48 protein-coding genes, 1 pseudogene and 1 riboswitch (1 of these 50 running past the window's edge) are annotated in these 57671 nt (G+C 62.1%); of the genes and pseudogenes, 19 read left to right on the forward strand and 30 right to left on the reverse strand.

Translation table 11 applies throughout. The features are described from left to right. Positions 1 to 215: 215 nt before the first annotated feature. From nrdF to KLP42_RS13085, 7 genes and pseudogenes are all read right to left on the reverse strand, one after another. A complete protein-coding gene (gene nrdF / locus KLP42_RS13055) occupies positions 216 to 1205 on the reverse strand; it encodes a class 1b ribonucleoside-diphosphate reductase subunit beta (RefSeq protein ID WP_215567188.1) in 990 nt (329 codons plus the stop codon). A 17-nt stretch (positions 1206 to 1222) separates the two neighbouring features. After that, complete coding sequence (nrdE, locus tag KLP42_RS13060) at positions 1223 to 3376, reverse strand: class 1b ribonucleoside-diphosphate reductase subunit alpha (RefSeq protein ID WP_215567189.1); 2154 nt, start codon at positions 3374 to 3376, stop codon at positions 1223 to 1225. Further along, positions 3364 to 3765, reverse strand: a complete 402-nt coding sequence (gene nrdI / locus KLP42_RS13065) for a class Ib ribonucleoside-diphosphate reductase assembly flavoprotein NrdI (protein WP_215567190.1) — start codon at positions 3763 to 3765, stop codon at positions 3364 to 3366. The genes nrdE and nrdI overlap by 13 nt, the downstream gene beginning before the upstream one ends. Positions 3766 to 3775: 10 nt before the next feature. Continuing rightward, positions 3776 to 3997, reverse strand: coding sequence for a glutaredoxin-like protein NrdH (gene nrdH / locus KLP42_RS13070; RefSeq protein WP_215567191.1), 222 nt, complete (start codon positions 3995 to 3997; stop codon positions 3776 to 3778). 245 nt (positions 3998 to 4242) lie between these two features. Further along, positions 4243 to 4457, reverse strand: a riboswitch (cobalamin riboswitch). Positions 4458 to 4546: 89 nt separating this feature from the next. Continuing rightward, on the reverse strand, positions 4547 to 5122 hold the full coding sequence (locus KLP42_RS13075) for a GNAT family N-acetyltransferase (RefSeq protein WP_215567192.1): 576 nt from the start codon (positions 5120 to 5122) through the stop codon (positions 4547 to 4549). Positions 5123 to 5305: 183 nt separating this feature from the next. Further along, positions 5306 to 5779, reverse strand: a pseudogene (locus tag KLP42_RS13080) (IS5 family transposase); the annotation flags it as partial. Positions 5780 to 5835: 56 nt separating this feature from the next. After that, a complete protein-coding gene (locus tag KLP42_RS13085; protein WP_215567193.1) occupies positions 5836 to 6144 on the reverse strand; it encodes a hypothetical protein in 309 nt (102 codons plus the stop codon). 253 nt (positions 6145 to 6397) lie between these two features. On the opposite strand from KLP42_RS13085, the gene KLP42_RS13090 reads away from it, so the two are divergent. From KLP42_RS13090 to KLP42_RS13100, 3 genes are read left to right on the forward strand one after another with little or no spacing between them, the layout of a single operon-like run. Further along, on the forward strand, positions 6398 to 6655 hold the full coding sequence (locus KLP42_RS13090) for a type II toxin-antitoxin system VapB family antitoxin (protein WP_215567194.1): 258 nt from the start codon (positions 6398 to 6400) through the stop codon (positions 6653 to 6655). Next, positions 6652 to 7056 (forward strand): type II toxin-antitoxin system VapC family toxin, encoded by a 405-nt coding sequence (locus KLP42_RS13095; protein ID WP_215567195.1) that lies wholly within the window; start codon positions 6652 to 6654, stop codon positions 7054 to 7056. The genes KLP42_RS13090 and KLP42_RS13095 overlap by 4 nt, the downstream gene beginning before the upstream one ends. Next, positions 7053 to 8198: a site-specific integrase gene (locus KLP42_RS13100; RefSeq protein WP_215567196.1), complete on the forward strand. Its 1146-nt coding sequence runs from the start codon at positions 7053 to 7055 to the stop codon at positions 8196 to 8198. Before KLP42_RS13095 ends, KLP42_RS13100 begins: the two co-directional genes overlap by 4 nt. Before the next feature lie 74 nt (positions 8199 to 8272). Here KLP42_RS13100 and KLP42_RS13105 read toward each other — a convergent pair whose 3' ends face one another. Genes KLP42_RS13105 through KLP42_RS13135 form a run of 7 tightly spaced genes read right to left on the reverse strand, consistent with a single transcriptional unit; the run spans position 8273 to position 16232 of the window. Next, positions 8273 to 9424, reverse strand: a complete 1152-nt coding sequence (locus KLP42_RS13105; RefSeq protein ID WP_252192972.1) for a M20 aminoacylase family protein — start codon at positions 9422 to 9424, stop codon at positions 8273 to 8275. A 39-nt stretch (positions 9425 to 9463) separates the two neighbouring features. Then, positions 9464 to 10828 carry a serine hydrolase domain-containing protein gene (locus KLP42_RS13110; protein ID WP_215567197.1) on the reverse strand — a complete coding sequence of 455 codons (1365 nt, stop codon included), beginning with the start codon at positions 10826 to 10828 and terminating at the stop codon, positions 9464 to 9466. 22 nt (positions 10829 to 10850) lie between these two features. Continuing rightward, on the reverse strand, positions 10851 to 11831 hold the full coding sequence (locus KLP42_RS13115; protein ID WP_215567198.1) for an ABC transporter ATP-binding protein: 981 nt from the start codon (positions 11829 to 11831) through the stop codon (positions 10851 to 10853). Then, complete coding sequence (locus KLP42_RS13120; protein WP_215567199.1) at positions 11828 to 12844, reverse strand: ABC transporter ATP-binding protein; 1017 nt, start codon at positions 12842 to 12844, stop codon at positions 11828 to 11830. The genes KLP42_RS13115 and KLP42_RS13120 overlap by 4 nt, the downstream gene beginning before the upstream one ends. Further along, the gene (locus tag KLP42_RS13125) at positions 12841 to 13716 is read right to left on the reverse strand and encodes an ABC transporter permease (protein WP_215567200.1); all 876 of its coding nucleotides are present in this window, start codon (positions 13714 to 13716) and stop codon (positions 12841 to 12843) included. The genes KLP42_RS13120 and KLP42_RS13125 overlap by 4 nt, the downstream gene beginning before the upstream one ends. Continuing rightward, positions 13713 to 14645: an ABC transporter permease gene (locus KLP42_RS13130; RefSeq protein WP_215567201.1), complete on the reverse strand. Its 933-nt coding sequence runs from the start codon at positions 14643 to 14645 to the stop codon at positions 13713 to 13715. Before KLP42_RS13130 ends, KLP42_RS13125 begins: the two co-directional genes overlap by 4 nt. A 6-nt stretch (positions 14646 to 14651) precedes the next feature. Beyond that, on the reverse strand, positions 14652 to 16232 hold the full coding sequence (locus KLP42_RS13135; RefSeq protein ID WP_215567202.1) for an ABC transporter substrate-binding protein: 1581 nt from the start codon (positions 16230 to 16232) through the stop codon (positions 14652 to 14654). 173 nt (positions 16233 to 16405) lie between these two features. Between KLP42_RS13135 and KLP42_RS13140 the strand changes: the two genes are divergently transcribed. After that, a complete protein-coding gene (locus KLP42_RS13140) occupies positions 16406 to 17035 on the forward strand; it encodes a TetR/AcrR family transcriptional regulator (protein ID WP_215567203.1) in 630 nt (209 codons plus the stop codon). Here KLP42_RS13140 and KLP42_RS13145 read toward each other — a convergent pair. Continuing rightward, positions 17027 to 18058 carry a maleylacetate reductase gene (locus tag KLP42_RS13145; RefSeq protein WP_215567204.1) on the reverse strand — a complete coding sequence of 344 codons (1032 nt, stop codon included), beginning with the start codon at positions 18056 to 18058 and terminating at the stop codon, positions 17027 to 17029. The two genes, KLP42_RS13140 and KLP42_RS13145, sit on opposite strands and share 9 nt — an antisense overlap. A 136-nt stretch (positions 18059 to 18194) precedes the next feature. Next, the gene (locus KLP42_RS13150; protein WP_215567205.1) at positions 18195 to 19082 is read right to left on the reverse strand and encodes a SphA family protein; all 888 of its coding nucleotides are present in this window, start codon (positions 19080 to 19082) and stop codon (positions 18195 to 18197) included. Positions 19083 to 19783: 701 nt separating this feature from the next. Here KLP42_RS13150 and KLP42_RS13155 point away from each other — a divergent pair. The 6 genes from KLP42_RS13155 (at position 19784) to KLP42_RS13180 (ending at position 27545) form a co-directional block, all read left to right on the forward strand. Next, positions 19784 to 20932 carry an MFS transporter gene (locus KLP42_RS13155; protein WP_215567206.1) on the forward strand — a complete coding sequence of 383 codons (1149 nt, stop codon included), beginning with the start codon at positions 19784 to 19786 and terminating at the stop codon, positions 20930 to 20932. A gap of 103 nt (positions 20933 to 21035) precedes the next feature. Beyond that, positions 21036 to 22043 carry an AraC family transcriptional regulator gene (locus KLP42_RS13160; RefSeq protein WP_215567207.1) on the forward strand — a complete coding sequence of 336 codons (1008 nt, stop codon included), beginning with the start codon at positions 21036 to 21038 and terminating at the stop codon, positions 22041 to 22043. Between the two features lie 119 nt (positions 22044 to 22162). Beyond that, entirely contained in the window at positions 22163 to 23596 is a 1434-nt protein-coding gene (locus tag KLP42_RS13165; RefSeq protein WP_215567208.1) for an FAD-binding oxidoreductase, read from the forward strand. Further along, positions 23593 to 24918: a (Fe-S)-binding protein gene (locus KLP42_RS13170; RefSeq protein WP_215567209.1), complete on the forward strand. Its 1326-nt coding sequence runs from the start codon at positions 23593 to 23595 to the stop codon at positions 24916 to 24918. The genes KLP42_RS13165 and KLP42_RS13170 overlap by 4 nt, the downstream gene beginning before the upstream one ends. 1 nt (position 24919) lies before the next feature. After that, entirely contained in the window at positions 24920 to 26608 is a 1689-nt protein-coding gene (locus tag KLP42_RS13175) for an FAD-binding oxidoreductase (protein ID WP_215567210.1), read from the forward strand. Positions 26609 to 26765: 157 nt separating this feature from the next. Continuing rightward, positions 26766 to 27545, forward strand: a complete 780-nt coding sequence (locus tag KLP42_RS13180) for an SDR family NAD(P)-dependent oxidoreductase (RefSeq protein ID WP_215567211.1) — start codon at positions 26766 to 26768, stop codon at positions 27543 to 27545. A 64-nt stretch (positions 27546 to 27609) separates the two neighbouring features. Here KLP42_RS13180 and KLP42_RS13185 read toward each other — a convergent pair whose 3' ends face one another. The 4 genes from KLP42_RS13185 to KLP42_RS13200 all read right to left on the reverse strand — a co-directional run bounded on the left by KLP42_RS13185 (position 27610) and on the right by KLP42_RS13200 (position 32906). Beyond that, positions 27610 to 29037 carry an aldehyde dehydrogenase family protein gene (locus KLP42_RS13185; protein ID WP_215567212.1) on the reverse strand — a complete coding sequence of 476 codons (1428 nt, stop codon included), beginning with the start codon at positions 29035 to 29037 and terminating at the stop codon, positions 27610 to 27612. 62 nt (positions 29038 to 29099) lie between these two features. Beyond that, entirely contained in the window at positions 29100 to 30620 is a 1521-nt protein-coding gene (locus tag KLP42_RS13190) for an AMP-binding protein (protein ID WP_215567450.1), read from the reverse strand. 12 nt (positions 30621 to 30632) lie between these two features. Continuing rightward, entirely contained in the window at positions 30633 to 31742 is a 1110-nt protein-coding gene (locus tag KLP42_RS13195; RefSeq protein ID WP_215567451.1) for an NAD(P)-dependent alcohol dehydrogenase, read from the reverse strand. A gap of 144 nt (positions 31743 to 31886) precedes the next feature. Beyond that, complete coding sequence (locus KLP42_RS13200; protein WP_215567213.1) at positions 31887 to 32906, reverse strand: AraC family transcriptional regulator; 1020 nt, start codon at positions 32904 to 32906, stop codon at positions 31887 to 31889. A gap of 189 nt (positions 32907 to 33095) precedes the next feature. On the opposite strand from KLP42_RS13200, the gene KLP42_RS13205 reads away from it, so the two are divergent. From KLP42_RS13205 to KLP42_RS13220, 4 genes are read left to right on the forward strand one after another with little or no spacing between them, the layout of a single operon-like run. Further along, complete coding sequence (locus tag KLP42_RS13205) at positions 33096 to 34631, forward strand: carboxyl transferase domain-containing protein (protein ID WP_353844879.1); 1536 nt, start codon at positions 33096 to 33098, stop codon at positions 34629 to 34631. Between the two features lie 9 nt (positions 34632 to 34640). Next, positions 34641 to 35441 (forward strand): enoyl-CoA hydratase/isomerase family protein, encoded by an 801-nt coding sequence (locus tag KLP42_RS13210; protein ID WP_215567215.1) that lies wholly within the window; start codon positions 34641 to 34643, stop codon positions 35439 to 35441. Between the two features lie 10 nt (positions 35442 to 35451). Beyond that, on the forward strand, positions 35452 to 37440 hold the full coding sequence (locus KLP42_RS13215; RefSeq protein ID WP_215567216.1) for an acetyl-CoA carboxylase biotin carboxylase subunit: 1989 nt from the start codon (positions 35452 to 35454) through the stop codon (positions 37438 to 37440). Positions 37441 to 37449: 9 nt separating this feature from the next. Further along, positions 37450 to 38373, forward strand: coding sequence for a hydroxymethylglutaryl-CoA lyase (locus KLP42_RS13220; RefSeq protein ID WP_215567217.1), 924 nt, complete (start codon positions 37450 to 37452; stop codon positions 38371 to 38373). A 345-nt stretch (positions 38374 to 38718) separates the two neighbouring features. On the opposite strand, the gene KLP42_RS13225 is transcribed toward KLP42_RS13220, so the two are convergent. After that, the gene (locus KLP42_RS13225) at positions 38719 to 39723 is read right to left on the reverse strand and encodes an AraC family transcriptional regulator (RefSeq protein WP_215567218.1); all 1005 of its coding nucleotides are present in this window, start codon (positions 39721 to 39723) and stop codon (positions 38719 to 38721) included. Positions 39724 to 39844: 121 nt separating this feature from the next. On the opposite strand from KLP42_RS13225, the gene KLP42_RS13230 reads away from it, so the two are divergent. The 3 genes from KLP42_RS13230 to KLP42_RS13240 all read left to right on the forward strand — a co-directional run bounded on the left by KLP42_RS13230 (position 39845) and on the right by KLP42_RS13240 (position 43517). Further along, the gene (locus KLP42_RS13230) at positions 39845 to 41284 is read left to right on the forward strand and encodes an APC family permease (RefSeq protein WP_215567219.1); all 1440 of its coding nucleotides are present in this window, start codon (positions 39845 to 39847) and stop codon (positions 41282 to 41284) included. Further along, positions 41281 to 41451 carry a hypothetical protein gene (locus tag KLP42_RS13235; protein ID WP_215567220.1) on the forward strand — a complete coding sequence of 57 codons (171 nt, stop codon included), beginning with the start codon at positions 41281 to 41283 and terminating at the stop codon, positions 41449 to 41451. Before KLP42_RS13230 ends, KLP42_RS13235 begins: the two co-directional genes overlap by 4 nt. A 71-nt stretch (positions 41452 to 41522) precedes the next feature. Continuing rightward, positions 41523 to 43517 (forward strand): primary-amine oxidase, encoded by a 1995-nt coding sequence (locus KLP42_RS13240; RefSeq protein ID WP_215567221.1) that lies wholly within the window; start codon positions 41523 to 41525, stop codon positions 43515 to 43517. A 48-nt stretch (positions 43518 to 43565) separates the two neighbouring features. Here KLP42_RS13240 and KLP42_RS13245 read toward each other — a convergent pair whose 3' ends face one another. Genes KLP42_RS13245 through KLP42_RS13270 form a run of 6 tightly spaced genes read right to left on the reverse strand, consistent with a single transcriptional unit; the run spans position 43566 to position 49747 of the window. Then, positions 43566 to 45005 carry an ABC transporter ATP-binding protein gene (locus tag KLP42_RS13245; protein WP_215567222.1) on the reverse strand — a complete coding sequence of 480 codons (1440 nt, stop codon included), beginning with the start codon at positions 45003 to 45005 and terminating at the stop codon, positions 43566 to 43568. Then, positions 45002 to 45823: an ABC transporter permease gene (locus KLP42_RS13250; protein WP_215567223.1), complete on the reverse strand. Its 822-nt coding sequence runs from the start codon at positions 45821 to 45823 to the stop codon at positions 45002 to 45004. Before KLP42_RS13250 ends, KLP42_RS13245 begins: the two co-directional genes overlap by 4 nt. Next, a complete protein-coding gene (locus KLP42_RS13255) occupies positions 45820 to 46758 on the reverse strand; it encodes an ABC transporter permease (protein ID WP_215567452.1) in 939 nt (312 codons plus the stop codon). The genes KLP42_RS13250 and KLP42_RS13255 overlap by 4 nt, the downstream gene beginning before the upstream one ends. An 11-nt stretch (positions 46759 to 46769) precedes the next feature. Continuing rightward, positions 46770 to 48287, reverse strand: a complete 1518-nt coding sequence (locus KLP42_RS13260; protein WP_215567224.1) for an ABC transporter substrate-binding protein — start codon at positions 48285 to 48287, stop codon at positions 46770 to 46772. A gap of 15 nt (positions 48288 to 48302) precedes the next feature. Further along, positions 48303 to 48608 (reverse strand): hypothetical protein, encoded by a 306-nt coding sequence (locus tag KLP42_RS13265; protein ID WP_215567225.1) that lies wholly within the window; start codon positions 48606 to 48608, stop codon positions 48303 to 48305. Then, on the reverse strand, positions 48605 to 49747 hold the full coding sequence (locus KLP42_RS13270; RefSeq protein ID WP_215567226.1) for a CobW family GTP-binding protein: 1143 nt from the start codon (positions 49745 to 49747) through the stop codon (positions 48605 to 48607). Before KLP42_RS13270 ends, KLP42_RS13265 begins: the two co-directional genes overlap by 4 nt. A gap of 537 nt (positions 49748 to 50284) precedes the next feature. On the opposite strand from KLP42_RS13270, the gene KLP42_RS13275 reads away from it, so the two are divergent. Beyond that, a complete protein-coding gene (locus KLP42_RS13275; RefSeq protein ID WP_215567227.1) occupies positions 50285 to 51175 on the forward strand; it encodes a helix-turn-helix domain-containing protein in 891 nt (296 codons plus the stop codon). 3 nt (positions 51176 to 51178) lie between these two features. Here KLP42_RS13275 and KLP42_RS13280 read toward each other — a convergent pair whose 3' ends face one another. After that, a complete protein-coding gene (locus KLP42_RS13280; protein WP_502941299.1) occupies positions 51179 to 53302 on the reverse strand; it encodes a TonB-dependent siderophore receptor in 2124 nt (707 codons plus the stop codon). 434 nt (positions 53303 to 53736) lie between these two features. On the opposite strand from KLP42_RS13280, the gene KLP42_RS13285 reads away from it, so the two are divergent. Beyond that, the gene (locus KLP42_RS13285; RefSeq protein WP_215567228.1) at positions 53737 to 54786 is read left to right on the forward strand and encodes a siderophore-interacting protein; all 1050 of its coding nucleotides are present in this window, start codon (positions 53737 to 53739) and stop codon (positions 54784 to 54786) included. A gap of 125 nt (positions 54787 to 54911) precedes the next feature. On the opposite strand, the gene KLP42_RS13290 is transcribed toward KLP42_RS13285, so the two are convergent. After that, positions 54912 to 56714: an NAD(P)/FAD-dependent oxidoreductase gene (locus KLP42_RS13290; protein ID WP_215567229.1), complete on the reverse strand. Its 1803-nt coding sequence runs from the start codon at positions 56712 to 56714 to the stop codon at positions 54912 to 54914. 122 nt (positions 56715 to 56836) lie between these two features. Further along, positions 56837 to 57671 carry the 3' portion of a 2,3-butanediol dehydrogenase gene (locus tag KLP42_RS13295; RefSeq protein WP_215567230.1) on the reverse strand. The gene runs 239 nt beyond the window's last position, so 835 of the gene's 1074 nt are visible here — the last part of the coding sequence; its start codon lies off the right edge, out of view; the stop codon is at positions 56837 to 56839.

Here is a 57671-nt window from a genome sequence, read left to right on the forward strand (position 1 = left end):
GCGAACTCGCAGATCAACAGAGAGAGCTTTTGACATATCTGCCGACCTCCATCGGCAGATAGTTTGAATCAGAACATCGCTGATTTGCAAAGACCCGAAGATTCATTCAGTCAGGGAACCGCTCTAGTGCGCGCAAGACCTCGAAGAGGCGAAGCGGAAATGAGTTCCGCCCGCTATGGCCGGATGGCCGGATGGCCGGAAGCTCGCGTCCCACGTCAGAAATCCCAGTCTTCGTCCTCGGTCGCGACGGCCTTGCCGATCACATAGGAGGAGCCGGAGCCGGAGAAGAAGTCGTGGTTCTCATCGGCATTGGGCGACAGCGCTGACAGGATCGCCGGATTGACCTTGCAGGCCTCCGCCGGGAAGAGCGCCTCATAGCCGAGGTTCATCAACGCCTTGTTGGCGTTGTAGTGCAGGAACTTCTTCACATCTTCCGTCAGGCCCACACCGTCATAGAGGTCTTCGGTATAGCGGGCCTCGTTGTCATAGAGTTCCAGCATGAGGTCGAAGGCAAAGTCCTTGATCTCCTGTCGTCGCGCTTCCGGTTCGCGTTCCAGCGCGCGCTGGAACTTGTAGCCGATGTAATAGCCATGCACGGCCTCGTCGCGGATGATGAGGCGAATGAGGTCGGCGGTGTTGGTGAGTTTGGCGCGGCTTGACCAGTACATTGGCAGATAGAAGCCGGAATAGAACAGGAAGCTTTCGAGGAACACGGAAGCCACCTTCTTCTTCAGTGGATCTGCGCCGTCATATTGCTCCATGATCAGCGCGGATTTCTTTTGCAGGAACTCGTTTTCCTCCGACCAGCTATAGGCATCATCGACATCGGGCGTCGAGCAGAGCGTCGAGAAAATCGAGGAGTAGGAGCGCGCATGCACGGCTTCCATGAACGAGATGTTGGAGAGCACCGCCTCTTCATGCGAGGTCTGGGTGTCGGCCATCAGCCTGATAGCGCCGACGCCGTTCTGGATCGTGTCGAGCAGCGTCAATCCGGTGAAGACGCGGATTGTGAGCGTCTGCTCTTCCGGCTTCAGCGTCGCCCAAGAGGGGATGTCGTTCGACAGAGGCACCTTTTCCGGCAGCCAGAAGTTCGAGGTCAAGCGGTTCCACACCTCGAGATCCTTGTCATCCTCGATACGGTTCCAGTTGACGGCGCGGATGCGGCTTGCCGCACGGATGGGCGAGGTCTTCACTTGAATGTTCATGGGATTGATCCTTGCGGTCACAGTGCACACGATACGCAGCCCTGCACTTCCGTGCCGGTCAGCGCCATCTGGCGGAGGCGGATGTAGTAGATGGTCTTGATGCCTCGTTTCCACGCGTAGATCTGCGCGCGGTTGATGTCTCGTGTCGTTGCCGTGTCGCGGAAGAACAGCGTCAGCGACAGGCCCTGGTCGACATGCTGGGTCGCCGCCGCATAGGTGTCGATGATCTTTTCCGGCCCGATCTCATAGGCATCCTCGAAATATTTGACATTGTCATTCGTCAGGTAGGCTGCCGGATAGTAGACGCGGCCGATCTTGCCTTCCTTGCGGATTTCGATCTTCGAGACGATCGGATGGATCGAGGAGGTCGAGTGGTTGATGTAGGAAATCGAGCCCGTCGGCGGCACGGCCTGGAGGTTCTGATTGTAGAGACCACCTGCCATGACGGAGGCCTTCAGCTCTGCCCAATCTTCCTGCGTCGGAATGTGGATGCCCGCCTTGTCGAAGAGCTCGGCCACCTTGTCCGTCGCCGGTTTCCATTCGCGCTCGGTGTATTTGTCGAAATATTCCCCGGTCGCATATTTCGAGTTCTCGAAACCCTTGAAGCTTCGGCCCTTCTCGACGGCAAGTCGGTTCGATGCCCTGAGCGCATGATAGGTGACCGTGTAGAAGTAGATATTGGTAAAATCCACGCCCTCTTCCGAGCCGTAGAAGATGCGCTCCCGGGCGAGATAGCCGTGCAGGTTCATCTGGCCGAGGCCAATGGCGTGGCTGTCGTCATTGCCCTTGGCGACTGACGGAACCGACATGATGTTGCTCATTTCGGACACGGCTGTCAGCGCCCGAATCGAAGTCTCGATGGTCTTGCCGAAATCACTCGAATCCATTGCGGACGCGATGTTCAGCGAGCCGAGATTGCAGGAGATGTCCTTGCCCATCTCCGCATAGGACAGGTCCTCGTTGAAGCGGCTTGCCTCGCTGACCTGCAGAATCTCCGAGCAGAGATTACTCATCGAGATGCGCCCGGCGATGGGGTTTTCCCGGTTCACCGTGTCCTCGAACATGATGTAGGGATAGCCGCTTTCGAACTGGATTTCTGCGATCACCTGGAAGAAGTCGCGCGCCTTGATCTTCTTCTTGCGGATGCGGGCATCCGCGACCATTTCGCGATATTTCTCCGTCACCGAAATCTCGGTGAAGGCTACGCCATAGACCCGCTCCACGTCATGCGGCGAGAACAGATACATGTCCTCATTGTTCTTCGCGAGTTCGAAGGTGATGTCTGGAATGACGACACCGAGCGACAGCGTCTTGATGCGGATCTTCTCGTCGGCATTTTCGCGCTTGGTATCGAGGAAACGCATGATATCGGGGTGATGGGCATGCAGATAGACGGCTCCTGCCCCCTGCCGGGCGCCGAGCTGGTTGGCATAGGAGAAGCTGTCCTCCAGCAGCTTCATGACCGGGATGACACCGGAAGACTGGTTCTCGATCTGCTTGATTGGCGCGCCCATCTCTCTGATATTGGTCAGCGACAAGGCCACGCCACCCCCGCGCTTGGAGAGCTGCAGGGCTGAATTGATCGAGCGGCCGATGCTCTCCATGTTGTCCTCTACCCTGAGCAGGAAGCAGGAGACGAGTTCGCCCCGCTGTTTCTTGCCGGCATTGAGGAAGGTCGGCGTTGCGGGCTGGAAGCGGCCGGAAATGATCTCGTCGACGAGGTCGCGGGCGAGCTGCTCATTGCCGCGCGCCAGCGTCAGCGCCACCATGCAGACCCGGTCCTCATAGCGCTCGAGGTAGCGCTTCCTGTCGAAGGTCTTCAGCGTATAGGAGGTGTAGTACTTGAAGGCCCCGAGGAAGGTCGGGAAGCGGAATTTGCGTGCATAGGCCTCATCGAATAGGTCACGGACGAAGTTGAAGGAATATTGGTCCAGAACCTCACGCTCGTAATAGCCCTCCGTCACCAGGTAATCGAGCTTTTCCCTCAGGTTATGGAAGAAGACTGTGTTCTGGTTGACGTGTTCGAGGAAATATTGCTTCGCCGCCTGCCGGTCCTTGTCGAACTGGATTTTGCCCTCCTCATCATAGAGGTTCAGCATGGCGTTCAGCGCATGATAGTCGAGCGTGGCCTCGGCCGGCGCGCTCGTCTTTGCGTGGGTCAGCGTGTCCAAAATCGTTCCAGTCCCTGTCTGACGGCGGCAACATCTTCCTGTGTTCCGAGAAGTTCGAAGCGGTAAAGAAGCGGCACGCCACATTTGTCGGCGATGATCTTGCCGGCGCGGCCATAGGCATCGCCGAAATTCGTGTTGCCTGCCGCAATCACGCCGCGGATCAGGCCTCTGTTGCTTGGAATGTTGAGGAAGCGGATGACCGGTTTCGGCACCGCGCCCTTGTCACCGCCGCCGCCGCCATAGGTGGGAGTGACAAGCACAAATGGGGCCTCGACCACTGGCGGCTCCTCCGTTCCGTCGATCGGCAGACGCAGGGCCTCACCCCCGAGCTTCTCGACGAAGCGACGGGTGTTTTCCGATCGACTGGAAAAATAGACGAGACCGCCCACGGCACCGACCTTAAGAGAGCGCGCTGATCATGTCAGGACGAAAGCCTGCCCAGTGCTGCTCTCCCGCGATCACGACAGGCACCTGGCGATAGCCGAGTTCTGTTACCAGCGCGAAGGCCTGCGCATCCTCGGAGACATCGACCACCATGTAGTCGATCCCCTGGCGGTCGAGGGCGCGGGTAGTGGCGGTGCATTGGACGCAAGCGGGCTTGGAATAGACGGTGATCGACATGGTTTCCTCGTGAAAAATGGGCGCAGAAAGACGAGTCCGGCCTGGCATCAGGCGGGAGTGCGAAGCAAAGACGAAAATCGACGGCATGAATGACCGCAGTCGAAACGACTACGGATCAGCGATGATCTGGAATATCATGTTCATGGCCTTCACCCCGAAGCAGACGATTTGACGGGGGAGCGAGAACGGCCCACGCCCGGCTGCACCGGGACGCAATCGACCGCACCCTGCCGGACACCCCGCCGACGGACTTATCATTCAAGGCAGGTCTCCTGGCTCACGGGTCGTTGCACCCTCTCCGCCTTCCCGGGGAAACCCAGTGGCATGATGGAGAAAGCACTCACCGTTCACAGTTGCGGGGGCAGCCTCGGCTTCACGGACATCATGTCCGCTACCGAATTCCCGTCTTAGCCCCTGATCCGCAGACGAATCGAAGGGAACCTCGAACGCTAGATATAGTAGACGAGGTTAAATCCGCGTCAACAGCTATGATTTGGCTGCGCCAAATTCATCGGGGATAAACGGCGGGAAGTTTCAAACCGTGGATCGTCAGTCGCTTTGGTTCAGAAGCGGCTTATCGAAGTCCACGCTGGTATCCGTCCCCTTAGCCGAAGGATACGAGAAACGACCGAACTCGCTGTAGCCTTGGCGTCTCCAGAAGCAGAGGGTCTCAGGTGTGTCCGCATCGGCATGGAGGTAGGATATGACATAACCGAGATCGCGCGCCTTGTTTTCCAAGGCAGCAACGACCGAGCTCCCCAGCCCTTTCCGCCGCAAATGTGGTTCCAAATAAACGCGGACGATTTGGCATATGTCGACGGCGTCGTAATAACGATCTTGCAGGCGGGTCGCGGTGGCAGTTTTGTTCTGAAGACCATATAGGCCTCCAGCAGCAACGATACGCTGTTGCTCGTCGCGAACGACCAGGAAAGCGCCGCGATTTAGATGCGAAAACCAGCACTCCGGCGGCGCGTTCAACAACGAATCCAGGTCGGCATGCCATGCAGGCGTGTAGTCGATCTTATAGAAGTCCTTGATGATCCGCAGGCAGAATGCCCGTGCCTCAGTTCGTACAACGAGTGGAACGTCATCGCCGAGCCAAAAAATCGATGTGTTTGTGTCCATAGAGGGCGATCCATTGACGGAGAAGTCGGTTTGGAGGGGGCATCGTCACCCTAATGAATGCGCTGGCGCTGAGCTAGCGCCTGGCTATCCTCAGGCCATGCGCCAATTGATCCTTCCCCAAGGGAACACTCGCAGGATTCTTTTGGCCGCATTGTGCAAGTTAGAGTCGGACTCGAAAAGCCTTCAACGATATCCATACCTTGCCAGCCGTCGGGTGATCAGGCGAATGTGGGCGATCATGATCCAGGCCTCTGATGAGGCGATGGACTTTTCGACGTCCTTGGCCAATCGGCGGCATCTGCCGAGCCAGGCGAAGGTGCGCTCGACGACCCAGCGCCGTGGCAGGACCTCAAAGCCTTTCGCCTTGCCCGAGCGCTTGATGATTTCAATCGTCCAGCGCCCGATCTTCGTGAGCCGCCGCTTCAGCTTGTCGCCCGCGTAACCACCATCGGCGAAGACGTACAGCAGCCATGGCCACCTGTAGCGAATGGATTTCAGCAGATCGGGAGCACCATCGCGGTCCTGGATATCGGCACTGTGCACCATGAGGCCGACCATCAGACCAAGTGTATCAACGATGATATGACGCTTGCGGCCTTTGGTTTTCTTTCCCGCGTCATAGCCCCGGATACCACCGCTTTCCGTGGTTTTGACGCTCAGTTTCAGCAGTGTCGGCGAAACATTCCATTGACGGTTATCATCGGCATGCACCGTCACCGTCTTCTTGTTGCGGCGAATAACGACACCCCGGACCAGAGCGCCGCCAGGGCCTTCAAACTCCACGCCGCTCCCCACCCTGATGCCTTGAAGGGCCGCCGTGGTCGCTGGTGATGCAAATACTGCAGACGCTCGACGATGCGCGCGTTGAGCTCAATGAGGGTTGCCTCGTCGAGGCTGTCGATATCGATCTGCCGCATTTGCTCCGCCCCACTCTCCTGTTGATCGTCAAAGCCACAATGCCAATCGCCGTTCCAGCAGACAACCAGATGCCAATGGATCGGCTTAATTTTCAGCACTGCCACCGATTTTGCCCCGCTTACCGCAGCAGGCTCTGGATGGGCAATTTCGCGAAATCGTAAGCCATTGAAATCATGGTAAATGATTTACTAAAGGAACTCTATATGAATATTGCAGTTCCTCACATGGTATGGCTAGCAGTTGGCGTGATAACCATCGATAAGTAACCCTTATCGAATATTAGCCATCTAATGAGATCCGCTTGCCATCTCGGCCCGCTGTCTGTATGATAAGGCCACGTTTTCGACGAGGCACACCATGTCCGAACCACAGCTTTCCATTCGCAGCAGCAAGGCCCGTGATCTGGCCCATGCCCTCTCCCGCCGGACCGGCCAGCCGATCAACCGTCTCGTTGAGCTCGCGCTGGAGCGTTATGACCAGGAGCTGCGTGCTGACAACACCCGCTATCCCATGGACGCCGTATGGGATTTGGCCGCCGAGGATCTCGCCAAAATCGCGCCCGGCACAACCTCCAACCACGATGAATTCTACGACGAAAACGGTCTGCCGATATGATCGCCGTCGATACCTCTGTCATTATAGCGATATCCATGAAAGAGCCGGAAGCAGAGACCTTCAGAACCCTGATGGGACGTGAGCCGGTCATAATTGGATGGCCGACCTTGTTCGAGACACGAATGGTTCTGTCCGGCAAAGGTTTTGTCAGTGCCGCCAGGATCGTTGGGCAGCTTGCCACAACTGTGAATGTCACGACCGTCGCATTCGATGAGAAGCACTATCGCGCAGCCGAAGACGCTTTCGAGCGTTTCGGCCGGGGGCGCCATCCAGCTTCGCTCAACATGGGCGACTGCTTCTCCTATGCAGTAGCCGCAATCGCCAAGGCACCGCTCTTGTTCAAAGGGCACGACTTCGGGCAGACGGATCTTAAACTGCATCCCGCGTCGTCGATGACATGACAGGCGCTGGCGCAGACACGGTCAACCGCCGTGCCCACGAGCTCGACACCATTGCTGCAGTTCTCCCCATGGAGCGGCGCGATGAACTGGCCGAGCTTCTGTCCGACCAGGATATCGAGACCCTTCGCCACCTCGTCAACGAGGGAATGGGCGCCAATACACTGCGCGCGCTCACCTCCGATCTCGCCTACCTGCAGGCATGGTCGTTGGCGACATCGGGACGATCGCTGCCGTGGCCCGCGCCGGAGGCTCTCCTGCTGAAGTTTGTCGCTCACCATCTTTGGGACCCGGAAAAGCGTCTGACGGATCCGGATCACGGCATGCCAGCGGAGGTCGAGGACAAGCTTCGTCTCCAGCGGTTTCTCCGGTCGTCAGGCCCCCATGCACCCGACACCGTGCGCCGGCGGCTGGCAACCTGGTCGACGCTGACCAAATGGCGCGGGCTGCAGGGTGCCTTCACCTCCCCTGCTCTCAAGTCTGCCATCCGGCTGGCGGTGCGCGCAACGCCGCGACCGAAGCGGCGCAAGAGCCCCAAAGCCGTGACAGGGGATGTCCTGTCAAAGCTGCTTGGCACCTGCCGGACCTGCAGCCTGCGAGATGTCCGGGACAAGGCGATCCTGATGGTTGCCTTTGCCTCCGGTGGAAGGCGCCGCAGCGAAGTGGCGGGGCTGCGCAAGGAGCAGTTGGTCATGGAAGCGCCGATCCCGGTTGACGGGTCAACTCCCCTGCCCTCGCTGTCCATCCATCTCGGTCGCACCAAGACCAGTGGCGCCGACAGTGAAGAAGTCGTCTACCTCACCGGCCGGCCCGTCGACGCGCTCAATGCCTGGCTCGAGGCCGGCAGGATCGACAGCGGCAGCGTGTTCCGGGCGATCGATCGCTGGGGGAATGTCTCCAAGCGCGCACTGGATCCGAAGGCTATCAACGATATCGTCAAGCAGCGCGCGGCCATGGCTGGCCTCGATCCGGCGGAGTTTTCAGCCCATGGCTTGCGCTCCGGTTATCTCACCGAAGCAGCCAATCGCGGCATTCCGCTCCCAGAGGCCATGGAGCAGTCACGCCATCGATCCGTCCAGCAGGCATCGGAATACTACAACAGCGCCACCAGACGGAGCGGAAGAGCCGCAAGGCTCATGGACTGAAAAACGAACCCGCACCAGCGATCACCGGAAGGCTTAGGCAAAAATCTCCTGCGGCAAACTCGATGCGGTTCACTTCAACGTGCCCCGCGCCGTTCCACGATGCGTGCAAATAGACTTGCGCCAACCGGCAGAATGCCGTCATCCAGAACGAAGTTGGGATTATGAACCGGCACATCGCCGGCATGGCCCACGGTGCAATAGACGCCGGGGCAGGCATGCAGCATGTCGGCGAAATCCTCGCTTCCCATAACGGGGTTGGTTTTCACATAGACGTTCTCGTCCCCCACCACATCCCGTGCCGCGGCCAGATAGCCTTCAACCAGCTCTTCGGTGTTGATGAGGACATCGAAGACGTTGCGGATGTCCACCTCGATCTCGACATCAAAGGAAGCGGCGATACCGGCGGCGATGCTGCGCATGCGCGTCCGCATCAGTTCATTCACCGCGCGGTCCATGAAGCGGACTGTGCCTGACACCACGGCCTCTTCCGGAACGACATTGTAGGCCGTGCCTGAATGGATCTGCGTAACAGACAGCACCGCCTGTTTCAGAGGACTGACATTACGGCTGACCACTGTTTGCAAAGCCTGCACCAGGGCCGTTGCCACGATGATCGGATCTCTTGACGCCTCGGGATGGGCACCATGGCTTCCGCGCCCCTTGATGCGGAGGTCGAAGAAATCGGCGCCCGCCATGGCCGGGCCCGGCTTGATACCGATTCGGTACGGCGCATCATGGGGCGAATTGTGAAGCGCATAGATCTCGTCGCAGGGAAAGCGTTCGAACAGGCCGTCCGCCAGCATGGCGCGTGCACCGCCGCATCCTTCCTCGCCGGGCTGGAAGATGAACACCACCGTGCCGGCAAACTGTCGGGTTTCCGCCAGATAGCGGGCCGCCCCCAACAGGATCGTTGTGTGGCCATCATGACCACAGCCATGAAACCGCCCTGGGTTTTGCGAGCTGTAGCTGAGGTTGGTGCGTTCCTCCATCGGAAGCGCATCCATGTCGGCGCGAAGGCCAATCGTGCGGCCGGGACCGAGCGACCCTTTCAGAACGCCGACGACACCTGTCTTGCCAATGCCACGATGCACCTCGATACCATAGGAGCTCAATTTCTCGGCAACGATCGCTGATGTGCGGACTTCTTCGAAGCCGATTTCCGGATACCTGTGCAGATCCTGGCGGATGGCGGTGAGGTCTTCGGCAAATGCGCCGTTTTTTTTCAATGATGGACATGTTTCTGCTTCACAAATGCGAGGAATGGATCAGATGGAGGCGGACTGTAGCGGATGGATGGCGAGATCGGAGGCGTTGGCCAACATGCCATTGCCACCCATGAGCACCTGCTGCAACCCGCCGTCCGGCGCGTAACACCGGCGGACCGGCTCGCCAAAGCTGCCAAAGCCGTTGGCCTTGGAGATGTGTGCGCTTCCGTCCACCTGTACGGTAATCTCGCCGTGATCGGTCAGCGGACGCAGGGCTCCGGGGTCCGTGAACAGGACCTTGTCGCCCGCGGGCACGAGATCGAGTGCGCCCCACAGGCTCCAGAGACGCAAGGCCCAGTCTGCAAGGCGCTCTTCCGGTTTGCCGTATTTTTCAAAGATATTGAAGATCGAAACGATCCCCTCGACCCATGCGTTTGCAAACCCATCGACGGCGTTGGTGACGATCGTCAGGCTGATGCCGTTTGCTTCAACCACCGAGGTTCGGCTGATGAAGCCCGGAAAAGATCCGGCATGACCGAAGAGCGCATGCTTCCCGATATCCATGCCGATGACACCGAGACCGTAATGGCGCGGTTCACCGCCGCCGATCACGCTCCAATGACGCCGCGTCATCTCCTTGCGGCTGGCGGGACTTAAGGCACTCGTCGGCACCTTGGGATAGAGAAGCGAGAAAAAGCGCGCAAGATCCGCCGCCGTGCTGGTGAAGCCAGTTGCTGCGGCCAGTGCATGGGTCGCCTGATGGCCCTCGATCCGTCCACGCCCGAATGGAATTCTGGCACTATGGCCCGCCGCAAGCGGAACCCCGGTTGACGGCGTGTCATGGGTGGTCTCGCTGAGCCCGAAGGGCTTAACCACTTCCCGCTCGATCCAGACGCCATAGGGTTCGCCGCTGATGGCCTCGATCACCTGCCCCAGCAGTCCATAGCCGACATTGGAATATTTGAAACGGGTATTGCCTTCGATGGCAAGCGGCTTTGCCAGTTCATCGAAGAGTTTCGCTCTGTCGAAAAATGGCTCGCGAACCATCCAGTGTGGCGCTTGCGTGCCATCCCGCATGATGCCAGCGGAATGGCTCAGCAGTTGCGAGATGGTGGCAGAGGCGACATCGACATGCAGGCCGGTGACATAGGCGCCGACATTGTCATCCAGATGCAGACGACCCTGTTCTCGCAGCTTCATGATACCGGCTGCGGTAAAGGTCTTCGAGTGAGAGGCCACGCGAAACCGATGCCGCGGCGTCAGCGGTTCGCCCGTGGCAAGGTCGCTGACGCCATAGGCGCGCTCCAGAATCAGGTTGCCGTTCTTCGCAACAGCCAGAACGCAACCCGGTAGCTGCGTCTGCTGCATCTGATAATCCAGCCAGCGCGTGGCATAGCTGAGCGCGGCGTCGAGCCATTCGGTCATGGCATTTTCCTTTCCAGATCATTCATGAAGCCGTAAGGGCGGCGTGGCAGGCAACGTCATGCCCCGCTGCAAGTGCTGTCATTGCCGGATCTTCCTCGGCACAACGCGGCATTGCCATGGGGCAACGGCTGCGGAAGCGGCAGCCGGAGGGCAGACGGGCAGGATTGGGAGGATCTCCCAGCTTCGGCATCGGTTCATGGCGCCTCGTGAAATCGATCGAGGGAACCGCCGAAAGGAGCGCCTTGGTATAGGGGTGACGCGGATTGTTGAAGAGCTGGTGGGTCGGTGCCAGCTCGACAATGCGTCCGTAATACATGACGGCCACCCGATCCGCGATGTACTCCACTACGGCCAGGTTGTGGGACACGAAGATCAGCGCCAGCCCGAACTCCTGTCGAAGATCGTTCAGGAGGTTGAGGATCTGTGCCTGCACCGATACATCGAGTGCCGAAACGGGCTCATCGCAGACAATCAGATCCGGCTTCAGAATGAGAGCTCTGGCAATACCAACACGCTGCAACTGCCCCCCGGAAAGCTCGTGCGGATAGCGCAGGCGATGTTCCGGGCGCAGGCCCACCTTACGGAAGATCTCGGCCACCGCGGCATCACGCTCCGATGGTGCGAGCATTTCCTGAATATCGAGCGCCATGCGTACCGAAGCCCCCAGTGTGCGCCGCGGATCGAAGCAGGAGCGCGGGTTCTGAAAGATCATCTGCGCAAAACGGCGCTGATGCTTTCGTTCTCCGGGCGACAGGCAAAAAACATCCTGATTGCGAAACATCACCGCGCCACCGGCTGGCTGTTGCAGCGCCAGAATGGTGCGACCGAGCGTGCTCTTGCCGCAGCCGGATTCGCCCACCAGACCCAGCGTCTCGCCACGCTCGAGCGTGAAGCTGACATCATCGACCGCGGCGATACTATCGACAGGCTTGCCGAACAGTCCGGTCTTTATGGGGTATCGAACTTTCAGGTTCCGAACATCGAGGAGCGGCGGTATGGTCATGACGTCACCCTCATCTCGGACTGGATCGATCCTGCCGCCCCGAAGCAGCGCACCGTGTGGGCGGATCCGACAGTGGTGGGGGCGGGCTGCGCATTGTCGCAAGCCTTGAGAGACAGGCTCTGCCGAAGCTCGCATCGGGGTGCAAAGGCACAGCCTGCATATGGTCGGGACAGATCTGGAATAGCGCCCGGAATATCCTTCAGCCGTCCCCCTTGCGCTTGCCCGAGTTGCGGCGCTGCCGCGATCAGGCCTTTGGTATAGGGGTGAGATGGCGCCGTCAGCATGGCTTCGACGGGGCCTTCCTCGACGATTCGCCCCGCATACATCACGGCAACGCGGTCTGCGATGCGTGCCACCACGCCAAGGTCATGCGTGACCAGCAGCAGCGAGGTGCCGAGCGTGCGGCAGCGTTCGCTGAGAAGTTCGAGAATTTGGGCCTGAATGGTCACGTCCAGGGCCGTGGTCGGTTCATCGGCAATCAGCAGGCGCGGCTTCAGGGCAAGCGCGATCGCGATCATCACACGCTGCGCCTGCCCGCCGGAAAGCTCATGCGGATAAGCAAGAACCTTTTCCTCTGGTGCCGGAATACCGACGGCGCGCAGGAGATCGATCGCGGCGGCCCAGGCTGCCTTGCGACCGATCTTCTCATGGCGCAGCAAGGGTTCTGCCACTTGCCAGCCAATGCGCTTTACCGGGTTCAGACAGCTTTGCGGCTGCTGGAAGATCATACCGACATCGCGCCCCCGCCATGCGGAGAGGGCGCGCGCCGACATCTGCATCACATCCTCTCCATCGAACAGGATGTGGCCATCGGTGATCTGTCCCGGCGGTTGAACCAGTCTGAGCATGGAGAGCGCCAGCACCGATTTGCCGGAGCCGGATTCCCCGACCAGTCCGACGATTTCGCCAGCACTGATAGACAGATCCACGCCCTGTACCGCCTGAAGCGCGCGGGCTCGTCCCAGCCGGAACTCTGTCTTCACCCCTTGAATAGCCAGCAGCGCCTTGCTCATCGTCCACTCCGTGGGTCGAGAACGTCACGCAAGCCGTTGCCGAGAATGTTCAGGCCGAAGATGGAAATGAACAGGGCCATGCCGGGGCCGGCCACGGCCCACCAGGCGGAAAACAGGTAGGTTCTGGAATTGACCAGCATGGCACCCCATTCCGGTGCGGGCGGCTGCGTACCAAGGCCGATGAAGGAAAGCGACGATGTGACCAGCGCCGCCAGCGGCATGGAAAATGCGAGATAGACAATCAGCGGCGAAACCACATTGGGGAGGATTGTTCCGAACAGGATTTCGCTTTCGCTTGCACCAAGCGCACGGGCGCTCAGGACATAATCCTCCCGCCGCACGGTCAGGACGGCGCTGCGCACCAGACGCGCATAACCGGGGATGCCGGCAATGCCGATGGAGACCATGCCTGTCCACAGGCTGGGGCCGAGAATGGCAACCACAACCAGCACCATCAGGATATAGGGAAAGGCCAGCATGACATCGATCACGCGCATGATCAGGTTTTCGACGAAGCGCGAGCCTGCGCCCGCCAACAGGCCCAGAAGCGTGCCGATGCTGGCCGAAATGGAGGCCGTCACCACGCAGATCAGCAGGAAGTACCGGGTGCCGAAGATCAGGCGGCTGAACAGGTCACGGCCAACCTCGTCCGTCCCCATGAAATGGTCCCAGCTTGGGGGCCTCAATCGCTGGATGGGGTTGACCTTAAACGGATCGTAAGGCGCAAGGAGGGGGGCAAAGAGCGCCGAGAGAACCAGCAGCAGCAGGATCGTGCCGCCCACCAGCGCGGATCTGTTGCGCAGCAATCGAAGCAGGAACATGCGCCAGCGTGGCGGCGTGGCCATGATCGGTTCGTCGAGTACAAGGCTCATGTGCTCAACTCCACCCTGGGGTCCAGCCAGGCATACAGGATATCCGCCACCAGATTGACGACCAGATAGGTGGCAGCGCTGATGAGGATTATGGCTTGTGTCAGCGCGAAATCACGCCACTGGATGGCGTTGACTGCCAGTTCGCCGATTCCATGCCAGCTGAAGATGGATTCGATGATGAAGGCGCCGCCGAGAAGATTGCCGATCTGCAGGCCCACCAGCGTCAAGACCACGATCAGCGCATTCGGCAGTGCATGGCGCACGACAAGCTCCAATTCGCTGGCACCGCGCGCCCGCGCCGCCTGGATATAGTCGCGGCTCAGCACATCGATCATGCTGGTGCGGGCGACCTGCGAAATAGGTGCTGCCTCAATGAGGCCCAGCGCCAGCGCTGGAAGCAGCAGCGCCAGATTGCCCTTCGGCACCACCGGAAGCCACCGCAGCCAGACGGCAAAGACGAGGATGAGCAGCAGACCGAAGAAGAAGGCCGGCATGGATATGCCGAACAGACCGACGGTGGTCGCTGTCACATCCAGCCAGCTGTTGCGCTTGACGGCGGCGAGAATGCCGGCCGTCAGCCCCACGACCAGTGCAATGCCAAGCGAGGCGAGCGTGAGGATGATGGTGTTGACATAGCGATACCCCAACTCCTCCATGACAGGCTTGCGCAGGCGAATGGAATCGCCAAAATCGCCTTGCAGCAGATCACGGACATAGATGAAGAACTGCTGGTACCAGGGCAGATCCAGATGGTACTTGGCGCGCAGCGTGGCGATGGCTTCTGCCGCGTCCTTCTCTGATAGCTGGCCGGAATACATGGCGGTCACGGCATCCGTCGGGATCAGTGCCTTCATCAGGAAGGTGATCAGCAGGATGCCGATCACCACCGGGATGAGAAGCAGCAGCCGCTTTGCAACATACTGCGTCATGGCGCATCAGGCCGATGCGATCTTGAGGTCTGCACCATAGACATAGCCGAGATAATCCACTCGGTATCCCTGAAGTGCCTTGCGTGTGACCGTCATCGGCCAGTCCGTCAGCAGAGGTAGGATCCGGCGATCCTCCAGTAAGGCCTTCTGCGCCTCGCTGACGAAGGCCAGGCGTTTGGACGTATCGAGCGCGGTATCGGCGCCGTCCAGGGCGTTATCGATTGCATCATTGGCCGGCAGCAGCTGGCGATGGCCAGGCGAACGGAAGAGCTGCGACATAACGCTGGGGTCCGACCAGGTCCAGCGGTTGAGATCCATGTCCCAATCGGGTTTCAAAAGGCCCGGATAGAAAGTGCCCCAATCTGCTGTGCCGACCTCCACGACGATGCCAATGTCTGCGAGGTTGGCCTGGATGACGGCAAGCGCGCGCTCGGTTGAACTGGAGGCATAGCTTCGGATGGTGAACTTGGCGGGCTGGCCATCCTTCGTGCGCACCCCGTCCTTCAGGACCCAGCCAGCTGCATCGAAGAGCTGCTTTGCTTTTTTCTGATCGTACGGGGTGCCGTATTTCTGTGCGACGGCGTCATCGTAGCCGGGGATGCCGCGAGACAGCGGGCCAAGCGCGATCTTGCCATTGCCACCAAAAGCCGCGGCCAGCACCGCCTCGCGGTCGATGGCATAGCTGATCGCCTCGCGGAACGCCTTTTCCCCGAACGGCGCCTTCTTGTAATTGAACTCCATGAACATCAGGTTCTTGGCGTTCTGGTCGTTGATGATCGTATAGCGATCGTCGCTCTGGAAAGGCGCAACGCCATCCGCCGTCAGAAGGGCGGCATCCAATTCCTCCGTCAGCAGGGCGGAGGTCACCACGCCGTCTTCTGTCATGACGTTCAGGATCACGCGATCCAGATAGGCTAGTCCCTGATTGGCGGCATCGGGGCGAAACTGCTTGAAGTTGGGATTGCGAACCAGTTCGATACTGGCGCCGGGCACCCATTTGTCGAACATGAATGGCCCGGTCCCGACCGGGTGCCTCGGATACGCATTGCCAGCCGCTTTCACTGCGGTCGGAGAATTGAAGCCGAAATAGGATTGACCAAGAAGGTTGATGAAGGGCGCAAAGGGCTTGGAGAAGGTGAAGACCACCGTCATTTCATCAGGCGTTTCGACCTTTGACAGGGGGCCGACAATGCCCTTGGTGGGCGAGGCGCTTTTAGGGTCGAGAATGGTATCGAAGAGGAATTTGACTGATTCTGCATTGAAGGGCGTTCCGTCATGGAATGTCTTGCCAGACTTCAGCTTGAAGGTGATGATTTTTCCGTCCTCGGAGGCCTGCCAGGATTGAGCGAGCCAGGGCTGCGCCTTGCCAGCAGCATCAAGGTAGACCAACCCCTCCAGCAGATAGTTGCCTAGGACACCGCTGACCACGGCTGAAATGCTCTGCACATTATAGAGGCCCTCGGGCTCTATCGGTAGACGAAAACGCGCCACCTGTGGTGTTGCGGCTCGCACAACTCCGGTTCCTGACACAGCAATGGCACCCATGGATAGGGCAGATGCGAGAGTGAATTGACGACGATTCAGCATGGAAGTTCCCCTTTTTATCGAGGGAATTCTTTCGCGGCACCCCTTGGTGTTATAGGAGCGTCACGCCCTCTAATCCGAATGATTGCTCGGATTAGAGGGCGACGCAAGAGATATGTGTTAAAGACGCAAGAATCTTGCCACCATATGACCGCAGCAGACGCCAGGAGAATGAGATGGATGCCAAGACGCGCACGTTAACGCCCCGAAAGCCGGTCCAAGCGCGGTCACGGAAGATCAAGCTACAGATCATGGAGGCTGCGCACGAGGTCATGCGTCAGCACGGCGTGCGGGCGATCACCACCAATGCGGTTGCTGCCCAAGCCGGGGTAAAAGTTGGCTCCATCTATGATTACTTCCCAAACAAGGAAGCTATTATTGCCGAGATCTACGAAGGCAAGCTGGCAGACGTCCGCGCCTTTCTCGAAGCGGGCTCCGAAACGATTAATCGGGAAGGCTGGCAGACAGAGCTTGCGGATGTTATCCGCGACACCTGGAAATACCAGCTGTCCATCGGCCTGGACCGGACGATCGTCGATGCCGCCTATTACTACGAGGATCTGTTCCGGATTGCACGGGAGCATGCGCAACTCTTTGCTGGCAATTACGTGCGGCTGCTCAAACGCCTCGGGTCGCCGTGGTCGGATGATCAATTATTTGATCTCGGCATCAGCCTATATACGCTCGTTAACGCGACATGGAGCTATTGGCGGCTTCGCGACAGCCAGCACGAGATTGCCATAGAGAGGCAGATCCAGATGACAATCTTGCTGATTGAAGAGGCGCTAAGTGCCTCTTCAATTTGACTGCACGGAGTGGCCTGCTGCCGGTTTTTCGGACACCGAGTTAAGCAGGTTTTCGCTGGCAAGAGCCGCTGCCTCGTCCAGATCGGCTTCCGTCAGCTCGATTGCCTTCAACGACAGCAGAGCGCCGAGCACCGCGGAAAAATCGTAGAGTGCTGCACCGGGGCTACCGCCGAAGATTTCGCCGAGCGGAGCCAACAGTTCCAAGGCTGCCACTTCATTATAGGCTGTCGTGTAAGGAAGCATGATGGCATGTGTTTCGGCATGCGGCGTGTCGAAGCGGCCGCCCAGCGTATGGCAAATCTTGTGATGCAATGCCATGCCGACCGAGCCGAGAACCGTGCCGTCAAGCCAACAGCCATATTGCGCTTCGGCTCGGAGTGAAAGGTCACGGCTGTTCTCGACAAGGCCCGGCAGGCAGCGCTTGAAGCTGCGGAAGGCCTCCAGAGCCATCAGTGTGGAGATCGGATTCCGATCGCGGGCGTAAAGCCCTTCCATGGCATGTGCCAATGCGTTCAGTGCGCTGAGAACTGTCATGGCCACAGGCAGGTCAATGGTCAGCTCGGGATCATAAATAACGAGATTGGGCAGGATTCTCGCATCGCGCAGCGTCGTCTTCAGCCCATTCTCAGTCTGTCCCAGGATCGGCGTCACCTCCGAGCCGGCATAGGTTGTCGGCAGCACAATCTGTGCAAGGCCCGTTCGATAGGCGATAGCCTTGCCGAGACCGGTCGTCGAGCCGCCGCCGATAGACACGATGCAATCGGCCTCGAGATCCCGTAGTTTAGCCAATGCGGCCTGCGTGACATCGACGGGCGTATGCATCGCGGCGCCAGTGAAGCATCCTGCCGCCTTGGTGCCCAGTTCATCGGCAAGACCGAGCGCATCATCGGCCTGATTGGGGGTGGAAAGAACGAATGCCCGGGATTTGCCGAGCCTTGCCATCCATTGTGCGGTCTCATGTCGCCTTCCGGCACCGAAAACGATGGTTGTCGCCGCGACCTCATAGGTGAATTCGTGGTTCATCCTTTGTCCTCCAGTGCAAGGCGCGAGCGGCCAGGCGGTTTCAACTCGCCCACGCCGCACATCATCTGCAGTGCGCAACAGGCATGGCATCCTGTTGCGCACGACAACGTTTTCTACCGTGGCCGCAACGGATGGTTCAGAACTTGGTCGCGAGATTGAACCAGACGGTATCACCCTGAGGCCTGTTTTCAGCAATCAGATCATGCTGCCAGGAAGCGCTCAGTTGCAGTGCGGGATGGAAGGTATAGGTCACCGAGGGACCGATCGCGAAACCCTTTCCCCGGTGCCCGTCGGCCGGCGCCGTCGGGCCGCTGTCATCCGTCAGTTGCTTAAGGAAATAACCAACTGCGCCGAGGCGCCATTTGTCGAAATTCCAGCCCACAGCGTAATCCAGGACAAACTCGTTACCGGTCGTATAGCCCGTGTCCTTGTTCTCCGTGTTGAAAATGATGCGGGCGACCGCTCCCAGTTCCAGCCCTTGAGGATCGGAATAGTGATAGCCGACGGCCGGTTGGAATGACCAGTGATTAAGCCCGGGACTGGCGGGGTCCGAGACGTCATACTCGCCGGTTGGCGCAGCGATATCCATCCCCAGCGAAAAGGTGTTGTGACGATCTGGATGCCATGTCACACCGATGGTGCCGACCATATCAGCAAGGCCGAAGTTTTCTGCGGACGTATACGGAACAGACAGATCGATATTGACGAGAGGGACCACCAACTGCCCCGTCAGCTGACCGCCGGCAATTTCCACCGGAGTAATGAAGAGGAAACGCATCGTTTCCACCGCGGTCTTGACGTCGAAATCGATGGGGAGCTTATCGCCGTTCCCATCGTTCAAGCGAGTTGAATGATAGTAATTCGTCTGTGATAGAAAATATACTCCAGGATAAGGCGGAAACCCGCCAGCATAAAACTGAGCGGCTCCTGGACCGTATTGCGTATTGCCGTTTTCCGCCGCCAGAGCGGGACACAGCATGAGCGTGGCCAGGCCAAGGGCCAGCCCCAAAGTCTTCAATCGCATTATTCATCCTCCTCACTGAACAATTGCGTAGAAGTCGACCGACAGGGAAGGCGCAGTCGTACCGCAGCGCTCCGTGTCGAAGCACCCGATCAAACCGCCGATAATGTCTGAATTCCTGTCCCCTTGGCGTCCATCCCGCCAATGGCAATCTCAATTTGCCGTCTGAGGTGCCGTTTTCGAGAGCTAGGCAGATTGCTAATGGTTTTAAAATTTATTTATTTCATAGTTTGTATTTAATATTTATATACATTTTCTGAGGATGTATTTTCAATTCTGATAGCTGTCATTTAGATTTCTCATTTGGCAATGCCCCATGCATTGGCTAATCGTCCAACAGTATACGGTTGGCGGCTCAGGTCCGTCTGCCGATGAAGACGTTGCAGTTTCACGCCCGCCCCGGACCAGGGTGCTCCACAGGCGCGAGAGAGCGGCTCCACATTTCCAATGAAAATCAATGCTTGTCTCAGACAAGGCCGAGGATGGCAGGGCTCCTGCGCATTTCGCATCCGCCCGCGCCTGGCTTCGAGGGATGAGCACCAGGCAGCGCCGACATGCGAGGAGCATGCAGGCATTGCACATCGGGAGAGATACGCCGGCGCGTGCCGGCGCCAAACGTGATCGTGCATCGACCGAGGAAACCCGTCTGCAGTTCCAAAAGACATTTCCGAGGCCTTTGCCGTGCCCAGCATCAGGAGGAGAGAATGCTGACAAGACATACAAACCGTGCGGCGCTGGCTGCGCTAGTCATCTGCCACTGTGCCGGCATGCTCGACATGGTCGCCCTGCCCGTCTGGATTGGGGTGCTCGTCGAGCGTTACGGTTTCAGTTCGCAGCAGGCAGGCGGACTGGTGACCCTGTTCATGGTCGGTGCGTTCCTCGCCAGCCTCGTGCTGGCACCCCGTTTCAACAACCTGAACCAGAGATGGATCGCGACAGCTGGCTTCGGCATGGGCAGTTGCGCCTTTCTGGCGGCCGGGACCCAGGAGACGTTCCCCGTTCTGGCCATCCTGCACCTGATAGCAGGACTCGGAGCTGGTGTCGCCTTGTCAATGGCGCATGGAACCATGGGCAGAACCGCCAATCCGCACAAGATGTTCGCTATTTCCTTCGGCGCGCTGGGCTTTCTGGCGATCATTCTACTGGCAGCCTTACCGCAACTCATCATCGCATTCGGCGCTTCGGTGCTGTTTCTCGTTTTCGGCGGCATCATGCTGGTGGCGACGTGCGCCGCCGCGCTGCTGTTCCGCAATCCGCCGCGCGTGGACGAGCAGCTGAAGAAGCCCTTCAACCGGGCGACATGGCTGACGATCTTCGGCATAGGTATCATGACGTTCAACCAGTCGATGGTCTTCGCCTTCGTCGAGGTCATCGGCAAGACGCGCGGTTTCGAAGCCGGCGCCGTGTTGACCGTGCTCATCGCGCTCGGGCTCATCAACTTCCTCGTGCCAGCGCCGCTCTCGACCTTTCTTCAATCGCGGGTCTCGGCACCGCTCATGACGCAGATCGGGCCGGTGATCCAGGCAGTGCTGGCGCTGGGGGTAACCACGGCGACCGTCATGCCGATCTGGGGTCCTTCTGCCGCCTTCTTCGTCACCACGCAGATCTTCACCCACACCTTCGTCTTCGGACTGCTTTCGCGGCTGGACCCGACCGGTCGGGCAACGGCGGCAACGCCGGCCATGGCCCTGATTGGCGCCGCACTCGGACCCTTTGCCGGCGGCGTCCTCGCGCAGAATTTCGGCTTCGAAGCGCTCGGTCTGGCCGCCGTCTTCGTCGGCCTCACCTCGGCCGCCTGCTTTACCCTGGCGCGGGCATCCGCGCGCAGCCTGCAGCCGGCACCGGCCCTGTAACGGGCCGGAGCGTTGTACGAATGGCAGACCGTTATCGACGTTTCGGATATGCTACGTCTGATGCCGGTCTGCCGACACCGCAATGCCGAAAGGACAATCTCGCATGACGGGCGAAGGCTTGAGTGCCGTCCTGAATTCGATCCGGGTTTGCGAAACCGGCCTTGTGGCCATGGATCTCTTCGATCCCTGGTCGATCGAAATCGCCTATCCGAAGCCAATCACCGTCACAGTTGTGGAAGGCAGGCTCTGGCTGAAATCGCCCGACTGTCCGCCGGACGTCTTCGAGCCCGGCGACAGTTTCGTCCTGCCGCGCGGCGTTTCCCGCGGGCGCTATCTCGTATCGTCTAGTCCGGCGACCTCGCAGCACACCACCACCCGGCGGCTCGAGGAAATGGGCCGGTTCCGGCCCCTGCTGCCCGATCGTCCCGACGTCTCGCTGCGACGCCTGGTCTGGGGGCCGGAGGGCGGTCGGCGCACTCGCCTGATGTCCTTCACCTTCGATTGGCAGGACCGAAGACTCGGGCCGCTAATCGAAGCCATTCCCGACATCATTCGCATCAAGCAGAACTCAAGCGAGGGTTTTCTCAAAGACCCGTTCCTCGGCCTGGACTTCGACACCCATGATGCCAGCCGGCCAGGCTTTCAGGCGCTGATCGCACAGCTTGCGCAGCTTTTTCTCGTCCAGGCCATCCGCAGCTACGCCCTGCGCGATGCCGACGGACCTTGCGGGCTTCTGGCGGCACTGGCCGATGCTCATCTGTCGCGCGCACTCAGTGCCATCCACAACGATCCAGGCCGGTCCTGGTCGGTGGAGATCCTCGCCGAACGCGCCGGTCTTTCACGCTCCCGCTTCGCGCGCCGCTTCAACGAGGTCACAGGGATCACGCCCATGGCCTATCTCCGCTCATGGCGCCTGCATCTGGCGCGGCGGGCACTGCGCGATGGAAATGCGACTGTATCGTCCATCGCCTACGAGCTTGGCTACCAGTCGGAAGCCGCATTCCGCACCAGTTTTCGGCAGGATACGGGTCTCAGCCCCCGCGAATACGCAAAATCTGTGGCTGCGGCGAGCTTCGGTCCGAGCCATGCCGAGACGGATCAGTCGTATTAAGAGACGCTGTTGTGCAGTCACGCGCGATGAAGCGCGCTACCTTGTTGATGGCGCAGTGGAGGCGCCATGCAAGGGAGGAAATCAATGATTGCATGCACCTGCTTTTCGGGAGCCGGGCCATGACGGCCTTGCCCCGAGGGATCAAGGCAGACATCACGGCACCGGTCCGTGATGCCTTTGCCCGGGACGGCGAGGTTGGCACTGGTCCTGCCCCTCGCGCTGTTCTGTATCCCAGCAACATTCACGAGGTGCGGAAGGTTGTCGTCTGGGCAAACGAAACCCGCACTGCTCTCATTCCAGTCTCTTCCACCGGATTACGGCGCAGAGGAGACACCGTACCACTGACGGATGGAGCCGTCGTGGTGGATCTTTCCGGGATGACGAAGCTGATCCATGCGGATCCGCGCGACAAGATTGCCATCATTGAGGCGGGTGTGGATTTCGGGTCCATCGACGAAATCCTGCGCCCGCACGGTCTGCGCGCCTTCCGTCCATTGATGCCGCGTGCCGGCAAATCGGTCATTGCAAGCTATCTGGACCGAGAGCCGATCATCAATGCCGACGTCCATTGGGATCCTGCCGATCCATTCGGCGGAACGGCGATCATTTCCGGCGGCGGCGAACTGACCCTGAACGGTTCGGCAGCACTGGAAGGAACGCTGAAGGAGCAGTTGGAACGGGGCCACCGCCATATGGTGACCTTCGGACCTGGCAATGTCGATCTCACGCGCGTCCTGCAGGGGTCTCAAGGATCGCTCGGCGTCATGGGCTGGGCCGCCATCTATTGCGAACGCCTGCCGAAAGTCGAAGACAGTCTCTTTCTCTGTTCCGAGACCCCGTCGGCCGTGCTGGCGGCGATGCGGGAGGCTGTACACCGACGGATCTGCACGACCGCCTTCGTGGTGGACAGGGTACAACTGGCAATGCTGCTCGGCCTCGAAATGGACGCCGCCGCGATGCTGCCGGCCTGGACCTTCTTCGCCACGCAGGCGGGTTACGTCCACGCCCCGGAACGGAAGGTCGCCTGGCAGCGTTCGGATCTGGAAGAGGTCGCCGCCCGCCATGGCGCACGCCTCGAAAAGACCCTTCTCGGAACATCCGCCGACGCTCTCGCAGACAGGCTGCGGCAATCGCCCCGTGTCTGTTATCGGGATGTGCCCTTCGGCGCCCACAAGGAACTGTTCTTCCTGCATCCGATCTCATCGGTGGAGAGGATGCTCGACATCCAGGAAGCGCATCTGAGGACAGGTGCCTTGGCCGCACGGCCCGTCGGCACCTATATCCAGCCCCTCGCACAGGGCACCTTTGCCCATGTGGAGCGCGTGATGCCGCACGGCCCGGACGCGGATGTCGGAGCCGACTGGCGTAGCCTCGCCGAGGCGAGCCTGCGCGCCGGCGCCTTTTACAGCCGCCCGCATGGCGTGGCCCGCGACCTCGCCTTCCTGCGGGACGACGGCAGCGCCGCGCGGATGATCGGCGCCGCAAAGGCTCTGCTCGATCCGTGCAATGTCATGAACCCCAATCGTTTTGTCGTGCAGGAGGCAATCGGATGAACGACGCATCCCTTCCCGGTGAACGTCTGGCCTCGATGGACCGCTGCACGCGCTGTTCGCAGTGCAAGTTCGTGCCGGTGCCGAAAAGCAAGGCACACATGTCCGCCTGCCCGAGCATGGATTTTGTCGAATTCCATGCCGGTAGTGCCAGCGGTCAGTTGATCATGGCCTCCGGCATCGCCCATGGCGAATTCGGCTACACGCCGTCCATGCTGGAGACCGTCAGCGCCTGCACCATGTGCGGTGCCTGCGATACCGCCTGCAAGGTCAATTTCGCCGAAATCGTCGAACCGCTGGACGGCCTTTATGCCTTGCGCGCACGCATGGTCGCCGATGGCCAGTCACCGAAACGACACCGTGAGGTCATGGACAAGATCGCAGCCTTCGGCAATTCGCAAGGCCTGCCCCGCAGCGACCGGGCGAACTGGGCGAGCGGACTCGCTTTCCTGCCTCGGGCCGACATTCTCGTGCATGTCGGAAGCGTGCTCAGTTACGACACCGGCAAGCATGACAGCCTGCAGGCGATCGTGCGCACGCTGCAGCAGGCCGGCCTTTCTCTTGCCTATCTGGGGCAGGACGAAGGTTCCTGCGGCATGCTGGCCTGGGATCTCGGTTATCATAAGCAGGCGAAGGCCTTGGCGGAAACCTTCATCCGGCAGGTCCGGCAAGCCGGCGCGCGCACTGTTGTCACATTTTCGTCTTCGGCCATTTCGGTCTATCGCAGCATCTATCCGCGCATGGGGATCGATCTATCCGGTATCCGGTTCCTCCACTTCACCGAGTTTCTGCTCGCACTCACCGCGAAAGGCCTCGTGTCGCTGACGCCGTCGGGGCAATATGCCGGTGGGACGGTGGCCTTCCATGACACCTGCAAGCTGGGCCGCCTGACCGAGCCCTATCAAGAAGCAGACCGCTCCGTGACCAAGGAAATGGGCGGCATCTTTGCCAGCCGCAGTCCCCAGGCACTGCATTTCTCGCGCAATGGCATCTATGATGCCCCGCGCGCCCTCCTGAAGCACATGGGAATAGAGGTGGAGGAACTCGAGCGCAGCCGCGAATTCAGCTATTGTTGTGGCGCACAGGGCGGCGTGAAGGAAACGCTGCCGGCCGCCGCAAAGATGGCTGCACGCAATCGCCTCGCCGAATTGCAGGAAACCGAAAGCGAAATCCTGGTCAGCGCTTGCGGCAACTGTGCCCACCACCTCGGCAAGCATGTTCGTGCACCGGCGACGGTGATCGACCTCATCGACATCCTGGCACCGAACCTGGCGCCATGTTCATCCCGCGAGACCGGGGTGACGGCAACCGAGGGAGCCTGCTGACATGGCAGCGAAAACCGGCAGACATCGCCTGACCCTCAGCCCTCAGGCCAGGAGTGAACTGGAAACCATTTTGGGCGCCCGTTATGTCACGGACGACCCGGCCCTAATGTCGGGATATGCGTGGAACACCGGCGTCGGCAAGATCCCGAGCGGCGACAAATTCACGTCGATCTGGCCGATTGCCGTGGTCCTGCCCGCAACGACCGAAGAAGTGGCAGCCGTCGTCAAATGCTGCAAGCGACACGGCCTGAGCTTCCGTCCCCATTCGACGGGCTACGGCTCGATGGGCTGCGTCACATCTCCCGACTCGATCTGCATCGATCTCAGGCGGATGGACCACCTGGAGATCCTGCCGGACGATCGCATGGCGGTGATCGGCCCCTATGCAACCGCCAATCAGCTGCAGGCGGAAGCCCGCAAGCACGGCCTCACCTGTCACGTCGTCGGCGCCGGACCGGCCCATTCCCCCCTCGCCTCCGCCACCTCCCTGATTGGCGTGGGGATCACCTCACAATTCACCAGCGCCAACATGCGCAACATGCTGGCCTGGGAATGGGTGACGCCGGAGGGCGAGATCATCCGCGGCGGCAGCGCCGCAAGCGATCTCGGCTGGTATGCCAGCGATGGCCCGGGGCCGGGAACGCGCGGTCTGCTGCGCGGCTTCTTCGGCGGTGGCGGCGGTATCGGCGTGTTCACGCGCATCGGCATCAAGCTCTTTCCGATCAACCAGAAGGGCGAGATGCAAACGGTCGGCCAAGTGCCGCAGTTGCGCTCCGTCCTGCCTGCGCACACCGCGCTCCTGCACGCGCTCTTTCCGGATTACGAAGCCCAGCGAGCCGCGACCTTCGACCTGTTGCAGGACGATGTCTGCACCGTCCTGTTGCGCATGCCGCCCAATCACATCGGCTGGACCCTCACCGAGACCAATGCCGAATTCGTGCGAAGGACCCGGGACGGAACGCTGCCGGAGCCGGCACAACTGCACAACGGCGCGAGCTGGACAATCCTGATCGCATCACGCTCTGCGGCGGAGCACCGCTGGCGCGACGAGACCGTGCGCGACATAGTCATCCGCCATGGCGGACACTTCGCCGTGCTGCAGCAGGAGGAGGAAGAGCTTCTCTACCACAACTTTGCCACCTCCCAGTACGTCCCACGCGTTCTCAGGGCCTCGGGTGGGATCACGACCAGCTTCGGCGTGCTGGACAGCTTCCACTTCCTGCCCAAGGCGGTCGAGATGGGCGAGATGATGCTGGCCAAGGACTCTGCACCCGGAGGCGCCTTGTGCGAGGGCAGTCCGGATGAACAATGGATATGGCCGCACGAGGGCCGCTACATGTGGGGCGAGAACATCATTCACTTCGACGCCACCAGCGAAGCCTCGCGTGCGGCGGGCGCCCTCGCCCTGATCGGCCATTTCGCCGCCCAATGGAAGGACCCGGTCGGCATGACGGGGCTTCTCGTCGGCCCCATCCAGGACGTCACGGGCCCGCGCATCGGCAAGGCGCCGGCCTTCGCCCGCAAGGTCAAGACCTATTTCGACAAGGATGACCGGTCGAAGACCAAGGAATACGTCATCCCCAACATGCCGCCTCTGGTGGAAAAGATCCTGCCGGCACTCCGGCCCGTGTTTTCCAACCAGATGGTGCTCAGGGCCATGTCGAAAATGCTCGGCAAAAACGGTATGTGATCGATCCGGAATTCCATCCGGCGCAAGCGGGCCGCGTCTGATGGCGCGGCCCGCTTGCGCCGGTGGTGGATCGGATATCTGATTGCGGCTTCGATCCGCAGCCGTTCGCCCCATGGGCAAAACACTCGGAAACGCAAACGTCGAGGAGAAAACAGGCATGCCGCGTGACACGTCCCCGCTGACCGTGATGTTCGGACTCAAGGGCAAACGGGCCCTCGTCACGGGCGGCACGTCCGGAATCGGCCTCGCCATCGTCGAAACCTTTGCCAGCGCCGGCGCCAGAGTCGTGGCCTGCTCGGACCGGTCTGACGACGTTGCCGGCTTCTCCGTTCCGAACGCGGTTGCCCTGCACCACCGGCTTTCGGACAAGCGCGCAGCGCTCGATCTCGTGACGCACGCCGAAGCCGAAGCGGGCGGAGCCTTTGACATCCTCGTTTGCAATGCCGGCATCGAAGGGCCGACGGGTGCGACCGGAGAAGCCGAGGAGGACGCCTACCGGCGCGTTTTCGACATCAATCTGCATTCGGCCTATTGGCTGGCGGCACGATGCAAGGAAGGCATGGCAGCGGCCGGCGGCGGCTCCATCATTCTGATGGCGAGCCTCGCTGCCCTGCGCGGCAACCGGATGATCGGGATCTATGCCATGTCAAAGGCGGCCTTGTGCCAGATGGCGCGCAATCTCGCCGTCGAACTCGGTCCCCTCAACATCCGGACCAATGCCATTGCCCCCGGCCTGATCGAAACACCCTTTTCTCGGCAATTGCTGTCGAACCAAGAATTCATCGAACGCAGGCTGCGGGCAACGCCGCTTCGCCGCGTCGGCCAGCCGGAGGAGATCGCCGCGGCGGCACTTTTCCTGGCCGGTCGGGGCGGCGCCTTCGTCAACGGCCAGACACTGCTGATCGACGGCGGCACGCTGGTGAGCGACGGAAGCTAGGCCGGCTCCGCGAGAGGACAAAGGGGGCGGCCTCTATCGAGCCGCGCCACTCTGGCGTTTGGTCTCAGGCGGCTTCGCTGACGAACAGCGTCTGCGAATTGGTGTATTCGCCGAGCCCTTCCAGAGCGTTCTCGATGCCGATGCCCGACTGCTTGTGACCGCCGAAGGCAATATGCGGCGAGAAGCTGTGGATCTCGTTGACCCAGACCGTTCCGGCCTCGATGCGTTCGGCAATACCGCGGGCGGTCACCACATCCTTGCCCCAGACCGAGGCGGCCAGACCGTATTCCGTGTCGTTGGCACGGGCGATTACATCGTCGAGATCCTTGAACTTCAAGAGCGGCAGCACCGGCCCGAAGGCTTCCTCGACGACGACGCGGCTATCTTCCGGCGGGTTGTCGATGATCGTCACCGGCACGAAGAAGCCTTTGCGGTCCTCGATCTCGCCGCCGAGCAGGAAGCGATACCCCTTGTCCTTCGCGTCAGCCAGAAGGTTCTTCAATTTCTCGAACTGCATGCGGTTCTGAATTGGGCCGAGATCCGTGCCCTGCTCGGCGCCATCGCCGACCTTGACGGTCCTGGCATAGGCAACGAGCGCTTCGGCCAACGCGTCATAGATATCCTCGTGGATATAGAGCCGCTTGGCCGCGACGCAGAACTGAGCGCTGTTCTGGAAGGCGGCCCAGAACAGCTTTTCCGCCGTTTCCTTGACATTGACATCCGGCAGGACGATCGCCGGGTCGTTGCCGCCGAGTTCCAGCGTGATGCGCTTCAGATTGCCCGAGCAGGCTTCCATGATCTTGCGGCCTGTGGCGGTCGACCCAGTGAAGCTGATCTTGCGGATATCCTTGTGCTGGGTCAGCCAGGCACCCAATTCGTTGCCGCCGGAGACGATGTTCAGCACTCCGGGCGGCAGGATATCACGGGCGATCTCGCCGAGCTTCAAGGTGCAAAGCGGCGTATAGGGCGAGGGCTTCAGAACCATGGTGTTGCCGGCCACCAGGGCCGGCGCGATCTTCCAGACGGCAAGCAGGATCGGGAAGTTCCACGGCGTGATGCCGCCAACGACACCGAGCGGCACGCGCCGTGTCTCGACGGTGCGGCCTTCCGTCTTTTCAACCACATGCAGCGGCAGTTCCTGCTTGGCGATTTCGCGGCACCAGATCGATGAGCCACCGACCTCCCATTCCGCCCCCTTGCGTGCCTTGCCCTGTTCCAGCGTCAAGAGATGCATGAATTCTTCCGCATGGGCGTCGATCGCGCCGCCGAGGCGCGCAATGAAGCCCTGACGCTCGGCGATCGGCCGAGCGGACCAGGCCGGGAATGCGGCCTTGGCCGCAGAAACCGCCTCTTCGAGTTGCTCGCGACTCGCATCCGGCGCCCGGGCGATCACCTCTTCGGTGGCCGGATTGAAAACTTCGAAAGTGGCGGCAGTGCTTATGCCCTTGCCACCGATGGTCATCGTGTAATCGGAGTTGAAATTGATGGACATGATGGAACCTCCCGTTTCCGGCCTTGAAAAACGTCATGTGGTGTGGATGCCGGCCATCCCCTTCAGGCGGATGCCTGTTCTTTTTCCGGAGGAATTGCGCCTCGCAGGTTTCGGCGCAGCACCTTTCCCGTGCTGTTCTTCGGCAGATCGTCAACGAAGATCACCCGACGCGGGATCTTGTAGGATGCGAGATGCTTGCGGCAGTGGCTGAGGAGTTCTTCCTCGTTCAGCGAGACCGCGAGATGGCGCACGACGAAGGCCTGGGCGAGTTCGCCCTTTTCCTCGTCGGCGATCCCGGCGACCGCGACCATGGCGACGGCCGGATGCATCGCGATCACCTCCTCCAGTTCCGCCGGATAGACATTGTAACCGGCGGTAATGATCATGTCCTTCTTGCGGTCCACGATGAAGATGTAGCCATCGTCATCGACGCGGGCGACGTCGCCTGTGGAGAGCCAGCCATCCGCATCGATGGTCTCGCGCGTCGCCGCCTCGTTGCGCCAGTAGCCCTTCGTCACCATGGCGCCGCGCACCATAAGTTCACCGGGCGTGCCCGGCGCAACCGTCAGGGAACGGTCTTCCAGGTCCGCGATCCGCGCCTCCAGGCCCGGCATGGGCAAGCCGATCGAACCCGGCCGCGGGCTCCAATAGGGCGAATGGCTGACAGCGGGACCGGCGACTTCCGTCATGCCCCAGAGTTCCAGCAGCGGGCAGCCGAAGCGGTCGGTGACGGCATGGATCTTGGCGATCGGCATGGTCTGCCCGCCGACCGTGCAACGTGTCAGGCTGGAGAGATCCGCTTCGCCGATAAGGGGATTCGCCAGCATCTGGTAGAACATGGTCGGCACGCCTTCGAACAGCGTCGCCTTTTCCGTCGCGATCAGCTGCAACGCCTCACCCGCGTCGAACCGCGGCGTTGTGATGAGACGTGCACCGACGAGGAAGCAGGCGTTCATCACGATATTGCCGTAGACATGCGGAAACGGCAGCGAGGTGAGCACGGCATCGCCCGCATGGCGTACATGCATGGTCGCGGTTCCGGCCAGGCTTGCGAAGAGGCCGCCATGCGTCATGGTGGCGCCTTTCGGCCGCCCCGTCGTTCCAGACGTGTAACCGATGGTAAACAGGTCTTCCGGCGAGCGTTCGACCGGCAGCATATAGGCGCCGTCCAGCAGCCCGATCAGGTCCTCCGCATCCGGCGCAGCGCCGAGAGTGAAGACATGGGCCCGGCTGGTGAAGGCGGCACGGCGCTCTGCCGGGCAGATCAGCGCGGAGGCTTCCGAATCCTCGGCGATATAGGCGACTTCCTCGGCACTCAGCAGGAAATTGGCGGGAACGACGACGGCCCCGAGTCGCGCGATGGCGTGATAGGCAACGACCCATTGCCAGCCGTTCGGCAGGTGCAGGACGACGCGATCGCCCGCCTTCAGGCCGCGCTCGGCAAAGCCGCCCGCCATGCGCCCGGCGAGATCATCGATCTCCCGGAAGCTGAATGACCGGATGCCGGGCAAAGTCAGCGCTGTCTTTTCGCCAAAGCGGCGGGCGGCATTGAAGGCGAGATCGCTGATCCGGGATATCGACATCACGAGACCCTCCTAAGCCAGTTCGGGAATGAGCACGGCCTTCAACACCCTGCCCGATTCCGAATCGTGAGCCGCCTTGTCGATGTCGGAAAGCGGGTATTTGCGAACGAGCCTGTCGAAGGGGAAACGCCCCTGCCGCCACAGTTCGACCATCTGCGGAATGAAGATATCCGACACGCTGTCACCTTCGATGATTCCACGCACCGTGCGGCCGAACAGCAGGCTGTTCATGTCGAGCGCCACGTCCGTTCCGAGCGGCGCAACGCCGATAATGCCGCACACGCCCGTCTGGCGCAGGCAGTCGACCGCCTGGCGGGCCACCTTGGGCAGGCCGGTGCATTCAAGCGAAAATTGCGCGCCCTCTCCGCCGGTGATGCTGCGAATGGCCTCGACGGCATCGTCCTTGCCGCCATTCACCGTGTGGCTGGCGCCCAGTTCCTTAGCCAGTGCCAGCCGCTGCTCGTTGAGATCGATGACGATGATCTCCGTGCAGCCGACAACGACGGCGGCCATGACGGCGGCGAGACCGACGGAACCGGCGCCGAAGATGGCAATCGAGGTGCCGGCACCCGGCTTCAGCGCATTGATGACAGCGCCGGCGCCGGTCTGGATGCCGCAGCCGAGCGGTCCCATGATCTCCAACGGCACGTCCTTGCGGATCTTGACGACATTGCGCTCGGTGGCAAGGGCCAGTTCACCGAAGGAAGACTGCGAGAAGAAGCAGGCGCTCAGCCGGTTTCCGGCACCATCACGGCAGGGACTGGATCCGTCCGGCCTGCCGCCGCTGAAATTGCGGCCGTAGAGATCGGGGCAATAGCCATACTTGCCGGAAAGGCAGTTGGCGCAGGCACCGCAGCTGGCATAACTGAGGACCACATGGTCGCCGACGGCGACCTTGGTCACCGCCGAGCCCACCTTCTCCACCACGCCCGCACCCTCATGGCCGAGAATGGCGGGCAGCGGCGTTGGAAAATACTGGTCGCGCACAACCAGATCGGTATGGCACATGCCGACGCCGGCAATCCGCACCAAAACCTCGTTGGCGCGAGGCTCATCGATCGCAACACATTCGATGGCGAATGCACCGCCCTTTTCGCGCACGACGGCAGCGTTGAAATTCATCATTCGAGCCCCCTCCCAGGTCCCGCTCCCTCCAGAGCGGTGGCTTCAACTGCTCGAAAGGCTAACCCCGAACGACGATTAAATTCGGCCAAAGAATTGACATATCCTGACAACAGGAGTGCAGAAATGCCCCTGCATCGACATCTAGGTCCCGGGGGGTGCAGCTCCATCCCGCCTTGCCGCTACGGCGAAGGCACGTGGCGTCTGGCCGGACCAGGATTTGAAAGCGCGCACGAAGCTCGCCTCGGCATCGAAGCCGCATTCGCGGGCGATGCGCTTGATCGGCCACTGGGTCGACGCCAGGAGCCGCTCGGCGAGACGGCGACGGGACAGATCCTTCAACGCCTGGAAGGACGTGCCTTCCTGCTTGAGATGGCGGTGCAGGCTGCGGGTCGACAGATTGAGCTTTTCCGCCAGATCGTCGGCCCCCGCGTCGGGCTCGCCAGAGAGCAGGCGCAGGATCTCGCGCGACAGCAGCCGGTCGCGTCGATACTGCCGCACCATCAGCGGCAGCGGACGCCGAAGCAGTATTCTGAGCGCCGCATCGTCCCGCAGGACCGGCAGATCCAGATAGGCGGCGTCAAAGCGAAGGCTCGCAGGCTTCTCTCCGAACGTTAGCGGTCCGTCGAACATGTAGCGATAACTGTCCGCATGTGCAGGTGCGGCGAAGGGGAACTGGACATCGAGAAGCGCAATGCGCGTGTCGCCCAGCCATGATGCGATCCCGTGAAGATTGCGCATGACGCTGACGAGGCAGAATTCACGAAACTCGCCGAGTTCCCGCGCTTCCTGAATGCGGAATTCGGCCATGCCCTGCGAAACATCGAGACGAAGCCGGATATCGTCGGTCAGCAGACCGTGATGGCGGCACCAGCGCGCGATGGCGACACCCAGATTGATCGACGGCAAGGAGGCCCGGCACAACATTCCATAACTGCCCCAAGGCAAGCGGCGGGAGAACCACCCGAGCCCCTCGTCGTCCAGCTCCCGCATCGCGTGTTCCGACAATCGCTCCAGTTGGTCACCGGTGATCCTGCCGCCCGGATGCAGGACATTGGAGCCAATCCCGGCAGCTGCGAGGGCCGGTGCCGGGTCGAGCGCACGCCGACGATAGGCGAGAACGATCGCCTGGGCAAAAGCAGCGGGCGTTTTTGCTTGCACCATCAATCGACCCCACGCTGGCACGATCCGTCAATTCTTTGACGGGATTTGTCCATTGTGAGCGGATAGAATTCAGAAAAGTCAAGGCAGAGTGCGTGGTTCCAGCGCATGCGGCAGAGGAGGCGGGACGTGAACGCGCTGTCAACAAGCGTCAATAGGGAAACAGCTGAGTTCCGCGCCAATTCGCTCGCGATGACGGCTGCCGTCTCCGATCTCGCAGCACACGCGGCGCAAGCGGCCATGGGCGGCGGTGAAGCGGCACGCAGACGCCATATCGATCGGGGCAAGATGCTGCCGCGCGAGCGCATCGATCGCCTTCTCGACCCGGGCTCGCCCTTTCTCGAGATCGGCCAACTCGCCGCCAATGGCCTCTATGGCGGAGATGCCCCCGCGGCAGGCATTGTCGCGGGCATCGGCGTCATTCAGGGGCGGCGCTGCATGGTCGTCGCCAATGACGCGACGGTAAAAGGCGGCACCTATTATCCGATGACGGTGAAGAAGCATCTGCGGGCGCAGAAGATTGCCGAGGAAAACCGCCTGCCCTGTCTCTATCTCGTCGATTCCGGCGGCGGCTATCTGCCGCTGCAGGACGAATTCTTCCCCGATGAGAACCATTTCGGCCGTATCTTCTACAATCAGGCGCAGATGTCGGCCCACGGCATTCCCCAGATCGCCGTCGTCATGGGATCCTGCACCGCGGGCGGGGCCTATGTGCCGGCCATGAGTGACGAGACCGTGATCGTGCGCGAACAGGGCACGATCTTCCTCGGTGGTCCACCCCTGGTGAAGGCGGCGACCGGCGAGGTGGTCACGGCCGAAGACCTTGGCGGCGGCGATGTGCACACCCGTGTCTCCGGCGTCGCCGATCACCTGGCGGAAAACGATTCCCACGCGCTTCACATTGCCCGGCGCATTGTCTCCACCCTGCCGGAACAGGTTGAGCCCGCTGCCGATTATGACGAACCGCTTTACCCCGCCGACGATCTCTACGGCATCATCCCGACGGATACCCGCAAGCCCTATGATGTGCGCGAGGTCATCGCCCGTCTCGTCGATGGCTCATGCTTCGACGAGTTCAAGCCGCGCTATGGAACCACGCTCGTCACCGGCTTCGCCCGGCTTTACGGCATGCCGGTCGGCATCATCGCCAACAATGGTATCCTGTTCGGGGAATCGTCGCTCAAGGGCGCGCACTTCATCGAACTCTGCGTCCAGCGCCGCATCCCGCTGCTGTTCCTGCAGAACATTACCGGCTTCATGGTCGGCCGTGCCTATGAGAACGAGGGCATCGCCAAACATGGGGCAAAACTCGTCACGGCCGTGGCGACGGCGGCCGTGCCGAAGCTGACGCTCGTCATCGGCGGCAGTTTCGGCGCCGGCAATTACGGCATGTGCGGACGCGCCTACAGCCCGCGTTTCCTGTGGATGTGGCCGAATGCCCGCATCAGCGTGATGGGCGGAGAACAGGCCGCCTCCGTGCTCGCCACGCTGCGCCGTGACAGCGTCGAGGCGAGAGGTGACCTGTGGCCGCAGCGTGAGGAAGAGGCGTTCCGCAGCGAGATCCGTGCCCAATACGACCGGCAGGGTCACCCCTATTATTCCACCGCCCGCCTTTGGGACGACGGCATCATCGACCCCGCCGAAACGCGCCGCGTCCTCGGCCTGTCCTTGTCGACAGCCCTCAACGCACCGATCGCGGACACCCGCTTCGGTCTCTTCCGGATGTGAACCAGCGCCATGACCTTTGAAACGCTCGACATCGATCTCGACGGTGCAGTCGCAACCCTCTGGATGAACCGCCCGGACCGCCACAACGCCTTCGACGAGACCTTGATCCGGGAACTGACCGAGGCGATCGAGACGCTGGCCGCAAAAGACGGCATCCGCGTTCTCGTCTTGGCCGGGCGGGGCGCGAGCTTCTCGGCCGGCGCGGATCTCGGCTGGATGAAGCGGCAGGGTGCCGCCGGCGAGGCGGAGAATACTGCGGATGCGCTGGCCATGGGCCGGATGTTCATGGCCCTTCGGCATGCGCCGAAACCGGTCATTGCCCGCGTTCAGGGAGCAGCGATCGGTGGCGGAATGGGTCTCGTCGCCGCCTGCGACATCGTGGTCGCCGCACCGGAGGCCGTCTTCGCGACGAGCGAGGTCCGCCTCGCCCTCATTCCGGCCGTCATCAGCCCACTGGTCGCGGCCGCCATTGGCGAGCGCCAGTGTCGCCGCTATTTCCTCACGGCCGAGCGCATCCCGGCCGAACGGGCAAGGACGATCGGCCTCGTCCATGAGATTGCCGGAGAAGACGGGCTCGACGCAGCCGTCGCGCGCATCATCGCCGACCTCATGAAGGGGGCACCGGAGGCACTGACCGAAGCGAAAGCACTGATCAGCCGCGTCGCGGGCCGCCCGTTTGCAGAGGATCTGGTGGCGGAAACCGCCGGGCTGATCGCTGCCCGCCGCGCCACCGTCGAAGCCCGCGAAGGCCTCTCGGCCTTCCTTGAAAAACGCCAACCCGGCTGGGTCGGCCAGCAGCAGGAAAGATGAGGCCGGAGCGATGTTCAAGAAGATCCTGATCGCCAATCGCGGCGAAATCGCCTGCCGCATCATCCGCACCGCCCGCAGCCTGGGCATCGGGACGGTCGCCGTCTATTCCGAGGCCGATGCCGGAGCCCGACATGTGCGCCTTGCCGACGAGGCGGTTCTGATCGGCCCCGCGCCGGCACGCCAGTCCTATCTGCATGCGGAGAAGATCCTGGCTGCCGCGAAACGGACGGGCGCCGAGGCGATCCATCCCGGTTACGGCTTTCTCTCGGAAAACGAGGCATTCGCCGAGGCCTGTGCGGCAGCGAACATCACCTTCGTCGGCCCGCCGGCCGCGGCGATCCGTGCCATGGGCTCGAAATCGGCCGCCAAGGACCTGATGGGCAAGGCGGGGGTGCAGCTGGTTCCGGGCTATCACGGCGCCGACAACGATCCGGCGCTTCTGCAGAACGAGGCAGACCGCATCGGCTATCCCGTCCTGATCAAGGCCTCGGCCGGCGGCGGCGGCAAGGGCATGCGGCGGGTCGACCGCCGGGAAGATTTTGCCGAGGCGCTCGGCTCCTGCCGGCGCGAGGCGAAGAATGCCTTCGGCGACGATCACGTTCTGATCGAGAAATATGTCCTCAAACCCCGCCACATCGAGATCCAGGTCTTTGCCGACGGGATGGGCAACTGCATCCATCTCTTCGAGCGCGACTGCTCGGTGCAACGGCGCTACCAGAAGGTGCTGGAGGAAGCACCCGCCCCCGGCATGACCGCCGAGCGCCGCGCCGACATGGGGGCGGCCGCGGTGCGCGCGGCGAAAGCCGTCGCTTACGTCGGCGCGGGCACGGTGGAGTTCATCGTCAACCAGGATGGCTCCTTCTACTTCATGGAAATGAATACGCGGCTGCAGGTGGAGCACCCGGTTACCGAAATGATCACCGGCCTCGATCTCGTCGAATGGCAGTTGCGCATCGCCGCGGGCGAGCCCCTGCCGCTGCGGCAGGAAGAGGTTCAACTCCAGGGTCATGCTATCGAGGCGCGCATCTATGCCGAAGATCCGGATTGCGGCTTCCTGCCCTCCATCGGCACGATCCGCCATCTCGATCTGCCGGGACAGGGGCCACGGGTGCGGATCGACAGCGCCGTGGATGCCGGCGATGCGATCTCGCCGCATTACGATCCGATGATTGCCAAGTTGATCGTTCACGGCGCCGATCGCGCCGAAGCGCTGAAGACCATGGCGGGGGCGCTGTCCGGCGTCCATATCGTCGGCCTCAGCGCCAATATCGATTTCCTGCATCGCCTCATAGAAACACCCTCCTTCGCCACGGCCGATCTCGACACGGGCTTGATCGAGCGGGAGCACGACCGATTGTTTTGCGCCCGGAAAATCCCCTTCGAAGCCTGGTGCCTCGTGGCTATGAACGAACTTCTGACGCAGTTGCCGGGCCGGCCCGTCTCGCCCTGGCAGCAGCCGGATGGCTGGCGCCTGAACGGCCGGACCGCGCGACGCATTCCCCTCGCCTCGGACGGCGAAACCGTGACGATCACCGCCGTTTCCACAAGGCATGGATGGAGGCTCGCCGACGCCGCTTCGCCGAAGCGGACGGTCCAGGCCCAGGGACGCGTCGAACGGAAGGGGGAGGCCGCCATCCTCGACATCCGCCTTGACGAACGACGCCATACGGCAACGGTGGTCGAAGCCGGCGACCAACGCCACGTCTTTCTGGCCGGGCGAACCTTCGTCCTCGAGCGCCTTCCGGACCTGCAGCGCACGGCCGACACGCACAGCGGTGGTGGCGGCCTGCGGGCACCGATGCCGGGCGCCGTGATTGCCCTGCTCGCCGAGCCGGGCAGATCGCTCAAGGCAGGTGAGCCACTTCTGGTCATCGAGGCGATGAAGATGGAGCATACGATCGTCGCCCCGGCCAATGGGAGGCTTGCGGGTTTCCATTATGCGGTCGGCGACCAGGTGCTGGCGGGCGCCGAACTCGTCGATTTCCAGGCTGCCGAATAGGACCGCACCATGCACAGCAGCAACACGGATCACGTGACCCTCGTCGAAGTTGGCCCGCGCGACGGCTTGCAGAATGAACGGGAAATCGTTTCGAGCCCGGTGAAAATCGAACTGGTCAAGCGTCTTGCCGCCGCCGGTCTGCGTCACATCGAGACGACGGCTTTCGTTTCGCCGAAATGGGTGCCGCAGATGGCCGACAGCACGGCGGTCATGTCCGCCTGCGCCTCTGCTCCCGAACTCGCCGCCGTCACGCTGTCGGCGCTTACCCCCAATCTCATGGGCTTCGAGACGGCTATGGCCGCAGGCGCCCGCGAAGTGGCCGTCTTCGCATCGGCTTCCGAGACCTTCTCCCGGCGCAACATCAACTGTTCGATCGAGGAGTCGCTCGGCCGTTTCGATCCGGTCTTCGAGGCAGCGAAGGAACGTGGCGTTGCGGTGCGCGCCTATGTCTCCTGCGTCATCGCCTGCCCCTATGAGGGGCCGGTTGATCCGCGCGCCGTCGCCCAGGTAAGCCGCCGCCTGTATCAGAAAGGCGCGCGCGAGATTTCGCTCGGCGACACCATCGGTGTCGGCATTCCGGCCAAGGTGAAGCATATGCTGGAAGCAGTATCCGCCGAGCTACCCGTTTCTGCCCTCGCCGGTCACTTCCATGACACCTACGGCATGGGAATCGCCAACATCCAGGCGGCCCTGGATTTCGGCCTGCGCACGTTCGACAGCGCGGTCTGCGGTCTCGGCGGCTGCCCTTATGCCGCTGGTGCGGCCGGCAATGTCGCGACAGAGGATGTCGTCTACCTTCTGCAGGACCTGGGTCTGCGCCGCGACATCAACCTGCGCAGCCTTGCGGAAACCGCTGCGTGGATCGCCCGGAAGCTCGGCCGCTCGGAGGTAGCGAGAGTGACGAAGGCACTGACCGGCCACGGCAGCGATTGAAGTGCAAGACATGCGGTTCTGCCCGTGTTTCTCGATGCCATTGCCGGACAACCGAAGCCCCTGTCGAAGGATGATCCAAGGCAGGCGGTGGCACGGTATCCGCGATATCCGGCCGCTGAACTGCACAAAATCCTGGGATGCGATCACCACCACCATGGAACACGTCTTGGTACCCGGCACAGGACGGTTTTTGCAGCCGCGTCCGGGGTGGCGCGTGGAACGGGTTGTCGGCGGCGCGACGCAGGGTGTGCTCGTGCGTCTCCCCTGACGCGACGCCCACCGGTTCGACAGAGTGCGGCAGGGTACGGAAGGGAGGGCCCCGGCTGAGGCCGGTGCGCGGCGCTCTCAGCGGGTCCAGCCGCGCCGGGCCCGCCATAGTACGGTGGAATCCGCATAGCCCAGCACCTCGGCGATGCGGGCTTTCTGCACATGGGCCTCGATCTGGCTTGCGGCGATGGTGCGACGCGTTTCCCGAACGAGGTCGCGCAGCGAGGTTCCCTCCTGCGACAGGCGCCGCTGCAGGGTGCGCACCGAGGTCCCCAGTTCCGCTGCCACCGCCGGCAGTGTGATCGGCTTGTGTCCGAGGTAGATGCCGATCAGGGTGCGCACCTGCCCGCTGATGCTGTCTCCAGGCACAGTCTGGCCGACCAGATCGGCGACGGTCCGTTCAAGCACCGCCGACAGTGCCGGGTCCTCGTGCCGGTAGAGCCGCCCGGCATCCGCGCCGGACACGATGATGCGATTGGCGGATTCGCCAAACAGCAGCGGGCAGCGGAAGATGCGCTCCAGCACGGAGCGGTCGCGCGGGGCAAGATGCTCGAAATGCACCTCGAGCGGTCTCCAGTTCCGGGCAAAGCAGGAGCGCACCAGCTGGCAGGAGGCGGCAAGCGAGAACTCGCTGTCCTGCCGCCGCGGCCACATCTGCGGGTCCTCCAGGCGATAGCTCCAGACGAGGTTGCCCTCCTCCTCGAACACGCCGGAACTGGTGGCGCTCTGCACCGTGTTGACGTATTTCGCCAGCCGTTCGAAGCCGGCGCGGATCGTGCCGGAGATGGAAAAGAGCACGCCGATCGGGCCGATATCGCTGGGCTTGAACAGGGTGCCCAGCCGGGCGCCGAGCGCAGGCTCCCCGGTGATCCGAGCCGCGTCCTCGAAGATCGCGACATAGCGTGCCATCGGGATCATCGCATAAGGGTCCTCCAGCTGACTGCGCAGAATGCCGTGCGTTGCAAGCAGGAGGTCGGTCTTGCCGCTTCTGCGGTCGATCTGCTCGACGAGGGGCGCCAGAACCGACGCGCGAATGGATGCAATTGCGGGCAGTGCCCTGTTCATTTGCGGTGCAGTTGCCATTTTCACCGTCCCGGAACGTCCGCGTGGCGCGGTTTATCGATTCATTGGCGTGAACTGCAATTTCAGTGCCAAAGTGTCGCGCCTACCCTCTTGACGAAAATCAAGCACAAGAGGGGTTCCCATGACATTGCAATCGACTGCGGATGGTCCCGCGGGCCGGCTGGCGAAGAATTCCGTCGGCCTTTCCCATATCGTCTTCTTCGTCGTCGCTGCGGCAGCACCGCTGACCGCCGTCGTCGGCGCCTCGCCGGCGGCCTTCGCCTTCGGCAACGGTGCCGGCGTGCCGGGCGCCTTCGTTCTTGCCGGCATTCTCTATCTGCTGTTTTCGGTCGGCTTCACCGCCATGAGCCGGCATGTCGGCGGGGCCGGCGCCTTCTACACCTACATCACCCACGGCATCGGCAAGCCAGCCGGCGTCGGCGGCGCGCTGATGGCGCTCGTTACCTATTCGGCGGTGCAGATCGCGGTCTACGGGCTCTTCGGGGTGTTCATGGCCGGGGCCATGGCACCGGTCGTGGCACTACCCTGGTGGGTCTGGTCCTTCGCGGCGCTGCTGGTGGTGCATGTCTGCGGCCAGCGCAACATCGCCTTTTCGGGTGTCATTCTCGGCATCTGCATGATTGCCGAAATCGCCATCCTGCTGCTGCTCGATCTCGGCATCGTCTTCACAGGTGGCGGGCCGGAAGGCTTCAGCCTCTCCTCCTTTGCGCCCTCCAGCGTCTTCACGCCCGGCCTCGGCGTGGCGCTGGTCTTCGTCGTGGGCTCCTTCATCGGTTTCGAGGCAACCGCGATCTTCGGCGAGGAAGCCGAAAATCCGGAAAAGACCATTCCTCGCGCAACCTATGTGGCCGTGTTGCTGATTACGGTTTTCTACGCCTTCTCGACCTGGGCCATCGTACAGTTCTACGGTCCGTCCGCCGTGCAGACGACAGCACAGGCCGGGCTTGAGACCTTCTATTTCGCCGCCTCCGACAAGGTGCTGGGCGCCTGGTCATCGCAGGTCATGAACGTGCTGCTGATCACCAGCCTGTTTGCCTGCGTGCTCTCCTTCCACAACACGCTGAACCGCTATTTCTTCGCGCTCGGCCGGGAAGGCCTCGCCTTCCGCCTGCTCGGCAAGGTGCATCCGATGCATGGCTCTCCCTATATCGCGGGCATGCTTCAGAGCGCGATTGCGGCGGCTGTCCTTGCGCTGTTCATTCTCGCCGGCGCTGATCCCTATACCGTTGTCTTCTCCTGGATGTCGGCGCTTGCGGTCATCGGCATCCTGGCCGTGCAGGTCCTGGTCTCGGTCGCCGTTATCCTGTTCTTCCGCAAGGAAAAGACCGGTCACGGGCTCTGGACCACCCTGATCGCGCCCCTTCTGGGGCTTGCCGGGCTGCTCGGCGCGCTCGGGCTGGTGATCGCCAATCTGTCGCTGCTCTCCGGTTCGGAAAGCCTGATCGTCAAGTCATTCCCCTTCCTGATCATTCTCGTCGGGCTGCTGGGGGCGGTGCTTGCCATGCAGATCCGCAAAGCCAGACCGCAACTCTACGCCTCGCTCGGAAAGGCCTTCGAATGACCCTGCTCCACACCCTGCCCACGGGCGACCGCCTGCTGGTCGCAGCGCTTGCCGCCCTCACCGCAGCCACCATTCTCATGGCCGCCGATGCCCATGCCTTCTGCCGGATCTTCTGCCTCCACGGCATGCCGATGATCGAGAGCGAGATCTGCTCCGGCCGAACCTGACCCCTGCCCGGGTGGCCTGCGAGGGGCGGCCACCCGGCGAACCGACAACCTCCTGCCTGAAGGACGCTCCCATGGACGCCGTCGTTGATACCATTCTCCATCCGCTCGACCCGTTGAGCCTGTCCGAAATCGCCGAAGCCGTCGCCATCCTCAAGGATGAAAAGGCGCTTGCCGAGACCATTCGCTTTCCGATCATCCGGCTGGAAGAGCCGACAAAGACCGAGATGGCGGATTTCCGCATGGGCAAGCCCCTGCCGCGTCTCGCCTTCATTCTCTCGCTCGACATCACCACCGGCGAGACGCATGAAAGCATCATTGATCTTACCGGGAAACACGTCGTCGACCACACGCGTCTCGCCCATGACCAGCTGCCCTACGGTCAGCCGCCGGTCATGCTCTGCGAGTTTGAGACGGTCGAAGCGACGGTGAAGGCCGATCCGCGCTGGGTCGCTGCCGTGAAGAAGCGCGGCATCACCGATGAGGACATTCCCCTTGTCCAGATCGACCCGTTCTCGTCGGGCTATTTCGGCCTGGACTTCGAAAAAGGCCAGCGCATCGTGCGCGCCGTCTCCTACTGGCGCGGCGATGTCAGGGACAACGGCTATTCCCATCCGATCGAGGGCGTCGTCGCGGTCGTCGACCTCGTGAAAAACAAGGTGGTTGATCTCGTCGATGACGAAAAGATCATTCCGGTGCGCAAGAAAAAACGCAATTACGGCCAGGAAGCCTATCCGGAAACCCGCCAGGGCCTGAAACCCCTCGACATCGTTCAGCCGGAGGGGCCGAGCTTCACCGTTGATGGCTGGCAGGTCGAATGGCAGAACTGGTCCTTCCGCGTCGGCTTCACGCCGCGCGAAGGCCTCGTGCTGCATGAACTCGGCATCAAGGATGGCGGCAAGACCAGACCGATCGTCTTCCGGGCCTCGGTGACGGAAATGGTGGTCCCTTACGCCGACCCGACCGCCAACCACTTCTGGAAGAGCGCCTTCGATGCAGGCGAATATGGCCTCGGTCGTCTCGCCAACTGCCTGGAACTGGGTTGCGACTGCCTAGGCCACATCCATTATTTCGACGTGCCCTCGGCGGATGATTTCGGCCAGCCGATGGTGATGAAGAATGCCATCTGCATGCATGAGGAGGATTACGGCATCCTCTGGAAGCATTACGAGTTCCGCAACGGCATCTTCGAAGTCCGCCGCTCGCGCCGCCTCGTCATCTCCTTCTTCGCGACCGTCGGAAACTATGACTACGGCTTCTACTGGTATCTCTACCAGGACGGAACGATCCAGCTGGAGGCGAAGCTCACCGGCATCATCCAGACGGCAGCCGTGGCACCGGGCGAGACCTATCAATGGGGCGGCATGGTCGACGACGATCTCGGCGGCCCGACGCACCAGCATTTCTTCAATGCCCGCCTGCACATGGACGTCGACGGCGGCGGCAATACCGTGACCGAGCATGAATTCGTGCCCCGCCCCTGGGGCGACGACAACCCCTACGGCAACGTCTTCGACACCAAGACCAAGGTGCTGAAGCGCGAGCTGGATTCACCCGCGGTCGCCAATGGCGAGACCGGGCGCTACTGGAAGGTGCAGAACCCCAACGTCCAGAATTCGGTCGGCAAGGCGCCGGGCTACAAGATGGTGGTGATGCCGAGCCCGCTGATGCTGGCGCAGGAAGGCTCGACGGTCGCCCAGCGCGGCGGTTTTGCCAGGAAACACATCTGGGTGACGGCCTTTGACCCGGCGGAGAAATATGCCTCCGGCGACTATCCGAACGTCCATGCCGGCGGTGACGGCCTGCCGAAATATGTCGCCCAGAACCGCAACATCGACAATGCCGATGTGGTTCTCTGGCATTCCTTCGGCCATACGCATGTCTGCAAGCCGGAGGACTTTCCGATCATGCCGGTCGAATATGCGGGCTTCACGCTGAAGCCGAACGGCTTCTTCGACGCCAATATCGCAATGGACCTGCCGGCCGAGAAGAACGGCCTCAGCAAGGACAACCGCGAGGAGGATTGCTGTGCGGCGAAAGCCGAAACGAAAAGCGGGTGTTGCCACTAAGGCTTGGCGTGAGGCCGAGGGCGCCCGGGCTCATGCCCGCGCCCTCGTTCAGCCTGCCATCCCTGCCTCTGCCAGAGTGCCGCTTCCCGCAACCGGTATAAGCCGCGTCGAGATCTTTTCGGCCAGATCGCGGTCATGTGTCACCATCAGCACGGCCAGCCCGGTTTCCGCGACGATTTCCAGCAGGAAGCGCACGACCTCCTGCTGGCTGACCGGATCCAGACGGGAGGTTGCCTCATCGGCGAAGAGAAAGGCAGGCTCAAGCAGAAGGGCGCGCAGCAGGGCAAAACGCTGCAACTCACCACCGGAAACCTGCCCCGGCAGCCGATCCAGCAGAGCCTCCTGCAATTTCAGCCGTGCGCACAAGGCCCGGATTTCCTCCCAATCCCTTGCATGCAGGCGCGCCACATCCGCCAGCCCCTTGCGCAGTGTCTGATGCGGCGCAAAGGCCGCCGGTGGATCCTGATAGAGCTTCTGGAAGCGCAGCGGCGATAGCGATGCATCTCTCGTCACGGCACCGGCATCCGGTTTGACGAGGCCGAGAAGAATATTGCCGATCGTGGTTTTTCCGCAGCCGCTCGGCCCGACGATGGAAACGACCTCACCTGCCGCAATATCTATATCGAAGCCGGAAAACAGGGTTTTGTCACCATAGCGCTTCTCCAGTCCGCGCGCGGATACCACGCACTTGCCGGGCAGCGTTTGCGCCTGCCGCTGCCATTGCGAGGGCTCCGCCGCAAGCAGGGCCTTGGTATAATCATGCTGCGCAGCCGCCAGCAGCACTTCGGCGGGGCCATATTCGATCAGCCGTCCATCCAGCATCACACCGATCATTCCGCCCAACGCCCGGGCGACGGCGACATCATGGGTGATGGTCAACAGCAGCCGTCCGGCATCCACCTCCTGCCGCAGCCTGGCCGTCACCGAGTCCCTGAGCGTCGCGTCGAGGCCCTTGGTCGGTTCGTCGGCGATCAGCAGTTCGGCCCCCGCAGCATGGGCCATGGCAATGGCCACCCGCTGCCCCATGCCGCCCGAAATCTGGAACGGATAGAGCGCGCCGGCCGCAGCAAGGCCCACCTCGGCGAGATTTTCCCGGGCAGCCGCGGCGCTTTCGCCAACCGGCTTTCCCCTGACGTAGCGATGAACCTCGGCGACCTGCGGACCAACCGGCATGGTCGGATCGAGTGCAAGCCACGGTTCCTGCGGCAGCAGCCCGATGCTGCGCCCCCAGCGGCGGCGGCGCTCGATGGCGGTTTCGGCCAGGAGATCGGCATCCCGGAAGCTGATCTGCCCGCTTGCCTTCAACTCCTGCGGCAGATTGCCCATGATCGCCTGCGCCACCAGAGATTTTCCCGAACCGCTTTCGCCCAGAAGGGTGAGCGGCTGGTTCTGGCCCAGCGCAAGCGATACGCCTGAAACAATGGTGCCTTCCCGCGAATGGACCGAGAGATTCCGAACCACGAGATCCTGCTTCAGTTGAATGTTCATGCACGCTCTCCCTGTGCCAGAAGCTGCAAGCCCAGGACCAGCAGGAAAATAAGGGTTGCCGGAAGCAGCACATGCAGCGGTGCTTCGGCAAAATACGGCAGCAGTTCAACAATCATGCTGCCAAGCTCCGGCGTCGGCGGTTGCAGGCCGACGCTGATCGCGCTCAGGGTCGAAACGGCGATGATGGCCGTTGCCATGGCAAAGGCGGAAAGTGTGGAAATCATCGGCGCGATGACCGGCAGCACATAATGCAGCAGGATATAGCGCGAACCGAAGCCCAGCATGCGCGCCGCTTCGATATGCGGCTGCGCCAGCACGCCCTTCGTCGCCGCCTTCGTGACACGGTAGAATTCCACCCACAGCGTGAGAGCAAGACCGAGAAATAGCGGCCCGTAATTGCCCGGCGAAAAGGCAAGCAGCAGCAGCACGAGCATCAGGCCCGGCAAGGCGAGCACGATGGTTGCCAGAAATTCCAGGCCGCGCTCCGTCCAGCCACCTTTCCAGCCCGCCACGAGGCCGAGGAACACGCCGGGCATGGCCGCCGCCAGCATGGTGAGAAAGGCCAGGCCGAACGACAGGCGAGCGCCATGGGCAAGCCGTGCCAGAAGGCTGCGGCCATAATGATCGGCCCCCAGCAGGTAGTCGCCGCCAATCGGTGCAAGTGTTGCGCCGAAATCCTGAGCAGCCGGATCCGCAGAAATGACGGCCGGTCCGACAATGGCAAAGGCCGCAAGCGCCACCAGAAGGGCCGCGCCGCTCAACCGGGCGGGGCCTAAACCGGGCTTCGGCTGTTGGTAAACGGGTTCCACGGTGCTCATGCGTTTTTCCCCATGCGCGGGTCAAGCCAGTAAGTGAGGAGATCGACGGCGGCAGCGATGGCCACAAACATCAGGCCCATGGTCAGCGCCGTGCCCTGCACCATCGGCACGTCCCGCTCGATGATGGCATGCACCAGCGCATGACCGATGCCCGGATAGGCAAACAGCGATTCCACCACCACCACGCCTTCGATGAGGTAGATGGCCTGAAGGCCAAGATAGGATACAACCGGAATGGCCGCATTTCTCAAGCCATGGCGGCGCACGACCACCGCTTCCGGAAGCCCCTTGTAGCGGGCAAAGGCAAAGTAGGGAGCCCGCGCAACCGCCGCCACCGCATTGCGCGTGACGCGGCTGGAGATGGCCGCCAGCCCAAGCGCCAGCGTAAGCGCCGGAAGCAGGATTTCCCGAGGGGAGCCGAAGCCCGCCGGGGGCAGCCAGCCCAGTTGCCGGGAAAAGACCAGCATCAGGACAAGCCCCAGCACGAAGGGCGGAACGGCGCGAAACGTGACCGCACCGAACAGACCCATCCGGTCTGCCGTGCCGCCCGGCTTCAGCCCGCCCAGAAGGCCGACAATCGGGCCAATCAGCAGGGATAGCAGAAGCGCTGCCGCCGCCAGCCACACCGAGGCCCCCAGCTGCACCTGCAATTCATGCGCCACGGGGCTGCCCGTGACCAGCGAATGCCCGAGATCGAAACGCGCGAGGCTGCCGAGCCACTCGAAGAACTGCACGGCGAGCGGCCGGTCGAGGCCCAGTTCGATACGGATCTTTGCCGCCGCATCCGTGATACGCGCATCCGGCCCGTAGCGACCCGCGGCAATGCGCATGGCTGCATCGCCCGGCAGCACCCGCATGAGTACGAAGCACAAGGCACCAACCACGACGGCGACAATGCCGGCCTGTAACAGCCGCAAAACAAGGAAGTTCTTCATTCCCCTGCCCGTCATTGCGCCCACCGGATTGCCGAGAGGCCGTAATTCACCTCCAGCGGATCCACCTCGACGCCGTTGATGCGCTTGCTGGATACGATGGCCAGTTCAGACCAGGTGACCGGAATGCTGGGCAGTTCCTGTTGCAGAATTTCGACCGCGCGCTTCCGAAGCGGTTCGCGAACCTTGGGATCGCTGGACGCTGCCAGCTTTTCGACGATCTGCTGCATCTCCTTGTTATCCCAGCCCATGGAGCCCCAATCGCTTCCGGTCGGGCCGTAATCCTGCAACAGCGTGCCCACGGGATCGGGAACGATGGAATACAGGCGCGAAACCAGACCCATTTCGAGAGTGCCATCCTTATGGCGGGCCGGGATCTCCGAACTATTGCCGACGGAGACCTTCACATCGATACCAACCTGGCGAAGCTGGGCCTGTAGCGCAGTGGCAAGCGGCGGCAGTTCCGGCCAGCTGGCATAGGTGAGCATGGTCACGCTGAAGCGCTTGCCGTCTTTCTCCAGAATGCCATCGCTGCCCGGTACCCAGCCAGCGGACTTGAGCAGGGCGCGCGCCTTGTCGAGATTCTTTTCCAGGGGCTGCACCTCCGGATCATTCCAGCCCTTCATCGCCGGCGGGAAAAGCTGCGTGGCGGCAAGATCGGGATTGCGCAGGATGACTTTGGTGGTACCCACACGATCGATCGCGGCACTGATGGCCTGCCGCTCCTCAACCTGATCAAAGAAAGGGGAGGCCGCATTGACCTTGATGAGCCGGGTGCGCGGAATGGTGGCGATGCGCACATCCAGCTTCGGATTGGCCTTGAGCCGGTCTACCGACACCGGAAGCATGGAAAAGACCAGATCCGCCTCGCCGCTTTCCGCCATCAGCGCGCGGGTTTCGCCCTGCCCTACGGCAAGATAGTTGACCTGCGCGATGCCGGGCTCTCCGCCCCACCACGTGCCGGATGCCTCCAGCTCAAGCCGCGCCGGAGGCGTGAGGCTTTTCACCTTGTAGGGACCGGTGCCGACAATGCGCACGACCTTGCCAGCCTCAAGAGAAGAGGGAGCAAGAATGATGGTGCTGAAATGCACCAGATAGGCAGGCAGCGGGGAAAAGGGCTTTGTCAGCGAAACGCGCACATCACCGCCTTCGGCTGCGATACCGGCAATCGGTGCCTGGGCCAGAACGCCGACACCGGCCAATGTGCGCTGAAGGCTTTCAGCAACATTCTCGGCGGTGACCGCCGTCCCATCATGAAACTTCGCGTTCCTGCGCAGCTTGAATGTCCAGACGAGGCCATCGTCGGACACCGACCAGCTTTCAGCCAGCCCCGGAACAAGCGCACCCTGCCTGTCGGTGGTGACCAGCGTTTCGGCCACCTGAAGGCGACTGAACACATAGCCTGTCTGCGCCGGCTCAATTCCGGCGATTTCCCAGGGGCCGGCAACCTTCAGAACCTCGGCACCGGCCGGGGCAACCGGCATGGCGGCACCGAGCATCAGTGTGAGGAAAAACGCTTTGGCAATAGGCATGGCCATATCTCTCTTTCAATTTTCTATCGGTATGGAAACAGTTGCGGCGCCGGCTTCGAGGAGAGCCGTGGAGACATCCTCCTCCGCCACATCCCGCAGCGCCTTGTGGATGGAGAACTGCAAAGTTGCGGTTCCCTGCATGACGAGGATCACGGTCTCCTTCGGTGGACAGCCGGGTACATGGCAGGCAAGTTCGCTGACGGAAACGACCGTATCCTCCGGTAACGCCAACTGGCCGCGCACCCAGGACTTGATGCTTCGGACGCTATCGACGACAGAGCCCGCCTTGCGCGCCAGCGGATTGACGAAAGAAGGGGTCATGCGCTTTTCCTCTTTTTCCTCTCCCCGCGCGGGGCCAGCACTTCGAACAGATCCCGGATCGGCTTGACCGGCATGTCCTGCCCGATCAGCACCACGCGGCTGCGCCTGTCCTCATCCGGCCAGCACGCCAGACGCTGCGGCGGGTAGAGACGATGCTGCACCGCATGCGCCACCAGCGGGCGCTCCGGCGTATCGGTCAGCGCGAAAATGCCCTTCAGGCGCAGCAGGCCCGAACCGGTATTGGTCGTGACGATGTGGAGGAAGGTTTCCACGGCCTCCGGCGAAAGCGGCACATCATGCGTGAGGCTGATCGCCTCAATCTCGTCGCCGTGCCGGTTCGGATCATGGCTGTGATCCGCAGCATCGCCGGGGTGGGAAGAAAGGCGCTCCAGCGCCAGCCAGCCCACCACATCCTCCGGCTTTCCGGTAAGCGAATAGGCTCCGGCCCCGAAAAGTGCGACAGGATCGAAATCGCCGCCGTGGCGATCCTGATAGACCGCAGCCGGATTGAGCCCGCGCAGCTCCGCAGGCCAGTCATGATGAGAGGCAGCCAGATCGGTCTTGGTCAGAACCACATGATCGGCAAAGGCAAGCTGTTTCCAGCCCTCCAGAAAGCTGTCGAGCATCGACCGCCCGTTCAGGACATCGAATGTGGTCACAACACGGGCCAGGTGGAAATGCCGGGCAACGACATGATCCCTCAACCCCATGGCCGGTGCACCGCCGGCAATGATGCTGTTGATGATGGGGGCCGGATCGGCAAGCCCGGTGGTTTCCACCACCACCCGCAACAATGGCGGGATCTCGCCCCGCCCCACAGCCTCGTGCAGCTCGTGGAGCGACGCGCGGATATCGCTTGTGGCCGTGCAGCAGATGCAGCCGGTCGTGGTGCGGACATAGGATTCGGAGCCGGTGCGCACCAGATCATGATCGATGGAAACGGTGCCGAACTCATTGACGATGACCGCCGTACCCGTCATGCGGGGATCAGCCAGAATGTCATTCAGAAGCGTGGTCTTGCCGGAGCCGAGAAAGCCGGTGAGCACGGTTACGGGAACGGTATCGCAGGCGCGCTTCACAGCGGGCTCCCCCGGTATCTGCCGCGCATCCGTGCGCCGGTTGAACAGAGCGCCGATCATGCCGCCCCCCGGCATGGTGGGGTCGAGCGAAAGGACGAAGTGGCGGCCGGTCCCCGGCCTTGCGGCATGGGCACGACACCCCTTCGCGACAGCGCTCGCGCGCCGGCAGTGCCGAGCACGCCACGGCTGCCGCCTGCATTAGCAGCGGCAGCACGGCGGACAGGGCCAGGCGCAGGATGGTCGGTCTGTATGCGCATGTCGGTCATCGAGCCCCCCGCAAACGAACAGGGAGCGTTTATGTAATGTTATTACATACGTCAACCCACAGGTTGCGACACGGCCGACAGACGCTGTGGATGGCGAGCGCCAGGCGTGCCCCATCGCCAGCGATCTTCGACGACAATGACCGGCAAGGGGCTGCTGCGGCCTCGGAGGATGGACGGGATGCCGCACCTGCGGCCGGCGCTCCCGCGGCGATGGCGGCTTTCCGAAATGGCTATTTCGAAGATGACTTTAATGGTAAGCTTATCGCGTTCCGCCAGAATCCAGGAAAGTCCGATCCACAGGGCTTTCCTCGACACCGAGGACCCCAGCGCCTTGAGCTACCTGCATTCGATGATCTGCCACACCGAGGGCATCCGCCCCCTGCAGCCACCGACATGGCGCGGGCTGGACGGTGCGGTGGGCGTCTACTGGGAGGCGACGGGCCATGCGGGCGCAAGGGGCTACTACCTCTCTCCGGACCCGCGAATCGTGATCTTCTTCAACGACGTGTCCGAGCAGATCCGCCTGACCAATGAAGAGCGGGCGCGCGCTTCCCATTACCGGCCGATGACGCGGGCGATCTACGTTCCAGCCGGCACCCCGATGTGGACCAGCTTCACAGCCATGCACCGCTTCTCGCATCTGGATCTCCACATGCATGCGGACAAGCTGGTGAAGATGCTTGCCCCCTCGGTGGGTCGCTCGGCGGCCCTTGCGGCGCTGCGCCATCCCGTCGAGGTGGAAGCGTCGCGCTCCACCGACATGCTGGCCACGCTGCTGGTGGAGGAACTGGCGCATCCGGCGCGCCACCCGGTACATGCGGAACATCTGGCGGCCAGCATCGTCACCGGGCTTCTCGACTTCACCGGGGAGCAGGAGCGGCCATGCGGGCGACTGACGCAGGCCCAGATGAACCGCCTGACCGCTCTGATTGCCTCCCGCGCCGATTGCCGCGTCAGCATTCCGGAGATGGCGGCCTGCGTCGGCCTGTCGGAAAGCTGGTTTGCCTCCGCTTTCAAGCAGACCACCGGCAAGACTCCGCTCCAATGGCAGATGAGCCGCCGGCTGGAGCAGTGCCGGCATCTGTTGAAGGCAAGCGATCTCAGCATCGCCCAGATCGCCGCGCAGATGGGCTTTTCCGACCAGGCGCACTTCACCCGGTCCTTCCGGCAGGTCGTCGGACAGACACCCGCCGCCTGGCGGCGGATGTTTGCCGAGGCGTGACCTCTACCAGGTCTGGCGGAGCGTCAGGCTGAACGAACGGCCGGGATTGTAGAAGTTCGCGCCGAAGCCGCCGTAATCCACATGCTTCTCGTCAAACAGGTTGGCGACGTTGAATTCGACCGCCGTGTTTTCCGCCAGCTTGTAGGTGGCAGCCGCATCGAAGACGACGTGGCCGTCCGTCGAAACGGTGTTGGCATCGTCGAAATAGTAGGACGAGGAGTAGCGGCCGCCGAGACTGAAACTCATGTCGCCGCGACGCCCGTCGCCCGGCAGCTTGTAGGTGGCCCATAGTGAAGCGATGTGATGCGGCACGAAGGCAAGTTCGTTGCCCTCGTTGCCATCCGCCCCGTTCTCGACGATTTCGGACGAGAGGTAGGAATAGGCCGCCGTCAGGCTCCAGCGATCGCTGATCTCCGCCTTCGCCTCCAGGTCAAGGCCGCGAACGCGGACTTCGCCGATGGCAGACTGCAGGTTTGTCACCGGGTCCGTGCGGGTGATGTTGCTCTTGGTCAGGTCGTAGACGGCCGCGCTGAACAGCGCCGGAAACTCCAGCGGCTGGTACTTCACGCCCACTTCATACTGCTTGCCCCGCTCCGGTTCCACAGTCAGCGATGAGGGCACGGCCGATTCCGAATAGCTGGCATAGGTGGCAAGCTCCTCCGTCCAGCGATAGCTGAGGCCGAAGCGGCTCGTGAGTTCGCTGACGTCGCCCTTGGTGCGCACGCCCGTCAGCCTGTCCGTCTGGTCGGTGTCCAGCCAGTCGTTGCGCAGGCCCATCGACACCGTCAGCCTGTCGGCGAAAGTGAGATTCTGCTGGACGTAGAGGGCCTTCGTATCCTGATCGGTCTTCAGGCTCTGGTAGATCGGCACCGAGGCCGGGCGGCCGGTATAGACGGGATTGAGCCAGTCGATGCCGGGTGCCGCGCCCCAGTAGTTCTTGTTGTCGGTCGAGGTCCGTTGATAAGTGACGCCGACAAGACTGCGGCTGTCGATCCCGTCGAAACTCGTGTCATACTGCAGGTGCGTATCCAGCACGACGTCGTCGACGGACTGATCATTGCCGAAGAAGGCGCGGCTGGCCGTGGTCGAGCCATTGGTCGGCGTCGAAGAGATATAGGCATAGCCGAAATCGCTGTCGGTCCGGCTGTAGCGGGCATTGGCACCCAGCGTCAGGCCGGAGCCGAAATCGTGGTCGAGCATCACGCTGACGGAATTGCGGTTCGTGCCGCGATAATTGTAGTCCGGTTCGCCGAAGAAGCGGCTGCGGTCGAAATCTGTGCCGAGGGGATGCCCGCCGCTACCCGGCACACCATCCTTGTTCAAATGATCGTAGACGATGCTGAGAGTGGTCACATCGCTCGGGCGCCAGGTGAGCCCGCCCATGAAGAACTTCTCGTCGTCGCGGGAATAGTCGTATTCCGCATCCGCCTTGCGGACCTTTCCGGTCAGGCGATAGGAGAGCGTGTCGTCCTCGGTGAGGTTGTCGCCGAAGTCGAAGCCCATCTCGGCGCGGCTGTAGGAACCGCCGCTGATATAGGCCTCGCCGAACCGCTCGCTCTTCGGTGTCTTCGTCACGAAATTGACGGAACCGCCTGGATCCGACACGCCGAATGTGGTCGAACTGGCACCCTTCAGCACCTCGACCCGCTCATAGGCATAGGCTTCCTCGCGAATGCCGCCGAAAGGATCGCCGATCATCAGCCCGTCGCGATAGACATAGGCATCGAACCCACGGATCTTGAAATAGTCGTACCGGTCGTCCGAACCATAGAAATCGGTCGAAACACCGGCGGTGTAGCGAAGCGCTTCCTCGACCGTCGAGACATTCCTCTCCTGCATCTCCCTGGCGGTGATCACCGAGACCGATGCCGGTGTATCGAGAAGCGCGGTGGGAATCTTGCTCGCCCCGGTGCTCGTGGTCGCCACGATCGACCGGGCATCGTCGTCGGCACCGCCGGCACCTTCGACCGTGATGCGTTCCAGCACCGTCGTTTCCTCGGCGGCCTGGCCATCCTGCGAAACGGCCGCAAGCGGTTGAAGTGCAACGAGTGCGGTGCATCCCATCAGCAATGTGAGGCGGCCCCTGCCCCGCAGGCTGGCCTTGTCCAAGCGTTCGATGTGCATCATCCAGATTCCAGAAGTTGAGCCGCCTCCCTGCAGGCGGCTGGACGCAAATGGCAGGGGTGCCGGGGTGCCGGACGAAAGCACCATGCCGCCGCGGCAGCCCCCGCGCCTCGTCATCCGCCTGCCGTGAAGGATCGCTGGACCCCGATATCCCTGTGCGCCGGGTTAACTTGATATCGATGCTCCAGTATTGTAGGAATTCCCTGTTTTGAAGGAAACCCCGGAAACTTCATGGCCACCCTCGGCGACGGCGAGCTTTGGCGTTGACGCCCTGCGGTGAAGCTGAGAGTTCATGTCAACTTCATCTGGAAAGAGGACCTGTGCATGCCGGATTGTGCCAGCCCCATTTGCAGGCGCCGCCGGCCGACAGCGATCGCCGCGGATCCACGCCCCGCCACGCCTGAAATGACCGCCCACCTGCCCGAGGAGGCAAACCGATGAGCCTGACCGCTCCATTCACCCTGTCCGGAACCGCTGTTCCGCATGATGCCAGACAGATGCTGGACCAGATCTGCGAACACTTCACCGAACACGCGAACGTCTCGCGCGTCGATGATATCGTGGTGATGAAGAACGACAGCGCGACGGCGGAAATCCGGCTGACCGGCGAACGGCTGCTGATCGACCTCGCCTCCCCCTCGGACCAGGCGCTGCAGATGGCCCGCATCATGCTGGCGGAACACATGTTCTACTTTGCCGGCGACAATCCGCTCGATCTCCAGTGGTCGGCGCCCGCCCCGCTCGGCACGATTGCCAATCTGCACCACGTCACCGTGACCGGCGCGCAGGACATCACGCCGCACATGCGCCGGGTGCGCTTCTCCTGCACGGATCCCGCCCCCTTCCTGGACGGCAACATGCATGTGCGCGTCCTGATTCCACCGCGCGACAGGCAGCCTGTCTGGCCGGGCATCCGGGATGACGGGCGGATTTCCTGGCCGGAGGGCGAGGATGCCCTGGTTGTACGCGTCTACACGATCCGCAAGGTCGACCTGCAGACGGGTGAGGTGTGGATCGATTTCTTCCAGCACCCGATGCCGGGCGTGGCGACACCCGGCGCCGATTTTGCACGCGATGCAAGGCCGGGCGACCGGATCGCGCTGCTGGGGCCGGGCGGCGGCGGGCGCCCGGAGGCGCAGTCTCTGCTGCTGATCGGCGACGAAACCGCTCTTCCCGCCATTCTGCGCATTCTGGAGGAGTTGCCGGCCGGCGCCACGGCCGAAGCCATCATCGAAGTGATGAATGCTGACGAGGAACAGGCGGTTTGTTCGCATGGCGATGTCAGCATCCGCTGGATCCACCGCCAGACGGAAGGCCGGACGACGGCCTTGCGCGAGGCCGCGAAGCAGGCGATCGCTGCCTCGCCCGCCGACCGTTACATCTGGATTGCCTGCGAGAAGGACGACGTGCGGGCGCTTCGCCCGCTTCTTAAGGGACCGGAGCGGGAAAAGGGCAGAAGCTACCTGGCCTGGTACTGGGAGCGGTAATCCGCAAGCCGTGTCCCGCACCGGGTTTCACCCGGCACGGACGCTGAACAGAAAACCTCCGTGGATCAGGTGGCCCGCATGGCCGGGCGAAAGCGGGCGCCGGTTTGGCCGGCGCCCCTGAGGGTTCAGGACAGGTGATGGGGCCGGGTGAGCCCATAGACCGGCGTGTCGAGACCGACCTGCCGTGCCTTCAGCTGCAGTGACAGATATTGCGAATAGTGGCGTGACTGGTGCAGGTTGCCGCCGTGAAACCACAGCGCCTGCTGCTGCGTCGGCTTCCACATGTTGCGCTGCTCGCCCTCCCAGGGACCGGGATCCTTGGTTGTGTTGGAGCCGAGACCCCAGCATTTTCCGACCTTGTCCGCCACCTCGCGCGAGATGAGATCGGCGGCCCAGCCGTTCATCGAGCCATAACCGGTGGCATAGACCACGAGATCGGCAGCAAGCTCCGTGCCGTCCTTCAGCACCACGGCGTTCTCCGTCAGATGGGAAACATCGACACCCGATTTCAGCTTGATCGAACCGTCGATCACGAGATCGCAGGCGCCGACATCGATGTAATAGCCGGAGCCGCGCCGCAGATATTTCATGAACAGGCCGGATTCATCGTCGCCGAAATCCAGCATGAAACCGGCCTTTTCGAGCGCCTGGTAGAACTCCGCATCCTGCTCGCGGATCCTGTCGTAGATCGGGATCTGGAACTCGTGCATGATCCGGTATGGCAGCGAGGCGAAGATGAGATCGGCCTTGCGCGTCGTCATGCCGCCGGCAACCGCCCGCTCAGAATAGAGATCGCCAAGGCCGATCTCCATCAGCGAATCCGACTTCACGATGTGGGTGGAGGAGCGCTGCACCATGGTGACATCGGCACCCGCCTCCCAGAGGGCCGCGCAGATATCATGGGCGGAATTGTTAGAGCCGATGACGACGACCTGTCTGCCGGCATAGGCATCCGGGCCCGGATGCTGCGAGGAATGCTGCTGCTCGCCCTTGAAGATGTCCTGGCCGGGGAATTTCGGCACATTGGCCTTGCCGGACATGCCGGTGGCCAGCACCAGCTGTTTCGGCCGCAGCACGACCTCCGTTCCGGCGCGTTCGACCACGACGGTCCATTCGCCGGTCGCCTCGTCATACTGCGCCGACTTGGCCGTGGTGGAGCCCCAGTAATTCAGCTCCATGACCTTGGTATACATTTCCAGCCAGTCGCCCACCTTGTCCTTCGGCGTGAAGACAGGCCAGTTTTCCGGGAAGGGAATATAGGGCAGGTGATCGTACCAGACGGGATCATGCAGGCAGAGCGACTTGTAGCGCTTGCGCCAGCTGTCGCCCGGCCGTTCGTTCTTCTCGATGATGATCGTCGGCACGCCAAGCTGGCGAAGCCGGGCGCCGAGCGCAATGCCACCCTGCCCGCCACCGATGATCACCACATAGGGCTGGACGGAATGGCCGAGCTCGGCGGCTTCCGCCTCGCGCTTTTCCTTCCAGGTCTTTCGGTTGCGGTCATGGCCGTGCTCGGCCCCCATCGGGCGGCGGAAGCCCTTCGGCTCCTCATGGCCCTTCAGTTCGGTCATGGTGGTCAGCAGCGTCCAGATCAGGCCGTCCTTCAGCCGGATATGGCCATAGCCGCGCGCGACGCCCGTCTCGAACTCGAACCAGCCTTCGGTGACGCCGCCGGCATCCGAAGCGGCCTCCCTGGTATCCTGCACGAAGTTCGAAGGCCGGATGGCGGCAAGCTGGCTTTGCAGCATGTCGCGGATCTGCTCGCGGCCTTCGAGTGTCTTGAGGTTCCAGGTGAAGGTTACCAGATCACGCCAGTAGCATTCGGCCTGAAACAGGTTGGCGGCGGCATCGATCTCGCCCTGTTCCAGCGCCTTGCCGAGTTTGGCAAGAACGGTGTCGATCTTGGTTGCGGGGCTGATATCAAGCATAGTCATCTCCTCCATGCGTGCTTGAGAGTTCGGGCCGGAGCGCCTCGCAATGAGGCGTTCCGGAAGACATCGCGGCGCCCGCCTGCCGGGCTCCTCTCCCGGGCAGGCGGTGGCCTTTGAGGCTATTTCGAAAGATCGATCAGGATCTTCAGCTGGGTGCCGGCGGGATCGAGCAGGGCGTCGAAGCCCTCCTTCACGGCGGTTTCGAGCGTGATGCGCTTGGTGACGACCTTCGTCGCCGGCAGCAGCCCCGAGGCGATCAGGCGAATGACGCGCGGCCAGTAATGGGTCGGATAGGCCCAGGAGCCCTTCACCTCGAGATCGCGGAAAGTCACCTGGAACCAGTCGATCGGGTTCTCATGCGGATGCAGACCCGTCTGCACCACCACGCCCTGCTTGCGCACCGCATCGACGCAGGCCTTCAGCGCATGTTCGTTGCCGACGCATTCGATGGCCACATCGCAGCCGACGCCGCCTTCCGTCAGCGAGCGGACGACATCGCCCACCTTGTCGCGCCTGGGATTGATGGTGATCACATCCGGCAGCACGCCTTTCGCCAGCTCCAGCCGGGCATCGTTGAGATCGGAGACGAACAGCTGAGCGGCACCGGCCGCACGCGCCGCCAGAAGCGTCAGCATGCCGATGGGGCCGGCGCCCGTCACCAGCACACTGTTGCCGGCGGTCACGCCGCCACGGTCGCAGGCATAGACGGCGACCGCCGTCGGCTCGACGAGCGCTGCCTCTTCATCCGTCATCTCCTCGGGGATCTTCTGGACATTGTACTCGTTGACGAGAGCGGCTTCGGCCATGCCGCCGCCAACCCAGCTGAGGCCGACCAGCGCCAGTTGCGTGCTGAGATGGAACAGGCCGCGATCGGCAAAATAATCGCCGGATCGCGGCATGACGAGCGGCTGGATGGAAACGCGGTCGCCGACGGCAACGGAGGTCACGCCCGCC

Origin of the sequence: Rhizobium sp. CSW-27 (genome assembly GCF_018760785.1) — a bacterium.
Classification (GTDB): Bacteria; Pseudomonadota; Alphaproteobacteria; order Rhizobiales; family Rhizobiaceae; genus Neorhizobium.

Excerpts from the sequence above, each read along its gene's own strand:
- nrdF (WP_215567188.1), bottom strand. The coding sequence starts at position 1,205 with ATGAACATTCAAGTGAAGACCTCGCCCATCCGTGCGGCAAGCCGCATC.
- nrdH (WP_215567191.1), bottom strand. The coding sequence starts at position 3,997 with ATGTCGATCACCGTCTATTCCAAGCCCGCTTGCGTCCAATGCACCGCC.
- KLP42_RS13075 (WP_215567192.1), bottom strand. The coding sequence starts at position 5,122 with ATGGACACAAACACATCGATTTTTTGGCTCGGCGATGACGTTCCACTC.
- KLP42_RS13090 (WP_215567194.1), top strand. The coding sequence starts at position 6,398 with ATGTCCGAACCACAGCTTTCCATTCGCAGCAGCAAGGCCCGTGATCTG.
- KLP42_RS13095 (WP_215567195.1), top strand. The coding sequence starts at position 6,652 with ATGATCGCCGTCGATACCTCTGTCATTATAGCGATATCCATGAAAGAG.
- KLP42_RS13100 (WP_215567196.1), top strand. The coding sequence starts at position 7,053 with ATGACAGGCGCTGGCGCAGACACGGTCAACCGCCGTGCCCACGAGCTC.
- KLP42_RS13110 (WP_215567197.1), bottom strand. The coding sequence starts at position 10,828 with ATGACCGAATGGCTCGACGCCGCGCTCAGCTATGCCACGCGCTGGCTG.
- KLP42_RS13115 (WP_215567198.1), bottom strand. The coding sequence starts at position 11,831 with ATGACCATACCGCCGCTCCTCGATGTTCGGAACCTGAAAGTTCGATAC.
- KLP42_RS13120 (WP_215567199.1), bottom strand. The coding sequence starts at position 12,844 with ATGAGCAAGGCGCTGCTGGCTATTCAAGGGGTGAAGACAGAGTTCCGG.
- KLP42_RS13125 (WP_215567200.1), bottom strand. The coding sequence starts at position 13,716 with ATGAGCCTTGTACTCGACGAACCGATCATGGCCACGCCGCCACGCTGG.
- KLP42_RS13130 (WP_215567201.1), bottom strand. The coding sequence starts at position 14,645 with ATGACGCAGTATGTTGCAAAGCGGCTGCTGCTTCTCATCCCGGTGGTG.
- KLP42_RS13135 (WP_215567202.1), bottom strand. The coding sequence starts at position 16,232 with ATGCTGAATCGTCGTCAATTCACTCTCGCATCTGCCCTATCCATGGGT.
- KLP42_RS13140 (WP_215567203.1), top strand. The coding sequence starts at position 16,406 with ATGGATGCCAAGACGCGCACGTTAACGCCCCGAAAGCCGGTCCAAGCG.
- KLP42_RS13145 (WP_215567204.1), bottom strand. The coding sequence starts at position 18,058 with ATGAACCACGAATTCACCTATGAGGTCGCGGCGACAACCATCGTTTTC.
- KLP42_RS13150 (WP_215567205.1), bottom strand. The coding sequence starts at position 19,082 with ATGCGATTGAAGACTTTGGGGCTGGCCCTTGGCCTGGCCACGCTCATG.
- KLP42_RS13155 (WP_215567206.1), top strand. The coding sequence starts at position 19,784 with ATGCTGACAAGACATACAAACCGTGCGGCGCTGGCTGCGCTAGTCATC.
- KLP42_RS13160 (WP_215567207.1), top strand. The coding sequence starts at position 21,036 with ATGACGGGCGAAGGCTTGAGTGCCGTCCTGAATTCGATCCGGGTTTGC.
- KLP42_RS13165 (WP_215567208.1), top strand. The coding sequence starts at position 22,163 with ATGACGGCCTTGCCCCGAGGGATCAAGGCAGACATCACGGCACCGGTC.
- KLP42_RS13170 (WP_215567209.1), top strand. The coding sequence starts at position 23,593 with ATGAACGACGCATCCCTTCCCGGTGAACGTCTGGCCTCGATGGACCGC.
- KLP42_RS13175 (WP_215567210.1), top strand. The coding sequence starts at position 24,920 with ATGGCAGCGAAAACCGGCAGACATCGCCTGACCCTCAGCCCTCAGGCC.
- KLP42_RS13180 (WP_215567211.1), top strand. The coding sequence starts at position 26,766 with ATGCCGCGTGACACGTCCCCGCTGACCGTGATGTTCGGACTCAAGGGC.
- KLP42_RS13185 (WP_215567212.1), bottom strand. The coding sequence starts at position 29,037 with ATGTCCATCAATTTCAACTCCGATTACACGATGACCATCGGTGGCAAG.
- KLP42_RS13190 (WP_215567450.1), bottom strand. The coding sequence starts at position 30,620 with ATGTCGATATCCCGGATCAGCGATCTCGCCTTCAATGCCGCCCGCCGC.
- KLP42_RS13195 (WP_215567451.1), bottom strand. The coding sequence starts at position 31,742 with ATGAATTTCAACGCTGCCGTCGTGCGCGAAAAGGGCGGTGCATTCGCC.
- KLP42_RS13200 (WP_215567213.1), bottom strand. The coding sequence starts at position 32,906 with ATGGTGCAAGCAAAAACGCCCGCTGCTTTTGCCCAGGCGATCGTTCTC.
- KLP42_RS13205 (WP_353844879.1), top strand. The coding sequence starts at position 33,096 with ATGACGGCTGCCGTCTCCGATCTCGCAGCACACGCGGCGCAAGCGGCC.
- KLP42_RS13210 (WP_215567215.1), top strand. The coding sequence starts at position 34,641 with ATGACCTTTGAAACGCTCGACATCGATCTCGACGGTGCAGTCGCAACC.
- KLP42_RS13215 (WP_215567216.1), top strand. The coding sequence starts at position 35,452 with ATGTTCAAGAAGATCCTGATCGCCAATCGCGGCGAAATCGCCTGCCGC.
- KLP42_RS13220 (WP_215567217.1), top strand. The coding sequence starts at position 37,450 with ATGCACAGCAGCAACACGGATCACGTGACCCTCGTCGAAGTTGGCCCG.
- KLP42_RS13225 (WP_215567218.1), bottom strand. The coding sequence starts at position 39,723 with ATGGCAACTGCACCGCAAATGAACAGGGCACTGCCCGCAATTGCATCC.
- KLP42_RS13230 (WP_215567219.1), top strand. The coding sequence starts at position 39,845 with ATGACATTGCAATCGACTGCGGATGGTCCCGCGGGCCGGCTGGCGAAG.
- KLP42_RS13235 (WP_215567220.1), top strand. The coding sequence starts at position 41,281 with ATGACCCTGCTCCACACCCTGCCCACGGGCGACCGCCTGCTGGTCGCA.
- KLP42_RS13240 (WP_215567221.1), top strand. The coding sequence starts at position 41,523 with ATGGACGCCGTCGTTGATACCATTCTCCATCCGCTCGACCCGTTGAGC.
- KLP42_RS13245 (WP_215567222.1), bottom strand. The coding sequence starts at position 45,005 with ATGAACATTCAACTGAAGCAGGATCTCGTGGTTCGGAATCTCTCGGTC.
- KLP42_RS13250 (WP_215567223.1), bottom strand. The coding sequence starts at position 45,823 with ATGAGCACCGTGGAACCCGTTTACCAACAGCCGAAGCCCGGTTTAGGC.
- KLP42_RS13255 (WP_215567452.1), bottom strand. The coding sequence starts at position 46,758 with ATGAAGAACTTCCTTGTTTTGCGGCTGTTACAGGCCGGCATTGTCGCC.
- KLP42_RS13260 (WP_215567224.1), bottom strand. The coding sequence starts at position 48,287 with ATGCCTATTGCCAAAGCGTTTTTCCTCACACTGATGCTCGGTGCCGCC.
- KLP42_RS13265 (WP_215567225.1), bottom strand. The coding sequence starts at position 48,608 with ATGACCCCTTCTTTCGTCAATCCGCTGGCGCGCAAGGCGGGCTCTGTC.
- KLP42_RS13270 (WP_215567226.1), bottom strand. The coding sequence starts at position 49,747 with ATGATCGGCGCTCTGTTCAACCGGCGCACGGATGCGCGGCAGATACCG.
- KLP42_RS13280 (WP_502941299.1), bottom strand. The coding sequence starts at position 53,302 with ATGATGCACATCGAACGCTTGGACAAGGCCAGCCTGCGGGGCAGGGGC.
- KLP42_RS13285 (WP_215567228.1), top strand. The coding sequence starts at position 53,737 with ATGAGCCTGACCGCTCCATTCACCCTGTCCGGAACCGCTGTTCCGCAT.
- KLP42_RS13290 (WP_215567229.1), bottom strand. The coding sequence starts at position 56,714 with ATGCTTGATATCAGCCCCGCAACCAAGATCGACACCGTTCTTGCCAAA.